The organism is Micromonospora sp. NPDC049102, assembly GCF_043197485.1.
GTDB lineage: Bacteria > Actinomycetota > Actinomycetes > Mycobacteriales > Micromonosporaceae > Micromonospora.
In genome coordinates this window covers 1-55,565 of sequence record NZ_JBICTE010000034.1, presented here as the reverse complement: position 1 = coordinate 55,565, position 55,565 = coordinate 1, and the positions used below count along the sequence as shown (strand labels likewise).

Genomic DNA, 55,565 nt, shown 5'->3' with positions numbered 1-55,565 from the left:
GGGGTCGAAGTCGGCCCGCCCGGCTCGGCGGACGAGCAGCAGGGCGCCGGCCGGCCCGCCGGGGCCGCGCATCGGGCTGACCAGCACCGCGCTCGGCCGGCCGAAGCCGGGCGGGAGCAGGACGGCCAGGTCGGTGACGTCGTCGGCGTCCAGCCCGGGTGTCGGCTCGGTGGGTTCGCCGTCGAGCGCCGCGCCCAGGCCGGGGACGAGGTCGGTCAGCTCCGGTCCGGCCACCCCGGTCACCGGGCCCGGCTCGTCGTCGGCGTACCGCGTGAAGCGAGGGCGCGGCTCGGCCGGCGCGGCGGAACGGAGCAGCGCCACGGCGGCATCGGCCAGGTACGGCACGGCGAGGGTCACGGTGGTACGGAGTGTCTGGTCCCGGTGCAGTGAGAGCCCGAGCCGGCTGCCGGCCTGGGCGAGGAAGGCCGTACGGGAGCGCTCGGCCAGCAGGGCGTCGGTGCGGGCGTGCTCCTCGGTGACGTCGCGGACGTACCAGGCGTACCGGTTGCCCGCGAGCTGCCGCCGGGCACCGTGCAGGTGGCGGCCGTGGTGCTCGGCCTCGAAGGCGCCGGTGCCGTCGTGTACGGCCCGGGCCAGCGCCACCACCGGGCACCGGGACAGCTCGACGCCCGTGACGATCTCCGGGAGCAGGGCTGCCGCCCGGGCGTTGACCAGGGTCACCCGGCCGGTCTCGTCGGTCGTCAGCACCGCCTCGGCGAGCCCGTCGAGCAGCTCGCGGGCCAATGGCGAGTCGGCCGACAGTGGGCTGCCGGCGTGGCAGGTCGGACGGCGCGACGCCGGCTCGTCACCGCCGACCGGCTCGGCGGTGCCGCCCCGTCGGGTCGTGGTCACCGCCCGACGCCGGCCCGCGTCCGACGACCTGTGCGCATGCTGCTCCTCGGCTCCTCACCTGCCGGTCGTTGCTCGATGGCAAGCGTACCGAGGCGCACCGACACGACCGGAGGCCGTCGCCCCCGGTCAGCCGGCGCGACCCAGCCAACCGGCGGGGCGGGCGACGATCCGCCGTACCACCGAGCCGGCCGCGCCCACGGCGGCGGCCTCCGGCCCGAGGGTCGAGGGGCGGACCGAGACCGGCGACCAGGCGGCGGTGAGTACCCGGGCCCCGATCTCGGCGAGCACCGGCGGGCAGAGCCAGGGGGCCAGCGGGGCGTACCCGCCGCCGAGGACCACGGTGTCCAGGTCCAGCAGGTTCACCACACTGGCGACCGCCACCCCGAGGGCCGTGCCGGCGTCGTGCAGCGCGCGCAGCGCGTCCGGGTCACCGGCCTCGGCCAGCTCGGCCAGCCGGGCGGTGGCGGTGTCGGCGGGAAGCTCGGCCCGCACCAGCCCGGCGGCGGTGACGATCGCCTCCTGGCCGGCGTACTGCTCCAGGCAGCCGCGCCCTCCGCAGCGGCAGGGCCGCCCCTGCGGATGCACGGGGAAGTGCCCGATCTCGCCACTCCAGCCGCGTACGCCGCGGAACAGCGCGCCGTCCAGGACGATCCCCGCGCCGATGCCGACCTCGCCGGAGATGTGCAGGAAGCTGGCCGGGCCGGGTGGCCGGGAGTGCAGCTCGCCGAGCGCCGCGAGGTTTGCCTCGTTGTCCACCACCAGCGCCGGTACGCCCGGCACCTGGTCGGTCAGGGCCGGGTGCGCGCTGAGCAGCTGGGGCACCGGCACGTCCCGCCAGCCGAGGTTCGGCGCGAGCCGGACCTGCCCGGAGTCGTCGATCAGGCCGGGTACGGCGAGCGCGGCCCCGGCGAGGGTGAGGCCCTGTCGGGCCGCGTCGGCGCGGGCGTGCCCGGCGAGGTCGACGAGTCGGGCCAGGGCGTCCTCGGGCGCGACGGGGCGCAGGTCGGCCCGGTGCACGGTGCGGTGGCGGACCTGACCGGCGAGGTCGACGACGCACACCGTCAGATAGTCGACGTTGACCTCGAGACCGAGCCCGGCCGGACCCGTGTCGGCGAGGACGAGTCCACGCGCCGGACGGCCGGCCCCGGCCCGGGGCGCCGGATCGGCCTCGCTGACCAGTTGGCCCGCGAGCAGGTCCTCGACGACCGCGGAGACGGTGGCCCGGGTGAGGCCGGTGGCCGTGGCCAGGTCGGCCCGGGACGGGGGACGGTCGGCGGCGGCGATCCGGCCGAGGACCAGGGCGAGGTTGAGCTCGCGCAGGCTTCCCTGACGGGCCGCGCCGGCCGGGGCGTGGGTGGGGCTCACCCCTTGACACTGCCATAGGGCGGGCAAATAATTCAATCGCTGAACAAATACCTGACACCACCATCCCGGAGGTCACCCATGGCACCTCGTCCCACCCCCGCCGACAAGTTCTCCTTCGGGCTCTGGACCGTGGGCTGGCAGGCCCGCGACCCGTTCGGCGACGCGACCCGTCCCGAGCTGGACGCCGTCGAGGCCGTGCACCGCCTCGCCGAGCTGGGCGCGTACGGCATCACCTTCCACGACGACGACCTGATCCCGTTCGGCGCGGACGCCGCGACCCGCGACCAGCACATCGCGCGGTTCCGCAAGGCCCTCGACGAGACCGGCCTGGTGGTGCCCATGGTCACCACCAACCTCTTCACCCACCCGATCTTCAAGGACGGCGGCTTCACCAGCAACGACCGCGAGGTCCGCCGCTTCGCCCTGCGCAAGGTGCTGCGCCAGGTCGACCTGGCCGCCGAGCTGGGCGCGAGCACCTTCGTCATGTGGGGTGGCCGCGAGGGTTCCGAGTACGACCTCGCCAAGGACGTCCACGCCGCCCTGGACCGGTACCGCGAGGCCGTCAACCTGCTCACCCAGTACTCCATCGACAAGGGCTACAACCTGCGCTTCGCGTTGGAGCCCAAGCCCAACGAGCCGCGCGGCGACATCCTGCTGCCCACCATCGGGCACGCGCTCGGCTTCATCTCCCAGTTGGAGCACCCGGAGTTGGTCGGCCTCAACCCGGAGGTCGGGCACGAGCAGATGGCCGGGCTCAACTACGCCCACGGCATCGCCCAGGCGCTCTGGCAGGGCAAGCTCTTCCACCTGGACCTCAACGGCCAGCGTGGCATCAAGTACGACCAGGACCTGGTCTTCGGTCACGGTGACCTGATGAACGCGTTCGCCCTGGTGGACCTCCTGGAGAACGGCGGCCCGAACGGCGGGCCGACCTACGACGGTCCCCGGCACTTCGACTACAAGCCCTCGCGTACCGAGGACATGGACGGTGTCTGGGCGTCGGCCGCGGCCAACATGAGCACCTACCTGCTGCTCAAGGAGCGCGCGGCGGCGTTCCGCGCCGACCCGGAGGTCGTCGAGGCGCTGGCCGCCAGCAAGGTCGGCGAGCTGAGCACGCCGACGCTCGGCGACGGCGAGGGCTACGAGGAGTTCCTCGCCGACCGGTCCGCGTTCGAGGACGTCGACGTCGACGCGGTGGCCGCCCGGGGCTTCGGCTTCGTCCGGCTCAACCAGCTCGCCGTCGAGCACCTGCTCGGCGCCCGCTGAGGCCCCGCCATGCCGCTGGTCGCGGGCGTTGACTCGTCCACACAGTCCTGCAAGGTGGTCATCCGGGACGCGGAGACCGGCGCCCTGCTCCGGCAGGGCCGGGCGCCGCACCCGGACGGCACCGAGGTCGACCCGGAAGCCTGGTGGAAGGCGCTGCGCAGCGCCGTCGACGAGGCCGGTGGGTTGGCCGACGTCGCCGCGGTATCGGTCGCCGGCCAGCAGCACGGCATGGTCTGCCTCGACGAGGCGGGCCGGGTGGTCCGTCCGGCCCTGCTGTGGAACGACACCCGCTCCGCCGACGCCGCCGCCGACCTCGTCGAGGAGGCCGGCGGCGGCGAGGCCGGGCGTCGCTTCTGGGCCGACGCCACCGGCAGTGTGCCGGTGGCGAGCTTCACCATCACCAAGCTGCGCTGGCTGGCCCGTCACGAGCCGGAGCAGGCCGCCCGGGTGGCCGCCGTGTGCCTGCCGCACGACTGGCTGACCTGGCGGCTGGCCGGCGCGCCCGGTCTGTCGGCGCTGCGGACCGACCGGGGTGACGCCAGCGGCACCGGCTACTGGTCCCCGGCCACCGGCTCCTACCGCCCGGACCTGCTGGAACGGGCTTTCGGTCGGCAGCTCGTGGTGCCCGAGGTGCTGGGCCCGGCCGAGTCGGCCGGCCGGCTGAGCGACGACCTGGGCAGCGCGGTGCTGGGCGCGGGCACGGGCGACAACGCCGCCGCCGCGTTCGGCGTCGGCGCCGGGCCCGGCGACGTGGTCGTCTCGATCGGCACGTCCGGCACGGTGTTCAGCGTGGCCGACGTGCCGGCGGCCGACGACAGCGGTGCGGTGGCCGGCTTCGCCGACGCGTCCGGCCGCTTCCTGCCGCTGGTCTGCACGCTCAACGCCGCGCGCGTGCTGGACGCCGCCGCCACGATGCTCGGCGTCGACCTGGACGCGCTCGCCGAGCTGGCCCTCTCCGCACCCGCCGGAGCGGACGGGCTGGTCATGGTGCCCTACCTGGAGGGTGAGCGCACGCCCAACCGTCCGCTGGCCACCGGCGCGGTGCACGGCCTGACCCTGCGCACCTCGACCCCCGCGCACCTGGCCCGGGCCGCTGTGGAGGGCATGCTCTGCGCCCTCGCCGACGGTCTGGACGCGCTGACCGCGCAGGGTGCCACCGTCCGCCGGGTCATCCTGGTCGGCGGTGGGGCACGGTCGGCAGCGGTCCGCCGCATCGCACCGCAGGTCTTCGGCTGCCCGGTCGTCGTCCCACCCGCCGGGGAGTACGTCGCCGACGGGGCCGCCCGCCAGGCCGCCTGGGTCGCCCTGGTCGGTGCGACGGCACCGCAGTGGGAGGTCAAGGGCACCGAGGAGTACGCGGCGGAGCCCGTCCCCGCCGTCCGTGAGCAGTACGCCGCAGCCAGCGGACTGGTGCTCGACCGGCGCTGAGCGTCGGATCGACCGGGTGGGCGTCGGTCAACGGTGATCGACGTCCACCCGCGTGCCAACCGGCTCGGCCGAGTCTGATTGGCTGCTGGTCATGACGGTGACCAGTGGCGGGCGGGAGCAACGCTCGCACGGCCGGGGCGGCGGCCCGGTGCACCGGCTGTACAGCGTCGTGGTGTTCGTGGTGCTCGCCTCACTGGACAACGTGGCGATCGGGCTCGTCCCCCCGCTGTACGGGCCGATCGCCCGGACGTTCGACGTCTCGGCCGGGCTGCTGGGCCTGGTCACCGCCGTCAGTTTCCTGGTCAGCGCGGTCGCGGCGGTCGGCTGGGCGTACGTCGGCGACCGCAGCGACCGCAAGCCCCTGCTCATGGTGGGCACGCTGCTCTGGGCGGCGGGCACCGGCGGCAGCGCGCTCGCCGGCGGGTACCTCACGTTCCTGGCCACCCAACTCGTCGCGGCGATCGGCCTCGGCGCGGTGGGCTCGGTCGGCTTTTCGGTGGTCACCGACCTGATCTCACCGGCCCGGCGCGGGCTGGTGATGAGTTTCTGGGGGCTCTCCCAGGGTGTCGGTACGCTCGCCGGCACGCTTGTCGGCGGGCTGCTCGGGGCGACCGACTGGCGGCGGCCGTTCCTGCTGCTGACCGGGGTGGGCGTCGCCGCGACCCTGGCGTACCTGTTCACCTACGACGTCCGACGCGGTCAGAGCCAGCCGGAGCTGGCTGGCGCGCTGGACGCCGGGGCCGAGTACGACTACCGCATCAGCCGGGCCGATCTGCCACGCATCCTGGACCGGCGGACCAACCGGTGGCTGATCCTGCAGGGTCTGACCGCGCAGGCCGCCTTCGGCTCGCTGGTGTGGCTGCCGAGGCTCTTCGCCGAGCGGGCCGAGGCCCAGGGCTACTCCGAGTCCACGGCGGTGGTGGTCGGCAGCGTGTTCGCCACCCTGTTCCAGTTCGGCGGTGTGCTGTCCATCGTGGGTGGCCTGACCGGCGACGCGGTGCAGCGGCGTACCCCTCGGGGTCGGGCCCTGGTCGCGGCGGTCGGCATCCTCGCCGCGCTGCCGTTCTACCTGGTGTTGTTCTTCGTGCCGGTGACCATCGACGTGCCGGACGGCGCGGGCGGCGGCGCGGTCGTCGGCGCGGTGCTGGCCAGCGTGATCACCGAGCCGTCGGTCGGGCTGAGCCTGCTCACCGCCGTGGTGGCGCTCGCGTTGACCTCGGCCAACTCGCCGAACTGGTTCGCGCTGATCGCCGACGTGAACCCGCCGGAGCACAGGGGGAGCGTCTACAGCCTCGGCAACCTGGTCAACGGGGTCGGTCGCGCGGCCGGCAACGGGCTGGTCGGGGTGGCCTTCCAAGCGCTGCGAACGGCATTCCCTCCACCACTGAACTTCGCCGTCGGGCTGGCCGCGTTCCAACTCTTCTTCATCCCGACGGGCGTCATGTACTGGCTCGCGTCCCGCAGCTCACCAACGGACATCAAGAACGTGCACGGCCTCCTGGAAACCCGCGCCAAGCATCTCTGACCCAAACCCCCTTCCCACCCCCACCCCCACCCCGCGATCTTGCACTTTCTGTCGCGACAAAGCGCCCATACCGGTTCATCTCGGCGACAGAAAGTGCAAGATCGGCGCTGTTGCGGTGGGTGTGGGTCAGCTGCGCAGCCAGACTGTCACGTCGGTGGGGATCGCAATCCCGGTCAGGGGTGCGCTGGTGGCTAGTACCTCGGCGTTGGGCGGGAGCGGCACGGGGGCGTCGCCGAAGTTGGTCAGCACGGTCAGCTCGCCGTTGCGGAACACCAACGTCTCGTCATCGGAGGACAGCCACTCGAGCGTGCCCCGGCCCAGACCGTGGGCACGGCGCAGCCGCAGCGCCTCGCGGTACAGCTCGTACGTCGAGCCGGGCACGTCGCGCTGCCGGTCCAGCGCGTACTCCGCCCAGGACGGCGGCTGCGGCAGCCAGCTCGCGTCGGTGGGCCCGAAGCCGTACGACGGGGCGTCGGCCTCCCACGGGATCGGCACCCGGCAGCCGTCGCGGCCCCGCTGGGTGTGCCCGCTGCGTGCCCAGGTCGGGTCCTGTCGGGCCTCGTCCGGCATCGTGGTGTGCTCGGGCAGGCCCAGCTCCTCGCCCTGGTAGAGGTACGCGGAGCCGGGCAGGGCGAGCATCAGCAGGGTGGCCGCCCGGGCCCGGCGCAGACCGAGCGCGGCGTCCGGCTGCGGGTCACCGATGCCGATGCCGTTGGGCCGGCCGCCACCGATCGCCAGACCGAGCCGGGAGGCGTGCCGCACCACGTCGTGGTTCGACAGCACCCAGGTCGTCGGCGCGCCGACCGAGTCGGTCGCCTCCAGGGACCGGGTGATCACCGCGTACTGGGCCGGAGCGGTCCACGCGGCGAGCAGGTACTCGAAGTTGAACGCCTGGTGCATCTCGTCCGGGCGGACGTAGCGGGCCAGCCGCTCGGCCGGCTCCACCCACGCCTCGGCGACCAGTACCCGTTCGCCCGGGTAGCTGTCCAGGACCTGCCGCCACTGCCGGTAGATCTCGTGCACGCCCTCCTGGTCCCACATCGGCGGCCGTGGCTTGTCGATCTCGTTGCCGGAGAGGATCTCCTGGGGCTCCTGCCAGTCGGGCAGGTTGGCCTGCTTGATGAGGCCGTGCGCGACGTCGACCCGGAACCCGTCCACCCCGCGGTCCAGCCAGAACCGCAGGACGTCCAGGAACTCCTCGTGTACCTCCGGGTTGTCCCAGTTGAGGTCCGGCTGGCCGGTGTCGAACAGGTGCAGGTACCACTGGCCGGGCTGCCCGTCCGGATCGACCGTCCGGGTCCAGGCCGGGCCCCCGAAGACGCTCTGCCAGTCGTTCGGCGGCTGGTCCCCGGCCGGGCCGAGGCCGTCCCGGAAGATGTACCGGGACCGCGGGAGGCTGCCCGGGCTGGCGGCCAGCGCCTCCTGGAACCAGCGGTGCGCCGACGAGGTGTGGTTGGGCACCAGGTCGACGATCACCCGCAGGCCGCGGGAGCGGGCCTCGGTGAGGAGCTTGTCCGCGTCGGCGAGGGTGCCGAACAGTGGGTCGACGTTCCGGTAGTCGGCCACGTCGTACCCCGCGTCGGCCTGCGGGGACGGATAGAAGGGGGACAGCCACACCGCGTCCACCCCCAGCTCGACCAGGTGGTCGAGACGGGCGGTGATGCCCGGCAGGTCGCCGACCCCGTCGCCGTCGGAGTCGGCGAACGAGCGTGGGTAGATCTGGTAGATGGCGGCCTCGGTCCACCAGCCGGTGGGGGTCTGCTGAGTCGGGTCGGTGTTCAGGGTCGTCTCCCGTGTCGTGCCGTGGTTGATGTGTCAGTGTGCCCGGGGCGGTGCGGTGGACTCCCGGACGACCAGCCGAGTGGGCAGGATCACTGGCGAGTCGCCGTCGGCGGTGCGTTGACCGACGACCGGACCCAGGTTGCGGTCCGCGAGCGGATCGAGCAGCATCCGGGCGGCCAGGCGCCCCTGCTCCGCGGCGGGCTGCGCGATGGTGCTCAGCCCCAGCACGCCGGCGAGGTCGTGGTCGTCGATGCCGACCACGCTGACGTCCTGCGGTACGCGCAGCCCGGCATCGCGCAGGGCCGTCATCGCGCCCATCGCCATCTCGTCGCACGCGGCGACGATCGCCGTCGGCGGCTCACCGCGCGCCAGTAGCTCGGCGGCGGCCCGGTTGCCGCCGTCGATCGTGAACGACGACTCGACGTCCAGGCCCGGGTCGGGTCGCAGGCCGGCGGCCCGCAGCTCGGCCTGGTAGCCCCTGCGTCGGTCGAGGTGGGTGGTGTACGCCAGCTCGTCGTCGGGGTCCCCGGAGATGTGCGCGATCCGGTGGTGGCCGAGGTCGATCAGGTGACGGGTGGCCATCCGCGCGGCGGCCACGTCGTCGATCCGTACGCAGGGCCAGTTGGGCACCCTGCTTCCGGAGCTGATGGTCACCCCGGGCAGGTCCAGGGCGGCCAGCGCGGTCCGGTCGGACGGGCGCAGCGGCGTGGCGACCAGCATGATGGCGTCGACCCGCTTGTGCAGGTTGGCGGTGCGCAGCACCCGCTGGCGGATCTGCTCCCGACCGCCGAGGTTGTAGAGCAGGAGGTCGTAGCCGGAGTGGTGGAGGTACTCCTCGACGGCCTCGACGACGGTGCTGAAGAACCAGCGGGTGATCCGGGGTACCACCACCGCGACCGTGCCGGTGCGACCACCGGCCAGTCGGGACGCGCTCGGCGAGACGGCGTAGTCCAACTGCTCGGCGGCAGCGAGTACGCGGCGTCGGGTGGCGGCCGAGACCGTCGGCAGCCCGCGCAGCGCCCGCGAGACGGTGGCCGTCGAGACCCCGGCCAGCCGGGCGACATCATCTATCCTCGTCATGGTTCCCCCGCTCGGTACCCATTGCCCGCCGCCGCCCTCAGGGGCCGGGCGGCGGCGGGCAGGCGGGTCAGCCCTTGACGCTGCCGGCGAGCAGACCTCGCACGAAGAAGCGTTGCAGGGACAGGAATACGACGAGCGGTACAACGATCGAGACGAACGCGCCAGCGGTGAGCCGTTGCCACTCGTTGCCCCGCGTGCCGGCCATCTCGGCGAGCCGGACCGTGAGCGGGGCGGTTTCGTTGCCGCCACCGGCGAAGATCAGCGCGACCAGCAGGTCGTTCCAGACCCAGAGGAACTGGAAGATGCCGAACGCGGCCAGCGCCGGGGTGATCAGCGGCAACACGATGGTGCGGAAGATCTTCGGGTGGGTGGCCCCGTCGACCCGGGCCGCCTCCATCAGGTCTCCGGGGAGCTGCGAGATGAAGTTGTGCAGCAGGAAGACCGCGAACGGAAGCGCGAAACAGGTGTGCGCGAACCACACCTGGGCGAACTTCTGTTCGTCGACCAGGCCCCAGGCCGGCATCAGGGTGACGCCGCCGAGGGTGACGCCGGTGGAGAAGAACTTCAGTAGCGGCACCAGGGCCATCTGCAGGGGAACGATCTGCAACGCGAAGATCGCGATGTAGAGCCAGTCCCGCCCGCGGAAGTTGATCCACGCCAGCGCGTACGCGGCGAGGGACGCAAAGGCCAGCGGGAAGAGCACCGACGGGATGGTGATCGCCAGCGAGTTGATGAAGTAGCTGGCGAGCTGCCCCGACGACGCCGACCGCCCGAAGAGGACCTGCTGGTAGTTCTCGAGGGTGAACTGCGGGTTGGTGAACGCCGTCCACCAGCCGGTCGTCTTGATCTCGTCTTCCGGCCGGAGGGAGGAGATCAGCAGGCCGAAGGTCGGAATCGTCCAGACGACCGCGATGACGATCGAGACGAGCGTCGCCGTACGGCTGTTCAACCGCTTGCGAACCCGCCTGGCGGTGGACGTGGCGTCGGCGGTCTTCTGGGTGCCGGCGGCGACGGTGGGCGTTGCGGTCGTCATCTCAGCCCTCCCGCTGCTGACGGAGGTTGCGGATCTGGTAGATCACGACCGGGATGACCAGGATGAAGAGGAACACCGCGAGCGCGGAACCCTGCCCGTTCTGGCCGTACCGGAAGGCCTGGTTGTACATCTCGCTGGCGATCACGCTCGTGTCGTAGTTGCCGTTGGTCGAGGTCCGGACGATGTCGAAGACCTTGAGCGTGGCGATCGTGAGCGTCACCACCACGACGATCAGTGCCGGCCGGATGCTCGGCATGGTGATCTGCCAGAACATCTGCCATGGGCTGACACCGTCGAGCCGGGCGGCTTCGACGATGTCACCGGGGATGGCCTTGATAGCGGCGGAGAGCACCACCATGGCGAAGCCGGCCTGGATCCAGACCATGATGACGATCAGCAGCAGCGTGTTCAGGGGTGATTCGAGCAGCCACTGCTTCGGCTCACCGCCCAGGCTGACGACGATCTGGTTGAGCAGACCGATCTGGTCGCCCTCGCCGCGGTACGCGTAGACGAACTTCCAGATGATGCTGGCGCCGACGAACGAGATGGCCATCGGTAGGAAGATCAGTGACTTGGCGACCGCCTCGAAGCGGGCCTTGTCCACCAGCACGGCGTAGATGAGGCCGAAGGCGGTTGCCACCAGCGGGACCAGGAGCACCCAGACCAGGGTGTTGATCAGGACCCGGAGCATCGAGCTGTCGGAGAACATCCAGCCGTAGTTGCGCAGCCCGACCCATTCGGTGCTGCCCCCGTTCATCAGGGAGAGCAGCATGGTGCGGATGGCCGGCACGACAAGACCGATGGCGAGCAGCAGCAGCGTCGGCAGCAGGAAGAACAGCGCGAAGAGCCCTTCTCGCTGCTTGGGGCGCCGGGTCAGTGGCGTGCCACTGACCGAGGCGGCGACGAGCTGAGCTTCCCGCCGTCGGGCGAACCAGGCCGGTACGACATCGAGCAGCAGGAGCAGACCGCCCACCACCAGCACGAAAGCGACCAGCCCGTACATCAGCATGAGGAGCTTCGGCTGCTCATCGGTGAAGTCGAACTCCATCAACCCTCCTTCTTGGGTCCAGATCGGCCGGTGGCCCGGCTCGCGGACGCGAACCGGGCCACCGTGATCACTTCGGCCAGCTGCTCTCGATGCCCTGGAGCACCGGGGCGGTCTGCTTGCCGTTCAGCCAGTCGACCATGCCCTTCCAGAACGTCCCCGCGCCGACGGCGGCCGGCATCAGGTCGGATCCGTCGAAGCGGAAGGTGCCCGTCTTGTCCTGGAGGATCTCGACGGAGAGCTTGTCGATCGGGCTGGCCACGTTGGCGATGTCCAGCTTGTTGTTCGCCGTGACCCAGTTACCGAGCTTCGCGCGGCTGTTCACGTACTCGGCGGAGGCGAGGTAGGTCTGCACCGCCTGCACCTCGGGACGGTCGGCGTACGCGACGACGAACTCGCCAGCGCCGAGGACCGGCTTGCCCTTGGCGGGGTCGATGGCCGGGAAGTAGAACGCGAACGCGTCACCGTCCGGGGCCACCTTGGTGCCCTCGGGGAACTGGTTGGCGTAGAACGACGCCTGCCGGTGCATGGCGCACTTGCCGGTGGTCACCGGCAGACCGGCCTCACCGAAGGCGGTGGTGGTGATGCTCTTGACCCCGCCGAAGCCGCCGTTGACGTACTTCTCGTTCTTGAGGATGCTGCCGGCGCGGTCGACCGCGTCGACGATCCTCGGGTCGTTGAAGGGGATGGCGTGGGTGGTCCACTGGTCGTAGACCTCGGGGCCCTGCGTCCGCAGGATCACGTCCTCGATCCAGTCGGTGGCCGGCCAGCCGGTGGCGTCACCGGACTCGACGCCCACGCACCACGGCTTCATGCCGCTGGCGGCGATCTTGTCGCTCAGCGCGATGAGCTGGTCCCAGGTGGTCGGAACCTCCCAGCCCTTCTCCTTGAAGGTCTTGGGCGAGTACCAGACGAAGGACTTCACGTTCGCGCCGAGCGGCACGCCGTAGAGCGTCCCGTTGACGGTGCCGTACTTCAGCCAGTCGGCCGGCATGTTCTGCTCGGCCAGGGCCTTGGTGTCGGCGCTGAGGGACTTCAGCTTGCCGGCGTCCGCGAACCGCTTCACGAGGCCCGGCTGGGGCACGAAGGCGATGTCGGGGGCGTTGCCGCCGTCGACCCGGACGGGGAGCTGCGCCTCGAACTCGGCGCTGCCCTCGTAGGCGATCTCGATGCCGGTGCAGTCGGTGAACTGCGACCAGGACCGCTCCAGCAGGTCGGCCTCGGCGTCACGGATCGACGCGTAGATGGAGACCTTCTTGCCGTCGTGGCCCTGGTACTTCTCGTACGGGGCGCACTCCGCGGAGCCCGCCTTGTCGCTCTTCTTGTCATTGCCGGTACCGCAAGCGGTGGCGCTGAGCGCCAGCCCGAGTACACCGGCGATCACGAAGGCCTGGCGTGGTCTGGTAAAGACCGCCATGCCGTCCTCCTTCCTAGCCGGCGTGGTCTCGCTGACGACCCGCGCCGGTCCGATTGGGCGTGCACACATGTAAGCGCTTGCATCGGGTCTGGTCCACCCCCTGCCAGACACGAGCGAGTAACAATCCGGAAACCTTCGAGTTGCCTGGTGGGCGCGCTACAGGGACAGGCTGGGGACTCTTTCGAAGATTGACGATATCTGTCAGGCTAGGGCCACCTCATCGAAGGTTTTCGACATAGGAGGAGCTGTATGCGCAAGCGGTGGATGAGCCTGCTGGTGACGGGTCTGCTGGTCGGTGCAGCGCTGGTGCCGGCGACCCCGGCGCTGGCCGCGCCGACCTTCAAGGTGCCGTTCCCGTGCGGCCAGTCCTGGTCCGGGCAGACGCGGTCGGACCACAGTCCGGCGTACGCCGTCGACTTCAACCGCACCGACGACCTCGGCGACCCCGTGGTGGCCAGCGCCCCCGGCACTGTCGACCGGGTCACCGACCTCGGCGGCACCAGCTACGGCAAGTACGTCCGGATCGACCACGGTGGCGGCTACACGACCTACTACGCCCACCTCAACGGCTTCAACGTCTCGGTCGGGCAGACTGTCGGCTACGGCAAGGTGCTCGGCTGGGTGGGCAGCACCGGCGGATCCACCGGACCCCACCTGCATTACGAGCAGCGCCTCAACGGCAGTGACATCCAGGTCAGGTTCAACGGCACCCTCGCGCTGTACTGGGGCAGCAAGAGTTACACCAGCAACAACGCCTGCTCCTCGGGCACCGGCAACGCCACTGTCGACACCAGTGGCACGCCGCTGACCGTCCGCTCCGGCCCCGGCACGGGATACGCCTCGGTGGGCACCGTCGCCGACGGCACCCGGGTGACCATCGCCTGCCAGACCAGCGGCACCACGGTCACCGGCACCTACGGCACCAGCTCGATCTGGGACCGTGTCGGCAGCGGCCGCTACATCGCGGACGCGTACGTCTACACCGGCTACGACGGCTACATCCCGGGCATCCCCCGCTGCTGACCTCCTGTGGTCTCCGGCGGGGTGACCCGCCGGAGACCCGCCGGTCAGTCAGACGTTGAGCCTCCAGATCGACAGGTTCAGCGCGGCGGCGAAGGTGACCCACGCCCAGTACGGCAGCAGCAGCGCCGCCGCGACCCGGGACACCCGGGCGAAGAGCACCACGGTGAGGCCGATCGCCAGCCACATCACGACGATCTCGGCGAACGCCAGTCCGTACCGCCCCGCGCCGAAGAACAGTGGCGTCCAGATGGCGTTGAGCACGAGTTGGGCGGTCCACGCCCACAGGGCGGGGGAGAAGCCGACCCTGCGCCAGGCCAGCCAGCCGGCGACGGCGATCAGCGCGTAGAGAACCGTCCAGACCGGGCCGAAGAGCCACGACGGCGGTGCCCAGTCCGGCTGGCGCAGGCTCGCGTACTCGTCGGTGGTGCCCCGCACTCCGAGCCCGCCGATCGCGGCCGCGACGAAGACCGCCGCCGCGAAGCCGGCGAGCGCCCAGCGCGACCGCCGGCCGGAGGCGGGCCGTGCCTCGCGAGATATCTCCATGGTCGAGATATTTCCACCGAGCGTCAGGTCAAACACAAAAAAGGCGCCGGGGTCGCTGCGGCCGGTGCTTCTGTCGGGAGGACGAAGCTCCGGTCGCGGCGACCCCGACGGGTTCCGGTTTTCGTGAAGAGTGTGGTTGGAAGGACGAGCGTCAATTGAAGATGCTGACACCACCCGGGCCGACCAACAGCCCGACAACGATGAGGACGATGCCCCACAGGATCTGCCGGCGGAACAGCGCGAGGATGCCGAAGACCACGAGTACGACTGCGAGAATCCAGAGAATCAGCTCCATGACCTCTGAATACCCGACCCTCCGATAGGGGAAACCTGGTCCGTGTCGAGTTGGTCCCCGACATGAAAGACGCTGTACGCCTGCTTGATCACCGGGTGCGCCACGTTGCGGACGCGTACCCCTCCCGGGGTCGTGCCGCGCTCGGTGCCGGCGTGCGCGTGCCCGTGCAGGGCGAGGGCGGTGGGGGCCGAGTCGATCGCCTGTCCCAACTGGTACGAGCCCAGGAACGGGTAGATCTCCAACGGCTCACCGAGCAACGTGTCCGGGACCGGGGCGTAGTGCGTGAGCGCGACCAGCATGTCGCAGTCCAGCGAGCGCAGGGCCGTGCCGAGGCGGTCCGCGCTCTCGTTGGTGGTCCGGACGAACGCCTTCATCTCCGGCTCGCCGAAGTCGCTCGCGCATCGGCCGGCGAACCCCCCGCCGAAGCCCTTGACCCCGGCGATGCCGAGCCGCCCGCCCGCGCAGTCCAGGACGACGCCGTTGCCCTCCAACACGGTGATGCCCGCGTCTTCGAGCACCTTCACCACCTGTGGCACCTGGTCACACTGGTGGTCGTGGTTGCCCAGCACGGTGACCACCGGTACGGCCAACCCACCGAACTCCTGTGCCACGCAGCGCGCCTCGGCCTCGGTGCCGTGCCGGGTCAGGTCGCCGGCCAGCAGCAGCACGTCGGCGCACTCCGGCAGCTCCTCCAGGGCCGGGCGGAACCGGCCGACCACGTCCTCGTCCAGATGCACGTCGCCCACTGCGGCGATCCGGATCACCATGAAACCTCCCTCAGGGCAGTTGCTCGATCTCCGTGGGCGCCTGGACGCGGATCACCCCGATGTCGCTGGTGATCGGCACGTCCGGGAAACGCTCGGACACGAGACGCAGGATCTCCTCCCGCCGGTGCGGGCTCTCCACCTCGCCGTAGAGCACGAGGGCGTCCTCCCGCCGGATCACTGTGATCCCCTGCTCGGCGACGGCCGGATCCTCGGTGAGCAGCCGTTGGATCTCCGCTTCGACGTACTCGTCGGGTGGCGCCGCGCCACCGGCCTGATCGTTCGTCACGGTGTCTCCTCTCCTGCCGGGGTGCCGGGCTCCGGCACCACCTCCAGCCGGTCCAGCAGCACCAGGAACGCCTCGGCGTACGGCGAGTGCTGCGTCTCCTTGCGTACCCGTTCCCAGTCGATCTGCTCCCGCAGCGACCGGGCCAGCGGGAGACCGCGGGCGAAGTCGCAGTAGTGCTGGGAGAAGCTGAGCAGTTTGTGCACCATGAGCTGGGTGGCGGACAGGACCGGCATGCGGATGGCGTCCACCGGCCGTACGACGGTGTCGGCGAACGTCTCCTCGGTCACCGGCGTCTCGATCGGCCGGTGGATCAGGTCCACCATCCGATCTTCGTCGAAGACCTTGACCAGCCAGTCCTCCGGCGGCCGTTCGGCGCGGAAGCCGGCGGCCACCAGCGCCTCCAGTGACCGTTCGACGTCGGCCTCGCGAATCAGGAAGTCGACGTCGTGGTCGCTGGAGTGGCCGCCGTGCGCGTAGACGGCGAAGCTGCCGCCGAGGGCGAACGGGATCTCGGACTGCTTGAGCACGGCGGCGACCTTCTTCAGGGTGTGCACCAGACTCTCGTCTCCGCGCTCAGCCATCTGGATCTCCCGTCGGTCGTGTGGGCGGACAGGCGGTTGGATTCGAACCCCCGTACCCGGCATTCCGGTCGCCCACACCTGCTCTGGTCGCGGTCGGGTGCCAACCGGAACAAACGGTATTAACCACGCAGGCCGCAAGCGTGGGTCGGATATCCTGTCGAGGGTGGCCAGACCATCGGGGATGCGACGCGGCAAGACCCGGTTGCGCACCGTCGCACTGATCGGCATCGACGGCTCGGGTAAGACCACCCAGGCACACCGACTGGCCGACGCGCTGACCGCCGCCGGCCGTCCCGCCACGTACCGCCGCAACGCCAGTGGGCGTCGCTGGCTCGGCCGGCTCGCCCACCGTCTCGGCCTCCCGGACGCGCAGCGACTCGTCGGGCGTGACGGTGTCCTGGCGGTGGAGTCCGTGCTGCGCTGGCTGGCCATCGCCGTGGCCCTGCTGAGCTGCCTGCTCACCGGTCGGACGGCCGTCATGGACCGCTATTCGGCCTGCCAGTACGCCAGCATCCGCGCTCACGGCGGGCACCGCTGGGAGCGCCTGGCTCGGGCCGGCTACCGACTGTTCCCGACGCCGCAGGTCACCTTCCTGCTCGCCGTCGACCCGGCTGAGGCGTACCGGCGCATCGAGGAGCGCGGCACCGACCACGAGTCGATGGGCTGGCTGACCGCTGCGGACACCGCCTACCGGACCCTGCCCGAGTACCCGAGCTTCGTCCTGGTCGACGCGGGTCGTTCGGCCGAGGAGGTGACCGAGCAGATCCAGGCGCACCTGTCCTCCTGGTTGCCGTCGGACGCTGGACCCGACCGGGCGCGGCCCTCGACCGTGGCACCGTCGGCGCACCCGCCGCCGGCCAGTGCGGCCCGGGACAGGGATGGGCGTGGCGGCGGACCGTTGCTGGTTCAGGCGCGTCCGTAGACCGGGACGGTGGCCCCGGTGGTCGGCGCGGAGTCGGTGGAGGCGAGAAAGCGGATCACCGGCGCGATCTCGGCTGGGGTGACCCAGCGGGAGTGGTCGGCGTCGGGTTGCGCGGCCCGGTTCGCCGGCGTGTCGATGACGCTGGGCAGCACCGAGTTGCAGCGGACGTTGCGGGAGCGGTATTCGACCGCGACGGCGTTGGCGAAGGCCAGCACCGCCGCCTTGGCCGTGACGTAGCCGGCCGCTCCGGGGAACGGGGTCACCGCCGCGCGGGCGGAGACGCAGACCACCGCGTCGCCCCCGGCCGCGACCAGGTGCGGCAGGGCGGCCTGCGTGACCAGGTACGTCGGGCGTAGGTTGACGGCGAGTATCCGCTCGAACTCCTCGACCGGCGTCTCGTGCACGAGGCCGCCGCTCGCGTACCCCCCGACCAGGTTGACCACCGCCCGTAGCGGCGCGGCCGGGTCGGCCACGGCAGCCTCGACGACACGGGCCACGTCGGCCGGGTCGGTCAGGTCCGCGGCGAGCCGGACCAAGCCGTCCGCCGCCGGCTCCGACGCGGCAGAACCACCCCGCAGCGGTACGACCACCCGCCACCGCCACCCTCCACCTCGTCGATCATGAAGTTGTTGCCTGTCAGGCCGGCGTGTCGTGGCAACAACTTCATGATCGACCGGTCGTCGGGCGGGGGCGGTTTCTGCCGAGAGCAGAGGGGTTCGTCTTTTTGGATGGCTTTGGCGCAGGATCTGGGGATGGCGCGAATCTTGGTTCTTGGAGGCACTCGTTTTCTCGGTCGGGCTGTCGCTCGGCTCGCCGTCGCGCGGGGGCATGACGTGACCTGCGCGGCCCGGGGCGTGTCCGGCGCGGTGCCGGAGGGGGTGCGGTTCGTGCCGGTCGACCGCGACGACCCTGGGGCGCTGACGCCGCTCGCCGGCCAGGGTTTCGACGCGGTGGTGGACGTGACCCGCGTGATCGGCCACGCCCGGCACGCGCTCGCCGCGCTGGCCGATCACGTCGGTCACTGGTCGTTCGTGTCGACGATGTCGGTGTACGCGGACAACACGACCCCGGGTCTCTCCGCGGCGAACGCGCCGGTGTTGCCGCCTCCGCCGTCGGACGTGGACGGACCGGGCCCGGATTTCCGCTGGTACGGCGAGTGCAAGGTCGTCATCGAGCGGCTGGTACGCGAGCGGGTGGGTGAGGACAGGTCGTTCATCTGCCGGGCCGGGCTGATCGTCGGCGCGGAGGATTCGAGCAACCGCTTCCCGTACTGGGTGCGACGGCTGGCTCGTGGGGGCGAGGTCCTCGCGCCGGGGCGGCCGACCGACCGGGTGCAGTTCGTGGACGTCGAGGATCTGGCCGGCTGGCTGCTGCACGCCGCAGGCACCCGGCTCGGCGGCACGTACGACGGCATCGGGCCGACGATGTCCCGGGCGGAGATGCTGGCCGGGGTGGCCGCCGGTCTGGGTGTCGCCGATCCCCGTCTCACCTGGATCGACCAGGACTTCCTGCGTGCACACGACGTACGCGAGTGGTGGGGGGAGCGGGCGCTGCCGCTCTGGGTGCGGCTGCCGGAGTTCGCCGGCCTGATGGACCGGGACGTCACCGCGTCCCTGGCCGCCGGGTTGGTCGTCCGTCCGCTTGCCGACACCGTTCGGGCGACGGCCTCGTGGATGAGCGCTCACCCGGGCGACGTACCGCAGGGTGGACTCGACCCGGCGGATGAGGCGGCGATCCTGGGTACGTGGGAGGCTGAGCGGAACGCGTGAGCCGGACGGTCGACACGCGTCCCACCACAGACGGTGATGGTTGACGGTCACGCTTGGTGAAAGTAAGTTTCACCCGTGGCGAAGAGTCCGAAGATTTCTGCGAGTCACGAGCCTGGTGGGCTGATCGTCCACATCAGCGGGCTTCTGCCGTCGCTGTCGCCCGCCGAGCAGCGGGTCGCCCGGCTGGTCGTGTCCGACCCGGCCGCCGCCTCCCGCAGGACCATCACAGACCTCGCCACCGCAGCGGAGACATCCGAGGCGACGGTCATCCGGTTCTGCCGGTCGGTCGGGATGGACGGCTACCCGCAGCTGCGCATCCGGCTCGCCGCCGAGGCTGCCCGCCGCATCGAGCCCCCGGACGCCCGGGTCGTCGGCGGTGACATCCCGCCCGGCGCCGACCTCGCCCAGATCATCGCCACCATCGCGTTCAACGACGCGCGGGCCGTCGAGGAGACCGCCGAACAGCTCGACCCGGCCGTCTGCGAGCAGGTCGTCGAGGCGATCGCCGGTGCCGGCCGGATCGACATCTACGGTGCCGGGGCCAGTGGTTTCGTCGCCTCCGACTTCCAGCAGAAGCTGCACCGCATCGGCCGGATCGCCTTCTACTTCCCGGACGTGCACACCGCGCTGACCTCGGCGGCCCTGCTCGGTCGCGGCGACGTCGCGATCGGCATCTCACACACCGGCACCACCTCCGACGTGATCGAGGTCCTGGAGCAGGCTCGGACGCGCGGTGCGTCCACCGTGGCGTTGACCAACTTCCCACGCTCGCCGATCACCGAGGTCGCCGACTTCGTGCTGACGACCGCGGCCCGCGAGACGACCTACCGTTCGGGTGCCACGGCCAGCCGGCTGGCGCAGCTGACCGTCGTCGACTGCCTGTTCGTCGGGGTGGCCGCCCGTAACCGGTCCCGCGCCCGCAAGGCCCTCGAGGCGACCGCCGAGGCGGTCCAGTCGCACCGGGTGGGCGCGAGCCGGAGGCGGGCATGACGCCCGGTTCGGTGGAGCCGGACAAGGACATGTCAGCACCGCCCGCCCGGCCGGCGGTCCGGGTGGGCGCGCCGACCGAACGGCGCAACCCGCTCAGCGTCGACCTCGACCTGATGTCGACCCGGGACGTCCTCACCGTGATCAACGAGGCCGACCGACGGGTGCCGGCGGCGGTCGCCACGGTGCTCGACGAGATCGCCGCCACGGTCGACCTGGCCGTCGCGGCCCTGCGTGGCGGCAACCGGGTGCACTACTTCGGTGCCGGCACCTCCGGCCGGCTGGGCGTGCTCGACGCGGCCGAACTGGCCCCCACGTTCAACTCGCCCCGGGACTGGTTCTGCGCCCACCTCGCTGGCGGCCCGGACGCCATGGTGCGCGCCCTGGAGGACGCCGAGGACGACGACCAGGGCGGCGCCCTCGAAGCGGCCGGATGTGTGCGCGCCGGTGATCTCGTGGTCGGTCTGGCAGCCAGCGGGCGCACCCCGTACGTCCTCGGGGCGCTCGCCGCGTCCCGCGCCACGGGTGCCTCGACCGTGCTGCTCTGCGCCAATCCGGAGGCGGAGGCTGCCCGGTCGGTCGATGTGTTCATCGGGGTGGACACCGGACCCGAGGTGGTCACCGGGTCGACCCGGATGAAGGCGGGCACAGCGCAGAAGTTGGTGCTGAACGCGTTCTCGACCGCCGTCATGGTGCGCCTGGGTCGGGTCTACTCGAACCTCATGATCGATATGGTTGCCACCAACGCCAAGCTTCGGGGCCGAATGATCTCGATCCTGGTCGAGGCCACAGGCTGCTCCGAGGAAATCTCCCGGCAGGCCCTCGGCGAGGCCGGGGGTGACCTGAAGACGGCACTCGTCACCCTGGTGTCCGGTGCCGAGGTGCCCGCCGCACGAGCCGCCCTCGCCCGCTCCGCGGACCAGGTACGCGGAGCCCTCGCGCTGCTCGCCTCCTGAGCCCGCCCACCCAGGAAGCGAATGAGGCTCCGGATTGTTCATCGGGGCGGAGGGTAATAACACCCCGTGGATGAACCGACCGGTCCGCCGCTGCGTATCTGGCAGTGACCAGGATCGCAGCAGGGTGGTGACCCGGGTCGCTGTGTCAGCACGGCGGGCGGTGTTGCCTATGGTGCGGGCGATGGTGATCCGTCGATCCACCAGCCCGTTCGAGGTGCCCAGCGACGTGCCACCTGACGGGTGCTGACAGCAAACATGGACCGTGCTCTCAGCAATTACTCAGGCATTCGTGACACTTTCGACTCACGGCATGGAATCCCTGACACGTCTCATCTGTTGTGTAGGTGTCAGCACCGGTGGGCACAGCAGAAGTTACCAGGGGCTGACCGGACGTGGGGAATGGCAAGGAACCGGGCAACCGGCGCGAGCGAGGGGACCGTGGGCAACGTGGACAAGAACATCGGCATGCGGACCGACGAGGTTGCCGAGGAGCGCGACCTGGTCGGCGTCTACCTGCACGAGATCTCCCGGACGCCACTGCTGGACGCCGCCAAGGAAGTCGATCTCTCCAAGGCGATCGAGGCCGGCCTCTACGCCGAGCACCTGCTCGGTGAGGATGCCGTTCCCGACGGTGTCGACCGGGATGACCTGGATCGGTTGGTCGTCGAGGGTGAGCGCGCGAAGGACCTCTTCATCCGCGCCAACCTGCGACTGGTCGTGTCGATCGCGCGCCGATACGTGCGCTCGGGGATGCCCATGCTGGACCTGATCCAGGAGGGCAACACCGGCCTCGTCCGGGCGGTCGAGAAGTTCGACTACGAGCGTGGTTACAAGTTCTCCACCTACGCCACCTGGTGGATCCGCCAGGCCATCAGCCGGGCGATCGCCCAGCAGGAGCGCACCGTGCGTCTGCCGGTGCACCTGGTGGAGGACGTCAACCGGATGCGCAACGTGATCCGGCAGCTCACCCGTGAGCTGGGCAGCGACCCGGAGCCGGAGCAGATCGCGGCGTCGCTCGGCGTTACCGTCGAGCGGGTCAACGAGCTGCGTCGCTGGTCGCAGGACACCGTGTCGCTGGACACCCCGGTCGGCGACGACGGCGACACCAACCTCGGTGACCTGGTCGCCGACAGCGACGCGCCGTCGCCGGAGGACATCGTCCTCAGCGGCCTGGAGCGGCAGCGCATCGAGGGACTGCTCAACCACCTCGACGACCGTTCGGCGGGCATCATGCGGGCCCGCTACGGGCTGGAGGACGGCCGCGAGCACTCGCTGACCGAGGTCGCGTCGCGCTTCTCGCTGTCCCGCGAGCGGATCCGGCAGTTGGAGATCCAGGCCCTCGGCCGTCTCCGCGAGCTGGCTCGCGCGGAGGGGCTGCAGGCAGCCTGACCTGGTAGTAATGACGGCGAACGGCCGGCGTCCGATAGGGGGACGCCGGCCGTTCGCCGTCTCCGGGTCCGCTAGCGGACCCGGCCGTAACCGTGGATCGACATCAGGTTCATGCCACGCTTGAGCACGTTGCGACCCGCGCTCGGCGCGTCGATGACCTGCCCGTCGCCCACGTACAGGGCGACGTGCCCGAGACCGCTGTAGAAGATGAGGTCTCCGGACCGCAGGTCGCCTCGGCCGATGTGCGCGACCGCGCCCCACTGCATCCGTGCGCTGTGCGGCAGCGACCTTCCGGCCGCACGCCAGGCCGCGAGGGTGAGGCCGGAGCAGTCGTAGCCGTTGGGCCCTTCACCCGCCCAGACGTACGGCTTGCCGATCGCCCCGAAGGCGTAGCGCACGGCCGCGCCGGCATCACCGGCGACGGCCGGTACGTTTCGGGCCTCGGACTTCGCCGTCGTGGGCGCCGGACGCTCGGTGGCCGCCCCGTACGCCTGCCGGCGCAGCTCGTACAGCTCGGCCAGGTCCTTCTCGATGCGCTTCTTGCCGGCTGCCAGCTCGCGGGCCTGTGCGGCCTGCCGGGCGAGCGTGGCGTCCAGCCGCGTCTTCTCGTCGAGGAGTCGCCGCTGGTTGTCGGTGAAGCCGGAGATGCGCTCCTGGCGCTGTCGGGTCAGCTGGTCGAGGGTGCCGAGCCGATCCAGCAGGGCCGCGGCGCCGCCGGGCCGTAGCAACGCGTCGGCGGTACGCAGACCCCCGCTCTTGTACGCGCTGTTGGCGAGTGCGGTGACGTCCGCCCGGCTCTGCTCGGCCTGCTCTTCGAGGGGGCCGATGCGGGCCTGTAATCGGGCCACCGCGGTTTTGTTGACCTTGATGTCCTCCGTGAGCTTGTTGTACGACTCCACGACCCGCTCCAGCTCGGCCGAGGACGTCTCGATCCGGCGGGTCAGGTCGGCGGGGGACGGCTCGGCGTGCGCCGCCGCCGTCGGGGCGATCAGGGCGGCCGACAGGCCGACCAGCGCCACGGTACGCAGCAGGGTTCTCAGGGATGACAAGAGCGAGAGGCTCCTCTCCCACGGCCGCCGACGGGGCTGCTGACGCCCTCGGCGACACCGGCCGGGGTCGTCCGGGTGGACGGCACTGGACCGGACCGGCCTGCTCAACCTAACCCGGGACGGTTGTGCTGCGCAGTTGAAGTAGGGGCGAATGTTGACCAAGTGGCAGGTAGGGCCGCTGCGGGAGGACAGCGTCAACGGGGCTGCCGACACGGGAGCGAAGGGCAAAGCGGTCCGTTTTGCAGCTACTGACTGATATACGACTTTCGTCGTTCCCGGCGTATGCCGCCGGTTAACCGTCCGCCATAACCGATAAAACCTGAAATGGATCCTGTTTCCGAGCGATGTCGCCCGGACGGGTGGGTTTACCGCTCACGTAAATCCCCAGGTGGAGTGGCGGTGCCCCAACACAATGGAGCCCGGAGCCGGGAATCCCGTCGTCGGACAGTCACACCCGTAGCCACGGACCCGGCCCGGCAGACCGCCCAGCGGGAGGAACCGTGAATCGTGAAGGCGCAACGACGCGACCGCAGCGAACGGTGCCCGGCGCCAGGTCCACGCTGCTCTACGCGCGACCCGGCATCATCGTCACCGTCGACAGGTTCACCGTCGGCCGCACCAGCTACCGCATCCTCGACCTGACCCACCTGCGTACCACCCGGGGCCCGCACGACCGGATCGCCGTCCGGGCCGTCGTGACCACCGGCTCCATGATCGGCATGGTCGGCCTGCTCCTCGGGTTCAGCGGTGGCCTGCAACGGCTGACCGCCGAGGCGTACCTCATCCTCGGAGCGGTCCTCCTGCTGCCGGCCGCGCTCGCCCTGGTCGGAGACCGCTGGCGGCCCCCCCCGTACGAGCTGTGGGGTTGGCACCGCGGCGCGGAGGCGCTGCTGTTCAGCGCCGACGACGAGCAGCAGTTCGGCCAGGTCACCCGGGCGCTGCTGCGCGCCCGGGAGGTCAACCGGTACGGCGACTGGGTCGACCCGATCGCGTCGGCCGACCCGTGGCGGCCCGACCGCTGACCGCCCGCCCCGGGCGTCGCCGTTCAGCCGGCGACCGGCTCCGGGGTACGGGCGGTGGGACGGTCGAGCCAGGCGGTGACCCAGCGCTCGACGTAGAACGAGACGAACGGCACGGTGCCGGCGAGCATCACCAGGAGCATCCGCTTCAGCGGCCAGTCGGCCCGGCGGCTCAGGTCGAACGCGGCGACCAGGTAGATCATGTAGAGGAAGCCGTGCGCCGGGCCGACCGTCTCCACGACGACCGGGTTGTCGAACGCGTACTTCAGCGGCATGCCGATCACGACCAGCACGATCAGCACCACGCCCACGATCCAGGCGATCACGCGGTACCGGGTAAGGGCTGCGCCCACCTTCGTCCGTCCTTCCGAAGCCCGGCTCAGCCGGGGTAGTCACCGGGCCGGGCGCCCGGATTGGCGTTCAACCATGACAGGTAGTCGTTGTACGCGGCCAGGGTCGCGTCATCACCGGGCGACGCGTCGACCGGCACCCTCGTCACCCGCACCGGTCGGCGTACCGCCGGTCGGGAACCGGCGGTCGCGGCCGGCGGCGGCTCGACGGCCTGCTCCGCAGGTGGCTCGGTGCCTCCCTGCGCGGCCCGGCGGGCCAGGCGCACCTCGCGCCACCAGACGTAGACCACGAAGCCGGCGAAGATCGGCCACTCGACGGCGTACCCCCAGCTGAGGTTGTTGCCGGCCGTGGCCCGGCTGATCTGCCACCAGCCCAGCCCGAGGAAGCTCCCGACCAGCACGACCATGGCCACGTGACGTGCGATCCACGCCGGGGTCCAGAGCCACCTCATGGCGTCGAGGGTACCGGGAACGGCGGCGCTCTCCGACGCGGCGTCGTAGCTGCCGCGGGTGGGATGGTTTGGCGTCACCCGGTGTGGGCATCCGTCTAGACGCCAGCCCAAACGAGACCAGGGGGGGCGATGATGACCGGATCGGTACGCGAGGACGGCTTTGCGTCCAGCGGCGGCACGGAGATGAGCCCGGAGCAGCGGGTGCCCGAGTGGGGCGGCGACCACCTCGCCGACCCCGGCGGCGTCGACCTCGACGGCGACACGGTCGGCGTGGACCCGACGGAACTGACCGACGACGACCTGATCCGCGAGATGCACAGCCTGCACCGGACCCGGCTGGACACCCTCAGGCACGCGGCGGACTCCGCGCTCGCCAACCACCTGCGGCGCACCGCGGAACTGGAGACCGAGTACCTGGCCCGCAATCCCGGCCGGGAGGTCGACCCGAGCCGCCTGCGGGACGCCTGATGGCGGCGCGAGCCGTACGCGGCATGTCCGCGCCGCCCGAGGTGGTCTTCAACACGGCCACCGACCCGGCCCGCGCCTCGGCCTGGTTGCCGGCGCCGCTGCGGAGCGACGGGAGCCCTCCCGCCGAGGTCAGCGGCGAGGAGTTGCGGGCCCGGTGGGGCGAGGCCGGCTGGGCCGCCGAGATCCGGGTGGATCCGGCCGACTCCGGCGGCGCGCGGATCCAGCTCGACCTGACCGACGGCTCGGGCGCCGACCCGGACCAGTTGGCCGACGAGGCGCTGACCAACCTCGCCCGTGAGGTCGCCGACAACCTCCAGGCCGGCTGAGACACGGCCACTCGGAACGTTCACACCACGACGGCATGGAAGGAGACCGGTGACCGAGACTGGCCTGCGACAGAAGGTGGCGCGGCTACGCCGGGCGTACGCGCCGCACGAGCACCGACCGCTCGGTGGCTACCTGGCGGCGATGGGCACCTACGCGGGCGTGACCGCTGCGCTCGCCGGTCTGGTCAAGGTGACCGGCCGACCGGTGCCCGAGCGTCCCGCCACGGCCGACGTGGTGCTGCTGTCCATCGCCACCCACAAGCTCAGTCGGCTCCTGACCAAGGATGCCGTGACCAGCCCGCTGCGAGCCCCGTTCACCCGCTACGACCGGCCGATCGGCAGCGGCGAGGTGATGGAGCAGGTCCGCGACTCGGGCAGCTCCACGCGGCACGCCATCGGCGAGCTGCTGAGCTGCCCGTTCTGCCTGGCGGTCTGGGTGGCCACGGGGCTCACCGGAGGTCTGGTGCTCGCCCCCCGGCTCACGCGCCTGGTGGCCACGGCGCTCACCGCCGTGGCCGCGTCCGACTTCCTCCAGATGGCGTACGCCTCGGCGCAGCAGGCCGCCGAGGGCGGGCACGACGACTGAGCCGACGACGAGGACGGACAGCGGGGGCCGACGAACCGCCGGCCCCCGCTGTCGTGCACGTGTCAACGCTGCATACCGGACCAGCCGTGCGGCGACTCCGGCTCGCGTTCGTCCTCGTCCGCGCCGGTGATGATGTCGCGGTCAACCGCCGTGCGGTCGTGCTCGTTGGCGAAGTCCGGCTCGGGCGTGGTGTCCCTGCCCTCCGGCGGCTGGCCCAGCGCCGAGACCTTCTCGTCGTGGTCCTCGTGGTGCGTCATGGTGTGTCGTCCCTTCGGGTCGCCGGGCTCGATGACTGCGCTCGTACCGCTCAGCCGACGTTGCCGCCCAGCAGGTCGCTGGCCTCGTCGACCGCGTACTCGCCCTCGGGCAGCGCGTCGATGCGCGCGAGCAGGTCCGGCGGGAGTTCGGCGGCGACGGCACGGCGATAGATCTCGCCCTGGGTGATGCGCTCCTGGCCCCGGTAGAGGTCGTCGAGCAGGTCGTCGAGGTCGCGGGTGTCCGGCTCGTCGGCCACGGATGCGTCGTCGGTCACGCTGATCAGCTACCCGGGCCGGAATCGGTCAAACGTCACGCCCGTCGCCCGGCAGGCACGCCGGCCGCAAGCCGATGACCTGGGGGAGTACAGACAGCGCCGCCCCCGGCCTCGTGAGCCGGGGGCGGCGCTGGTGTCGGTGTGTAGGTCGCCTCTCGGCGAGTGGCGCGACGCGGCTCCAGCCGAACGGTATTCCGCGAGGGCTATTTAGGTGAGGCCCGGGGACACTGAGCACACCGACACCTCAGTAAACCAGGCCCCACCCGTTCGTGTTCCGTGCACCGCAGTGCCGACCGTCACATTCCCGCGGCGGGGGCGGGCAGGGCGGCCCGGCGGGCGCGGACGGCGGCGGCCAGCCCGTCGAGCACCTCGGCGGTGTCGTCCCAGCCGAGGCAGGCGTCCGTCACCGAACGGCCGTACACCAGCTCGCGGGTGGGATCGAGGTCCTGCCGGCCGGGCAGGAGGAACGACTCCAGCATCACACCGGTGATCCCGCGCTGGCCGGCGGCCAGTTGGGCGGCCACGTCGGCGGCGACCAGTGGCTGGTTGCGGTGGTCCTTGCCGCTGTTGGCGTGGCTGGCGTCGATCACCAGACGCTCGGGCAGCCCGGCAGCCCGGAGCAGGTCGAGCGCACCGGCCACCGACTCGGCGTCGTAGTTGGGCCGACCGCCACCGCCCCGCAGCACCAGGTGACCGTCGGTGTTGCCCCGCGTGTGCATGATCGCCGGGGTACCCGAGAAGTCGATGCCCGGGAAGACGTGCGGCACTCCGGCGGCCCGGATCGCGTCCACGGCCGTGCCGATGCTGCCGTCGGGGCGGTTCTTCATGCCGATCGGCATGGACAGGCCGGAGGCGAGCTGCCGGTGCACCTGGCTCTCCACGGTGCGGGCGCCGATCGCGCCCCAGCCGACCGTGTCGGCGATGTACTGCGGGGTGATCGGGTCGAGGAACTCGCAGCCCACCGGCAGGCCGAGGCGCAGGACGTCGAGCAGCAGCGCCCGGGCCCGGCGCAGACCGGTGTTGACGTCGCCGCTGCCGTCCAGCCCGGGGTCGTTGATCAGGCCCTTCCAGCCGACCGTCGAACGGGGCTTCTCGAAGTAGACCCGCATGACGATGAGCAGGTCGTCGGCGAGCCGGTCGGCGGCGGCGCGCAGGCGCTCGGCGTACTCCAGCGCGGCGGCCGGGTCGTGCACCGAGCACGGGCCGACCACCACCAGCAGGCGGTCGTCCTCGCGGTCGAGAACACGGCTCACCGCACGGCGGTGCTCTAGCACGGCCGCGGCGAGCGGAGCTTGAAGGGGCAACTCGTGGTGCAGCAGGGCGGGTGTGGTCAGCGGCACGACACGGTCGATCCGCTGGTCGCTGACCCGATCGGTCTCCGGGGTCGTCACGGTGGGCATCCTTTCGCCGACCGTGCCCGGGGCCGGTGCCCGGGACGAGCCGGCTGCTCGTACGCAGAGGGGCGGGAACGACAGCTCCTGCCCGGCCGGCTCGGTCCTTGGTGACGTCAGATCATGGTGAAGTCACCGGCGTGCGAGCCGGCTGCCTAAACCATCGATACGTCCTCATCACCGGGCCAGCGTACCCGACCGGGCGGACGTCGCCGGCCCCTCGTCCCAAGATGCGGGGGAAACGTCGCGTGCCGAGTGCGGGCCCGGGGTAACAGGGGTGCCATGACTGACGAGCAGAGCGATCAGGAGCGGGCGGAGTCCCGCGCGCACCACCTCCTCCCCGAAGAGGTGGCGGCAGGCAGCGACGATCCGCAGGCGCAGGCGGAGGCCATCCTCGCCGAGTCGGACCTCCGCCAGGCGGACCAGAACGCGGCCCCGGACACGGTGCTGGAACGGCGGACCTCCGATCAGACCGTGGTCGCGGTCGAACCGCCGGACTGAACCGTCGCACCACGGGCCCGGCGTGATCCCCGGTAGGTCTGCTCACGCAGCCAGGTGAGAGGGCCTGCCGCCCGCAGCCCGGCCGGCAGGTTGCGCACGGGGTCGAACGCGAGCGCGGCGTCCTGACGGGCGTCGAGCGGGACGCCGATGCCGACCTGGCCGACCGGCCGCCACAGCCCGACGGCGGACGCGACCGCGAGCACCAGGCGCGGCGCGTCCGTCCGGGCCGCGGCCGTGACGGCGGCCAGGGTGCGGCCGAGGTCGACCGACTCCGGGTCGGCCAACGCGGCCAACCAGAGTCGGCGTCGGTCCGTGCGATAACCCATGATCGTGCTGTACGTCCCGGAGAAGCCGCGGCGGGGCAGGGGCAGATTCCGCAGCACCGGAGGCGCCCCGCTGGAGCTGACCAGCAGGTCGAACGGATGCCCCGCCTCAGAGTGCACGCGCAGCGCCAGGCCCAGCACGTCCGGCCACCCGCCCGGTGTGGGCGTCCCACGGGACAGGCGGACCGTGCCCGCGTACACACCGGGGTTGTCCAGGAGGTCGACCCCGACGGGCGGTCCGGGCGTACCCCAGATCGTCACGTGCGCGGCGAACGACGCGCCCGCCGGATGCAGCAACCGGCCGCGGCGCAGGCGGCCGAGGGCGGCGCTCGCGCGTTCGACGGCGCGGGCCGCCGGTCCGGCGGCGTGACGGGCGGACTCCTCGCGGGTCGGTCGGGTCATACCCCCTGCGGTACCCCGAGCGGCCGACTCGATGCCGCCGCGCGGGTCGGCTCGCCGACCTACCGCACGTCACCTTTCCGCCCCCGAGATCGGATAGCGTCGTGCCATGCCCGACAGTGGTTACCCCTGGCCCATCGAGACGTCCCGACTGGACAACGGCCTGCGTGTGGTGGTGAGCGAGGATCGCACCGCGCCCGCGGTGGCCGTCAACCTTTGGTACGACGTCGGATCCCGGCACGAGCCGGCCGGGCAGACCGGCTTCGCCCACCTCTTCGAGCACCTCATGTTCGAGGGCTCGGTGAACGTGGCGAAGACCGAGCACATCAAGCTCATCCAGGGCTCCGGCGGATCGCTCAACGCCACCACCAACCCGGACCGGACGAACTACTTCGAGACGGTCCCGGCCGAGCACCTGGAGATGGCGCTCTGGCTGGAGGCCGACCGGATGGGTGGGCTGGTCCCGGCGCTCACCCAGGAGACGCTGGACAACCAGCGCGAGGTGGTCAAGAACGAGCGCCGGCAGCGCTACGAGAACGTCCCGTACGGGGACGCGTGGCTGCGGTTGCTGCCGCTGCTCTACCCGCCCGGCCACCCGTACCACCACTCGACGATCGGCTCGATGGCCGACCTGAACGCCGCCGATCTCGCCACCTTCCAGGCGTTCCACGAGATGTACTACGCGCCGAACAACGCGGTGCTCACCGTCGTCGGCGACGCCCCGGCCGCCGAGGTGTTCGCGCTGGCCGAGAAGTACTTCGGGGCGCTGCCCGCCCGCGACGACATCCCGGCCGCGCCGGACGGTCGCAGCGTCCCGGCGACCGGGCAGCCCGCCGTGGAGACGGTGACCGCCGACGTGCCGGCGCCGCGCGTCTACATCGCCCATCGGGGTCACCCGTTCGGCAGCCCCGGCCACGACGTGCTCACCGTGCTGGCGACCGTGCTCGGCAGCGGCCGTGGCAGTCGGCTCTACCAGCGGCTCGCCGACGGCGAGCGGATCGCCCAACCCGACCTGGTCGGCGCGTACGGGGTGGACCTCGCGCACGCCCCGGCGCCACTGATCGCCACCGCCACCGCCCGCCCCGGCGTGAGCGCCGAGCGACTGGTCGACGGGCTCGCCGAGGTCGTCGACGAACTGGCCACCGTGCCGGTCACCGCCGCCGAACTGGACCGGGCCAAGGCGCTGCTCAGCACCGCCTGGTGGCGGCAGATGTCGACGGTGGACGGCCGCGCGGACACGCTCGGGCGGTACGCCACCCAGTTCGGTGACCCGGCCCGGGCCGCCGACCGGCTGCCCGCCTGGCTCGCGGTGACCGCCGAGCAGATCGCCGAGACGGCCGCCGAGGTGCTCGGTGCCGCAGACCGGGTGACCCTGACCTACCTGCCCGAGGAGACCGCATGACGCTGATCACCGACCGTCCCGGCCCGGGTGCCGCTCGCCCGTACCGGTTCCCACCGGTGGTCCGCCGCGCGGTAGCCGGTGGCCAGGTGGTCGCGGCACACCTGCCCGGGCAGAACCTCGCCGTCGCGCTGCTGCTCCTCGACGCCGGCGCCGGCCGCGAGCTGACCGGCAAGGAGGGGTTGGGTGGCGTCCTCGCCAAGGCCCTCGAGGAGGGCACCGCCCAGCGGGACGGCACGGCGTACGCGCTGGCCATCGAGGCGCTGGGCACCGAGCTGGTGACCGGGCTGGACTGGGACTCGTTCCAGGTCAGCGTCCAGGTTCCGGTCGACCGGCTGACCGCTGCCGTGGAACTGCTCGCCGAGGCCGTCCGGACGCCCCGCCTCGACCCTGCCGACGTGCGGCGGGTCCGCGACGACGAGGCGAACGCGCTGCGCATGGACTGGGCCAATCCCGGTCCGCGCGCCGACGCCGCGCTGCGCGCCGACCTGTTCGGCGCCGACACCCGCTGGGGACGACCGATGTACGGCGACCCGGACTCGGTAGCCGCCCTGGACACCGAGGACATCACGGTCTTCCACTCCGAGTGGTTCCTGCGGCCGGGCACCCTCGTCGTCGCCGGTGACCTCGACCGGATCGACCTGGACGCGCTGGCCCGAGCGGCGTTCGCCGGCACCGGAGGCGGCCCGGCCGAGCAGAGCGGCCCGATCGAGGTGCCGCTGCACGCCGGCAGGCGGATCATCCTGGTGGACCGGCCGGGCTCGGTGCAGTCCACGCTGCGGCTGGGTCACCCGTCGCCGCACCGGGCGCATCCCGACCACGTACCGATGAGCCTCGCCGGCACGGTCCTCGGCGGGGCGTTCACGTCCCGGCTCAACCACCTGATCCGCGAGGTGCGCGGCTACACGTACGGCATCCGGGGCGAGTTCGCCTCGTCCCGCCGGTTCGGCCGGTTCGCGGTCAGCTCCGGCGTGCAGACAGCGGTCACCACGCCGGCCCTGGTCGAGGCGGTGGGCGAGATCGCCCGTACGCAGGCCGAGGGCGTGACCGAGGACGAGCTGGCCGTGGCCCGTTCCTGGCGGGCCGGGCAGCTCTCGGTCGAGTTGCAGAGCCCCCGGGCGATCGCGTCCGCCCTGACCACGCTCGTGGTGCACGACCTGCCGGACGACTACCACGCCCGGCTGCGTGAGGAACTGCTCAACGCCGACGTGGACCAGGTCTCCGCCGCGGCGGCCGCGCACCTGCACGCGGACGCGCTGACCCTGGTCATCGAAGGCGACGCAGCGGTCATCCGCGAAGACCTGGAGTCCGCAACCCTAGGAAACATGCTCCCCTAACCCCCCCCGCCCCCCTCCCCCCGCCCCCGCCCCCCTCCCCCCTGCCCCCCTGCCCCCGTTGATCATGAAGTTGTTGCCACGACACGCCGTACCAGGTGACAACAACTTCATGATCAACGCGGGAGGGGCGCGGGAGGGGCGCGGGAGGGGGGCCGGGAGGGGGAGGGGGTGGGGTGGGGTGTGAGGTGGGACCCGGGGGGTGGGAAAGGGTTCCCGGTTGTGGGGGTGGGGTGGGTAGCCTCCGGGCATGAGGATCGGCATTGTGGGAGCCACCGGCCAGGTCGGTGGCGTGATGCGGCAGGTGCTGGCGGAGCGGGAGTTCCCGGCGGAGCAGGTGCGGTTGTTCGCCTCGGCGCGGTCCGCCGGGCGTACGCTGCCGTGGCGCGACGAGGAGGTCACCGTCGAGGACGCCGCGACGGCGGACTACTCCGGGTTGGACATCGTGCTCTTCTCGGCCGGTAAGGGCACCGCCAAGGAGTTGGCTCCCCAGGTCGCCGAGGCCGGCGCCGTGGTGATCGACAACTCGTCGGCGTTCCGGATGGACCCGCTGGTGCCGCTGGTAGTGGCCGAGGTCAACCCGCACGCCGCCGCCGACCGCCCGAAGGGCATCATCGCCAACCCCAACTGCACCACGATGGCCGCGATGCCGGTGCTGCGCCCACTGCACGCCGAGGCGGGTCTGATCGGGCTGGTCGTCTCGACGTACCAGGCCGTATCCGGCGCCGGGCTGGCCGGCGTCGCCGAGCTGGACGAGCAGGTCCGCAAGGTCGCCGAGCATGCCGCCGGGCTCGCCTTCGACGGGTCGGCCGTGGAGTTCCCCGCGCCGCGCTCGTTCGCCGAGCCGATCGCCTTCAACGTGCTGCCGCTGGCCGGCTCGATCGTCGACGACGGTTCGTTCGAGACCGACGAGGAGCAGAAGCTCCGCAACGAGAGCCGCAAGATCCTGGAAATTCCCGACCTGAAGGTCTCCGGCACCTGCGTCCGCGTACCGGTCTTCACCGGCCACTCGCTGCAGATCAACGCCCGGTTCGCGCGCCCGCTCACCCCGCAGCGGGCCCACGAACTGCTCGCCGACGCACCCGGGGTCGCGCTGACCCCCGTGCCGACGCCGTTGCAGGCCGCCGGGCAGGACCCGACCTACGTGGGTCGCATCCGCGCCGACGAGACCGTCGAGTACGGCCTGGCCCTGTTCTGCTCCAACGACAACCTCCGCAAGGGCGCGGCGCTCAACGCCGTACAGCTCGCCGAGTTGGTCGCCGCCGAGCGACGCTGACCGTCACCGTCGAACTGCGGGCCCCGACCGTTCACGGTGGGGGCCCGCAGCCCATGACGGGACCGACAGGTCGGAAGCAGGAGCGCTCGGCTCGTGTTTGGATGGACGGAGCCGTCCCCGCCACCTGGAGGAAGCCGTGCCGGAAGACACCAACCAGCAGGCGTTGACCGACCTGATCGGCGGTCGTTCGATGGGTGTGCTGGCCACCATCAAGCGGGACGGACGACCGCAGATGTCCACTGTGGTCTATTCGTTCGACAGTGCCGCCGGCCTGATCCGGGTGTCCGTCACCGACGGCCGGGCCAAGACCGCCAACCTGCGACGGGACCCGCGGGCCAGCTTCCACGTCGCCAGCGAGGACGGTTGGGCGTACGCGGTGGTGGAGGGGCGTGCCGAGCTGACCCCTCCGGCGGCCGACGTGGACGACGCCACGGTCGAGGAGTTGGTGGGGCTCTACCGGTCGTTGCGCGGCGAGCACCCGGACTGGGCCGAATACCGCAGTGCCATGGTCGCCGAGCGGCGGCTGGTGCTGCGCCTGCGCGTGGAGCGGATCTACGGGATACCGCCCCGCGGCTGACGGCCCGGTGGAACATCGAGCGCCCCCGGGCATGGCGGCCGCCGGGTCAGCCCGGCTCGATCACCGTCACCCGAGGCCAACGCTGCGCGGGCCGGTGGCGGGCCAGCCGCTGTCGGGACAGCGCGACGTCCACCCGGGCCGGGTTGTGCCGCCACACCCCGCCCAGCAGGTCCGAGAGGCCGTGCGGGGCGCAGATTTCCAGCTCACCGGTGGCCGGTAGGCGTACGGCCACCGCAGTGGCGTACTCCGGCCAGGTGGCCACCGCCTCGGCGACGCTGCGGTACGGGGCGATCGGCTCTCCGCCGAACTTCGAGGCGTACCAGGTGTGTACCGCCGCCTGGTTGCGCGCCTGCCAGGGCGCTTCCGGCCAGGCGGCGGCCAGTCGGGCGGTGGCCCGCTGGTCGTCGTCGCGGGACAGCCTCGCCGGGTCGAAGAAGACCACGTCGACGTCGTGGACGGTCGTCGGGTCGAATCCGTCGCCGTAACGCTCGCCCCAGACCAGGTCGCGCAGGGCGCCCGCGCCGATCCAGGCGTCCGGCAGACCGGAGTCCCGGGCCACGGTCAACGCCCGCGTCAACCAGGCGTTGCCGCCGATCAGGTCCCGCAGCTCACGCTCGCCAGTCAGCACTCGTCGACGCTAGCGGGTGTGATCCAGGTGTGTCCGGTCACCCGTCGCTCGCGTTCGGCAGCGACCGCAGCCATCCCGACCGATGGCGTTACCCCCTGCGGGGCGGCGGGTAGACGAGCCGTGCCGACACCGAGAGGGGAGCACCATGACAACGGTCGGAGAGTTCATGACGACCCGGTTGGTGACGATGGACGGCAACGACACGCTGATCGCCGCCGCGCAGGAGATGCGCGACAGCGCCATTGGCGACGTGGTGGTGACCGATGGCGACAGTGTCGTCGGTATCGTCACGGACCGGGACATCACGGTCCGGGGTGTCGCGGAGAACATGGACCCGGGCTCGACCCGGCTGAGCGAGATCACCAGCCGCGATGTGATCACCGTGAGCCAGTACGACGACGCGGTGTCCGCCGCGGACCTGATGCGTACCTACGCCGTACGCCGACTGCCGGTGGTCGACGAGGGCCGCCTGATCGGCCTGGTGTCGATGGGTGATCTCGCGGTCGAGCGGGAGCCGCAGTCGGTGCTGGCCGACATCAGCGCCGACGACCCGAACAACTGACCGAAGAGCGCCGGAGCGCCGGTCCTCCCATCCCGGGAGGACCGGCGCTCCCACACCCACCCCACCCTCTTGATCACCGGGGCGGAGCGGGGGCGGAGCGGGGTGGGTCACCCTTTTTGGGCGAGGTTGGGTTTGTGGGGTGCGGGGACCCGTGCGGGGACGTGCGGGGCTGGCCGCGAGGGCGGCGGGTGGGATTCCGGGACCTGGCCGACTGGGAGGAGTGGACCCGATGGTGGACGCGACCACGAGGTTCTTCGAGGACCTGGACCGGCGGGGGTACGAACCTCTGCTGGCGAAGACCGCCGGGACACTGCGGATCGACCTGCACGAGGGGGCGCAGACCCGGCACTGGCTGCTGAAGATCGACCACGGGCGGCTCGACGTGAGTCAGGAGGACCGGGAGGCCGACACGGTGATCGGCGCCAGCCCGGTGCTGTTCGACGAGATCGCGTCCGGTCGTGAGCACGGCCTGGCCGCCCTGCTGCGCGGGGACATGACGGTGTCGGGGGACGCCCGGTTGGTCGTACAGGTGGAGCGGATCTTTCCCGGGTCGCCGGACGCCCGTGGGCCGCGTCGCCGCTTCGCGGGGGAGATGCGCTGATGGGCCAGAGCAACACGATCCGGATCCTGGACGGCAACACGTTCGTCGTCTGCCAGGACACCGGCGACATCGAGGCGACGCCGAGCGAGCCGACCGGGCTCTTCTCCATCGACACCCGGTTCCTGTCCACATGGGTGCTGAGCGTGAACGGAGAACGCCTCAACTCGCTCTCGTACGACGACCTGCAGTACTTCGAGTCACGGTTTTTCCTGGTGCCGGGGATGGCCACGCACTACGTGGACGCGAAGTTGTCGATCATCCGTGAGCGTGCGGTCGGCGGCAGCTTCCGGGAGGAACTCACCATCCTCAACCACGACGAGAATGCGGTCGACCTGGAAGTACGGATGGACGCGGCGTCCGACTTCGCCGATCTGTTCCAGGTCAAGGACGAGATCCTGAACAAGAAGGGCGAGATCTACACCGAGGTCGAGGCCGACAAGCTGCGCCTGGGCTATCGCCGGGGCAACTTCCGGCGCGAGACGGAGATCTCCTCGTCGGTGTCGGCCCGCTACGACAACCGGGGTTTCGCGTACACCGTGCACCTGGAGCCGAACGAGCAGTGGCAGGCGACGATCCACGTGGAGACGCGCGCGGTCGGGCCCGGGGACCGGGACCTGCGGATGGGGCTGCGGGTGCACGGCGTCGAGCGGCTGGCCCTGCAACACGACCTGGAACGGTGGATCGCCGACGCCCCGAAGGTCAACAGTGAGCACGGTCGGGTCGCCAGCACGTACCGGCGCAGTCTGATCGACCTGGCGGCGCTGCGTTTCTCGCCGCTGTCGCTCGGTGGCGCGACGCTGCCCGCCGCCGGCCTGCCCTGGTTCATGACCATGTTCGGCCGGGACAGCATCCTCACCTGCCTACAGACGCTGCCGTTCACGCCGCAGCTGTCGAAGACGACGCTGCGCATCCTCGCGTCCCTACAGGGCAGTCGGTTCGACGACTTCCGGGACGAGGACCCGGGGCGGATCCTGCACGAGATGCGCTACGGCGAGACCGCCGCCTTCGAGGAACAACCGCACTCGCCGTACTACGGATCGGTGGACGCCACCCCACTGTTCGTGGTGCTGCTCGACGAGTACGAGCGGTGGAGCGGGGACGTCGCGCTGGTCAAGGAGCTGGAACAGGAGTGCCGGGCCGCGCTCAAGTGGATCGACAGCTACGCCGACCTGGTCGGCACCGGCTACATCTGGTACGAGCGCCGCAACACCGAGACCGGCCTGGAGAACCAGTGCTGGAAGGACTCCTGGGACTCGATCTCGTACTCCGACGGGACCCTGCCGCCGTTCCCGCGCGCGACCTGCGAGGTGCAGGGGTACGCGTACGACGCGAAGGTCCGCGCGGCGCGGATGGCCCGCAGGTTCTGGAACGACCCGGAGCTCGCCGACCAGTTGGAGCGGGAGGCGGCGGAACTGAAGGAGCGGTTCAACCGGGACTGGTGGGTGGACGACGGCGAGTACTACGCGCTGGCCCTGGATCCGGACGGCCGCCAGTGCGACATCCTCAGCTCGAACATCGGCCACCTGTTGTGGAGCGGCATCGTCGATCCCGAGCGGGCCGAGAAGCTGGCGGCGCACCTGGTCGGGCCGCGCCTGTTCTCCGGTTGGGGGGTGCGGACCCTCGCCGAGGGGGAGACACGCTACAACCCGATCGGCTACCACAACGGCACGATCTGGCCGTTCGACAACTCCTTCATCGCGTGGGGGCTGCGTCGCTACGGCTTCGCCGAGGAGGCCGCCACCATCGCCAACGGCATCCTGGACGCGGCCACCTACTTCGACGGGCGGCTGCCGGAGGCGTTCGGCGGCTACCCCCGGGAGCTGACGAAGTTCCCGGTGGAGTACCCGACGGCGTGCAGCCCGCAGGCCTGGTCGACAGGTACGCCGCTGCTGTTGTTGCGCACGATGCTCGGCCTCGAACCGCACGACGGGCACCTGGCGGTCGAGCCGCGTCTGCCGGTCGGGATGGGCCGCATCGAGGTCCTGGACATCCCGGGCCGGTGGGGGCGGGTGGACGCGTTCGCCCGCGGCCGGCTCGATCTGCACAGCCTCGCCGACTGAGCTTGGAACGACACCCGGCGGCACCGCACACGCCGCGTCGCCGCCGGGTCGGCACCCAGGCGATCTCCAGCCGGGCAGGGTAGATTCTGCGGATGCCGGAGCTCGTGTACCCGCCCGTTATCGCCGCTGCCAAGACGCTGTTCCGGGTCCTCGACCTGAAGATCACCATCGAGGGCGCCCACCACGTACCCCGCACCGGCGGCGCGGTGTTGGCCAGTAACCACGTCAGTTACCTCGACTTCGTCTTCGCGGGGTTGGGTGCGAACGCCTCGGGCCGACTGGTGCGGTTCATGGCCAAGCAGTCGGTCTTCGCGCACCGGGTCTCCGGCCCGCTGATGCGCGGCATGCGCCACATCCCGGTGGACCGGCAGGCCGGCGCGGCGTCGTTCCGGTCGGCCGTCGACGCGCTCAAGCGCGGCGAGGTGGTGGGCGTCTTCCCGGAGGCCACGATCAGCCGGTCGTTCACGGTCAAGGAGCTCAAGAGCGGCACCGTGCGGATGGCGCGTTCGGCGAAGGTGCCGGTGCTGCCGGTCGCGCTGTGGGGCACCCAGCGACTCTGGACGAAGGGCCGTCCCCGTACCCTCACCCGGCGTCACACGCCGATCACGATCCTCATCGGCGAGCCGATCCTGCCGGCTGACTTCCCGGACCCGAACGTGCTGGCCGCCGAGTTGACCACCCGGCTGAGCGCGCTCGTCGAGCGGGTCCAGCGCGAGTATCCGGACGCGCCGACCGGCCCGGAGGACACCTGGTGGCTGCCGGCCCACCTCGGCGGGAGCGCACCGACACCGGAGGAGGCCGCCGTGTTGGACGCCGCCGGTGAGGAACGCGCGCCCAGCGTCTGAGGCACCCGGCGCGAGCCGGGCACCCGCGCAAGCTGTCAGCGAAGCCCGGATGTGCCGTCGGCGAAGCCGTCCCAGGAGCTGGGCGCCGGCCCGGAGCGGTAGTAGTCGTCGCGGGAGCGGAACTCGACCGGCAGCGAGCCGGGCAGCGTGATCCGGGTTTCCCCGGCGAGCAGCGCAGGGCCGGCCCGCAGCAGCAGCACGTCGCGCTCCTGCGCGGAGAGGTCCACGAGTTCCGGACGGGTGAGCCGGAACGTGGCCACCGCCCGGCGTACCTGCCGGGCCAGGGCCACGACCTCGCCCGGTGAGCCGCCCAGTGCCAGCGCCGGCTGCTGGATGGTACGCAACGCGTCGCAGACGATCATCAGTCGTGCCGGGTCGGTGGGCGGCAGCTCCAGCCGGGACGGCCACTGCCAGCGGATCTGGCCGGTCATCAGGCCGGTCAGTCGCCCGGAGCGCCGGGAGCGGGGTGTGTCGTCGGCGACCAGGGAGAGCTGCGAGCCGGTGCCCACCCAGCAGATCCGCTGGTCGGTGACGGTCACCGAGACGGGACCGGGGAGCTGCCAGGCGCGCCGTGTCTCCGTCGGCCCGAGCAGATAGCCGGCGACGAGCAGCCGGTGTCGACCGAGCACCTTCTCGCCGGGCAGCGGACGCATGTCGTACCGCCGGTCGAGGGTGGGGCCGGCGTCGTCGTCCGGCGCATCGAATCGGTGTGGGCCTATGAAGAAGGGGGACGCGTCGCCATGCATCGTCACGACCTCCCGGTGAGTGGCTATGCGTCGAGCTTCGCCGATTCGCCGGCTACTGTCATGACGCCCGTTAGGGGGTCGGCCGGTCGTGTGTCGCCTGTGACCGGTAGATGCCGATCTCCTCCGGGCGGACGAGGCCGTCCTCGATCGCACGGGCCAACAGTGCCGCCTTTGTGGCTGCCGGGCGGCCCGCCCGGGTGTACTTGATCCGCGCCCGGTCGACGTACTGTTTCACGGTGTGCTCGCTGATCCGCATGCGACGGGCGACTGACGCCTTGGACATCGACTGGAACCAGAGCAGCAGCGCCTCGCGCTCCTTGTCGGAGAGCATGGGCCGGTCCGGTCTCGGATCGCCGACCATCGCGCCGGCCAGCGCCGGCGGCACGTACGGGCGGTCGCTCGCCGCGGCCAGCACGGTCGCCACGCAGTGCTCGCGGCCCTCGTGCTTGGCCAGGAACGCCACCGCTCCGGCGTCCAGCGCGGCGAGCATCGTCTCCGGGTCGGTGTGCTCCGAGTAGACCACCACCCGCCGTCCGGTGGCGCTCAGCTCGGCCAGCTTGTCCAGGGCCATCCGGCCGTGCAGGCGCAGGTCGAGCAGGACGACGTCGGCGTCCGGCGCCGCGCGCAGCACCTCGTCCGGGTCGTCCCCGGTGGCCAGCACGGCCAGTCGCGGTTCGCTGGCGAGCCAGGCGCGTACCCCTTCGACGACCACCGGATGGTCGTCGACGATCGCCACCCCGACCGGCCGGTCACCGGTCACCCCGACCACCGGGTCTGCGCCCATCTGATGTCCCCGTCCCGTTCGTATAGCTGTTGCACCGGCCCGTCCTCGTGTTCGGTCGGAGGGCCGGTCGCGTCCGGCCCCTCCCGGTCCGGCGTGACGAGGCTGACCACCACCTCGTCGGGGCCGGCCACCACGGTCAGGCGGGCCCAACCCCGGGCGTCGGCCAGCAGGCTGGTGAGTGGGTCGGCCAGCCGGCGACGGATCTCCACCGGCAGCGGGGGCGGGTTGCCGATGGCGACCAGGTCGATCGGCAGCCCGTTGCGTTCGGCCAGGTCGGCGGCGGCCCGCAACTCGTGCAGCAGCGGGTCGGGCACGTCGTCGGATTCGGCGATCAGGCGGCGCAGCCGGGCCGCGGCCAGCACGCAGCGGCGCTGTACCTCCGGGTCGTCCGGGTCCGCCTCCCCGGCAGCCAACTCGCCGAGCACCCGCCCGGACGCCGTGCCCACCAGGGCGAGCCGGTCACGGCGTTCCTGCCGGCCCCGCTCGGCGGCGGCCCGTTCGGCGGCGAGCGTGTGCATCGCCGTGGCTGCCGCGGCCCGGTCCCGGGCCAGGCCGACGATCACCGCGCTGCCGGCGAAGACCGCCACCGGCAGGGAGAAGGTGCCGTACACGTACATGGTGTAGCGGGCCAGGTCGGCCGTGCTCGGCGCGTACGCGAGGACGGCGGCGAGTGCGATCAACGCGTGGGTGGTCAGCAGGGCGACGAGGCCGCTGACCCGTCGTCCCCACCGGGCCAGCACGAAGAACCAGCCGAGGGTGCCCCACACCCAGTTGGCGGCGGTGAACAGCTGCCGTTCGCCGACGGTGGCGAAGACCGCCGCGTCGACGGCGAGCAGCACCCCGGCCAGCGGCCACGGCGGCAACGGCGCGCCGCGCAGCAACCGGACGCCGGCCACCGCCCCGGTCACGGCGACCAGGACCCAGCCGCCCAGCACCACAGTGGGCGCGGTGAACTGCGTGCGGGTCGCCAGCACCGCCGGCAGTCCGATCGCGACATGCCAGGCAAGCGCGATGGCAACGGCGACGATCCGGGCCCCCCGGTCGGAGGCCTGGGCGACGGCGGCCGGCGCGGCGAGAGCGGTCGGCTCGGGTGTGGACCCGTCGGCCGGGCGGGGCCGCGGCACCGGCGCCACGCGGAGGTCGGCGCGGTCCGCCGACGCGCCGAGGTCAGCCGACACCGGGCCACTCCAGCCGGATCCGGGTGCCCGCACCCGGCGCGGACCGCACCTCGGCCCGCCCGCCGACAGCGGCCATCCGCCCGCGGATCGACTCGCGCAACCCGTACCGGTGGGCGGGGACCGTCTCCGGGTCGAAGCCGGGACCGTCGTCGACCACCTCGACCACGACGGCGACCGCGTCGCGGTTCAGCCGCAGCGTGGTCCGCGCGCCCGGGGCGTGCCGGACCACGTTGGACAGCGCCGCGTAGGCGCTCTCGGTGATCGCGTCGGCCACCCCGGCGGGCACCGCGCAGGCGGTCAGCTCCAGGTGGACCGGCAGCTCGGGCAGCCGGTCGGGCACCGAGCGTAACCGCTCGTCGAGCAGCACCGGGCCGTCACCGGGCGCCGGGCCGAGGTCGGCGACCGCGACGAGGGTACGGAGGTCGGTGGCGCACCGCTCACGGAACGAGGCCGACGGGCCGGACACCGCGCCCAGCCCCACCATGGTCAGGGTGCCGAGCACGGTGTCGTGCAGGTCCCGATTCTGCTGACGCTCCGCCTCCCGGGCGGCCCGGGCGACCAGCGCCTCCCGGGTGACCCGCTGGTGCTCGGCGAAGGCGTGGTCGGCCCGCCCGATCCGGCGGCGCATCACCCCCGTCATCATCGCGGTACACCCGGTCTGCACGAGCAGGGTGGCGGCGTGTGCCTGGGCCTCGGTGGCGTTGCCGGCCGCCTGCGCGCCCGCGGCGTACGCGGCGGTGACCAGCAGCCCGACGGGGACCGACCAGCGGGCCTTGGCGGTGGCCTGGGCGTTGATCACCGTGGTGCTGGCGAGCACCGCGATCCAGCTGCCCTCGCCGGGCAGCACCTCGGGCGCCACCAGGCGGGGGATGAGCAGGCAGGCCACCACTGTCACCGCGACGTCACCGGCGACCAGCGCGGGCCCGATCCCGTGGCGCAGCGCGCGGACGGCGTACCAGACCGACCACCCGGTCAGCGCGGCCACGCCAGGTAGCAGCAAGGCCTCGTCGACCGGCGGGGTACGCACCGACAGCGCCACGGCAGCACCGACCAGTCCGCACGTCAGCCGCAGCAGGGCCGGCAGCGTGGTGAAGATGAAGCTGAACGCGCCGCCGGCCGGACTGTCCAGGGCGGGCGGTGGCATGGTCGGGGCGGCAGTCGCCGGCATCGGGAGGTGTCCTTCCGACAACGACCCGGTCCGGGTCCGCACGGCGGAGATCGACATCGGAGAATAGCATGGCGTACGGTGAGCGTTCACCCACTGTACGCGCTGTGTCGTCTTGTCATCACTCTGCGCTGCGGGGCTGGATCAGGTCCCACCGGTTGCCGTACAGGTCGGCGAAGACCGCCACCGAGCCGTACGACTCGTGTCGTGGCGCCTCCAGGAACCGCACGCCGGCCGCGACCATGCGGGCGTGAGCTGCGGCGAAGTCCTCGCTGTACAGGAACAGGCCGACGCGTCCGCCGGTCTGGTCGCCCACCCGCGCCTGCTGCTCGGCGGTGTTCGCGCGGGCCAGCAGCAGCGCCGTCTCGCGGGCACCGGGAGGGCGCACCACCACCCAGCGTGAGCCGTCCGGGCGGGGAGTGTCCTCCACTAACTCGAAGCCGAGCCCGCCGACGTAGAAGTCGATCGCCTCGTCGTACTCGTCAACCAGCAGGGCGACCAGTCCCAGATGTGCCATCCGGCCATTCTGCCGACGGACGCTCCCGCCCCGGCGGGCGGCGTCACCCATGGTCGGCGACATCACGCGGGAACCCCGTCGGGCCCGCACCCGTCTGATCCCACGGCAGAGAGGTGGTGAGCGGGATGCGCTCAGGCGGGACGACTCTGGTGGCGGCGCTTCTCGGCGTAGGGCTGTGCGGCCTGGCACTGGCCGGCTGCGCGGGCCCGGCCAGCACGCCGAAGGGCCCCGGCCCGGCCGAGATCGTCGAGAAGTGGACCTCGTGCGCCGAGATCGCCCCGCAGGCGGGCGCCATGCTGCCCGTACCCCCGGGGGCGGGTGGGTCGGCCACGCCAGCCGGGATCGAGCCGCGGGTCGGGCGGATGGATCCGGATTTCGTCCCGCTCGCCGCCGTGCTGTGCGGCCGTAACGTCGTGCCGGGAGCCGGTGGCGGCCGGGAGCAGGTGGCCACCGAGCGCCGCGCCGACGACATCGGGCCGCTGGTGGCCGCGCTGGGCCTGGCCGACCAGGAGAGGGGCCCAGGGGAGATCGCCTGCACCGCCGACCTGCTCGTCCCACCCTGGCTGGCGCTGCTCGACGACAAGGGTCGGTGGCTGCGGCCGTACCTGCCGATGGATGCCTGCGGCAAGCCGCGCCCGGAGGTACGCGCGGCGGTGGACGGGCTGCGGTTGACCACCGTCGACAGTCGTACCGTCGGGGTTGTCGAATCCTCGGAGGCCGAGGCCGCCGGGTGCGCGCAGCGCTGGTCGGACATGGTGTGGGTCGAGGGCACCGTCGGACGTCCCGGTCGCGTCGCGCCGGCCGCCGTATCGAAGGCCGGGCCGCTGCGCCTCTGCGTCTACCAGGTGCCGCCGTCCGAGCGAGGCGGCGGCAAACCCGCCGGTGACTTCGTGTACGGCCGGCCGCTGCCACCCGAGCGGCAGGCGGACGTGCTCCGGGGGCTGGCCGGCACCCGACCGGCGGCCGACTGCGCCACCCCGGCGTCCCGCTTCGCGGTGCTCCGGGCCGCCGACGGAAGCGGACCCGAGTGGTACGTCGAACTCGACGCCTGCCGGCGCTTCCTGGTGGTGGCACCGCCCGGCGGGTCGCAGCTCGGGCAGGGCGACGCCGCGCTGGCGGCGCTGCTGGGGCCGAGCTGACCAGCCCTTACTGGATCGGCAGGGCCTTCGTGCCGCCGCCGGCGATCGAGCGCTTCACGGTGGTGCCACCGGACCAGTAGTAGCAGCGCACGCCGCGATCACCGCGCTCCCACAGCAGGCGGTTCGGGAAACGGTACGAGGTGCCGGTGCGGTAGACCAGATTGGCGTCCACCGGCACCTTTGCGTACCGCGCGATGACCTTCCGGCAGGCCGCGTGGACGGGGTCCTCGTCCCGGGTCGCATCCGCCCAGGAGCGATCCGGGGCCGTCCAGGTGCCGGCGTACTCGAACTGATGTCCGGTGGTGCAGGCGACCGGCCGTAGCAACTTCCACTTGTCTTCGGTCATGCACCCGTAGTGCAGCGGGGAGCGGCTGGCCAGGGCGTTCCGCAGCGAGCCGGCCCGTTCGATCGCCGCGTCACTGTCGCCGTTCGGGCCGCTGACCTCGTTCAACTCATAGATGTCGCACCGGTACCAGCGCGCCCCACCCGACCAGGCGGCCGGCGACGCCGGCACGACCTGTAGCGACAGTCGGGCATCACGCCACTCGCCGCCCACGAACTTCTTGGCGCGGCTGTCACAGTCGGCGAAGGTCGACCGTAGCGTCGCCGACTCCGTCTTGGGCGGCGCGGTGCGGTCGGCCAGCGCGCCGGTGAAGGTGCCCACGTAGAAGGTCTCGACCTTGTGGGTCTTGACGCAGTCGACGGGGGAGTAGCTGACCAGGTACGACGTGGCCGCGTCGATGAGGTGGCACTCGTCGGCCTTCGGGACGAACTGCTGCGCCGCCGCCATCGGCCGCCAGTCGTCGGACAGGTCACCGTCCGTGCCGGCCGGCGTGCCGCAGCCCGCCATCGCCACCGTGATCAACGCGGCCGTGAGCGCCGCCCAGCCGTACCGTCGCATGTGTTTCTCCCCGTGCCCCCGTGTGGAACGCGCGCATCATATGGCACCGACGCGACGGGTCGGCACCGGCTTCCGGTGCCTTTTGGTTGGCCTTACCGCCAGGTGTCGTCACCCTGCCGGCGCGCCCCGTCCATCGTCGTGTCCCTGGTGGTGCCCGGCCATCGCTATGGCGAGCAGGTGGGAGAGGCGGTACCGCAGTACCCGTGTCTGCCGGATCGAGAGAAGCAGGCGGGTTGCGGCGTCGTCTTCGATGCGCACCATTGGCTGGGCGGACGGGTGCAGGGCCTGGATCAAGACCGCGTGCACGCTCGGTGCTTCCGCCCGGTCAGTGTCCACGCCCCGTACACGAGAGTGGTGCTGACCTCGACGCGCGCAGTCGTCCCGGTCGCACCAGCGCGGATGCGTCACAGCGGTCAGGGCGTCGGCAAGATTGCCGGTCGGGAAGACGAACAAGTGCCCGCAGGACCGCACGACGTCTGGTGCCATGCCGATCAGGTGGGCTTCCAAGCCGGCGCGTGCAATTGCTGCTGTCGCACGGATGGTGTGGTCGACGCAGGTATACGCGCAGGCGTCGAGGGACTCCGCGTTGTACAGCTCGATCCGGATGGTCGCGGGTTCTGGGCAGGCTGGCAGGGTCGGTAGGGTGCTCACGGGTCGCCTCCTCAGCAGGCGATCAAGGCCGAGATGCTTTCCCCGTTCGTGCGCGCTCGGCGGGCCAGTCCAACGAACGCTCGCAAGCGAGACAGCATGACCTCTGGCCGCACGTCGCTGTAGCGGGACAACTCCTCGATGCGTGACCACTGCTCGGCCAGGCCCGGCAGGCGGCCGTCGGGGATTTCCGCAAGCACGTCACGGGTTCGATCGCCCAGCACGAGAACCCACGGCCCCTCGTACTCACGGTCCTCACCAGCACCCTCCGGCCAGACAAGTCGTTCCTCGACAAGGTCGGCCTTCCAGGGCACGTCGAGGGCGAACGAGACGACCTGGCCGAGGACGACGGCCGGATCGATCCCCTTGCCGTCCACGGCATCCTCGACGGAAGAATCTCCATCGCACACCACCGGGCCGCCGCCGGTGCAGACCATCAGCTTCGCGACGGCCCCGGCTGTCGTGTCACCACCGCTGGGCGACCGGGAGAACGTGTACGCGGCTTGCGTCACTTTTCTGACCGGTCGGGTCCGTGCGTCAGCAATCGCGCAGGTCCATCCCCGGCGGCCGGGTCGCTCGCATGGTCGGCGGAAGTGGCCGCGCGACTATCCTGATCGCCCCGACCGTGCGCCGAACACATCGCTGCGGGGCCGGTGTGATCAGCGCTGGGTCTCGTAACTGGTCAGGAGCACGCCGTTGGGGAACGTCCGGGTCTCCACCAGGGTCAGGTTCACCCAGTTGTCGATGGCTGCGAAGAACGGCCTGCCGCCGCCGATCAGGACCGGGTGGGTGACGAGCGTGTACTCGTCGATCAGCCCTTCCCGCATGGCCGCAGCGGCGAGGGTGGCGCCGGCGAGGTCCATGGGGCCGCCGTCCTCGCCCTTGAGTCGGCAGATCTCGGTGATCGCGTCGCCGGTGACCAGCCGGGAGTTCCAGTCGACAGCGTCGATCGTCGAGGAGAACACCACCTTCGGCATGTCCCGCCAGCGGCCGGCGAACTCGACCGTCGGCGGTGTGGCACCGGGCTGCTGGTCGGCCGTCGGCCAGTGGGAACTCATCGCCTCCCACAGTCTGCGCCCGTACAGGGCCGTGCCCGTCGCCGCCACCCGATCGGACCACCACTGGAACAGTTCGTCGCTCGGCACACCCCATCCGAGATCGTCACCGGGCGCGGCGACGTAACCGTCCAGGCTCACGTTCATACCGAAGGTCAGTTTCCGCATCGTGCCAGCCTGTCGTGAATCGGCGGCCCGCGTACAGACCAACACGGCGCATCGACGCGAATGGCTGATCAGGTGGCGGTATCGTCGCCGCGTGGAGCGCGATGAGACGTCGACGGGCTGACTTGCTCACCAAGCAGATCAAGGAGGCCAAGCTCCGACCTGGACGGCACTGCACGAGCCACAGACAAGCGGTGTGGCGCCCGGAGGTGTCCGGATGGCGTCGGCGCGACGGCGGCAGTAATTTGACAGCGGGACCATGCTCGTCCGTCCCGGGGCCGGTTCTCCGCGCTGGTTCGACGTTCATCCGGAGGTTTCTCCTGTGCTGGCAGACAAGAACGACACGGGGGGTTGACGCCATGCATACGTACATCGCGGCGCCACCGGAGGCGATGCTCCACCGACTGCTACTACGGGCGGCGACGCACATGCCCGACGAGGCGCTGGTGAAAGCCCGCCTCGCCCTGGCCGAGGGCGACGTAGCAACAGCGGCGGAAGTAGTCGCTGACGCCAACCCCGAGTTGCATCAGAATGATCGCCAGCTACTCGGCCTGTACCTTCCCGAGGGTGTGGAGCCACCCGTGCCGGTGTCGGCCGCGGTGACCGGGATCGCGTTCACGCCCGTTGAACCGGGTTCCGTACCAGCCGAACAGATGCCGCCCGTACTGGACCTCACCAGCGGGCCTGAGCCGGCCAGCGACGCGGCTATGGACGCGGCCGACCGCGCCGCAGTAGCTGAGGCAGCTCGACTCGCGGGCGCGGTCGCGCTCTGGCGTTCCTGGCGTGGGCCCGGCGAACGGGTGTATGTGCTCGAGCTCGATGCCCCGGTGACCGAGCTGGCCGAGGCGACCGGTGCGGTGATGCAGGCGTTGATCGCTACCGGTGTGGAACTGCCGCTGGTGGAGTCCTATGCGACGGGTACGGAACAACCCGCACATCTGCAGCGTGCCCGAGCGTCATCGGCGTTGCTGTGGGCCGCCGAGGTGGTCGCGCCGATCGAGTTGGCCCGTGTCTTCGACTCCGTGGACGCCGTCGGGGGACCACGTTTCGCCGATGACCATGGGCGGATGTCCGATCCGGAGCGGCGACAGCTGCTGCGCTACCTCGACCAGGGTGTCGGTGTGCTCGAAACCACCGACCTCATGGCGGACGTCGTCGATCCGTATCGGGGTGACGTGGTGCCGATGTCGTACCGAACCGACGGGACGTTCGTGTGGACCGACACTGTGACGTACTACCTGCGCGAGTACGGGCTCGCTCCGGATCCCAGCCTGGTTCAGCAGGCACAGCGCAACACCTACCGAGTGCCGCAGGTCGGGGACGTGGCGCTGCACCGTGCGCTCGCCGAGCTGTTCCGTCCGGTTGACGACGATCCCGTGTGGACTGCGTGATCACCGACGGGCGATACCGCCTCCGCTGACCGCGTGCCCAGGCCCCGCCCGAGGTCAGGGGTACGTCAGCAGTTGAGGATGCCGTTAGCCAGGATGTGGAGTTGGGCGTCGTTGTCCCGCATGATCTGGCGCAGGTCGGCGATGGCGTCCACCCATTGTTGTTTCTGGGCGACGGTGAGTTTGCCGCGGTTGGCTTCGATGAAGGCATTGGCGTTCTCGAAGTTGCCGGCCTTGACCTCGCCGATGACGGTGAGTACCGAGGCGGAGATGTCGGTGACACCGACCTTGGTGACCATGTCCGCCAGTTGGCCGGTGGTGAGGCCGCCGTCGACGTCGACTGGCGTGTTGAGCTGTCCGGCGGTGTCCAGTCGGCCCACCGAGTCGAGGAGGACCTTGGGTCGTTGGGTCTCGTCGGCGGTCGCGTAGTCGAAGACGACATCTTCGTGGCCGACCGCGCCCAACTCCAGGACCGGCGCGAAGACACTCAACTCCGGCTGGTTGGGTACCCGGTCGATCATCTGCTCGACCTCGGTCAGGTTCGCCTTCATCTGCTCGGCCGACCAGCGCGCCCGTAGCCGTTGGAAGACGGCCTTGCTCGTCTTGAGGTCCACCGCCCAGATCAACTCGCCGAGCGCGTCGTCGACACGCGCCACGGGATTGCTCGCTTGGGCCTTCTTCGCCGCCGTGCGCACCACGTCGGGCGTGATCACATCCAGAATTTCGGCGGGGGTGTGGGGCTGCCCGTGCTGGCGAGGAGAGGCGACGGTCCATCGGTAGGTGGTATCAAGACCCATTCTGGAACTGTCGGACTTCTGCGTGGTCGTGTGCAGGATCGTCACACCGTACCTGTCTGTCACGGCAAGGAGATCCAGAGTGACCGGCCCGCGGGTGATCACGACGGGGGGATTGCCGCGTTGGGCGAGCTGTTCGAGCAGATAGTTCACCGTGGCGATGTCGGCGGGCAGCAGGTCGTGGCCGACGCGCGGAGTGTCCAGAAGGATCACCGGGTGTTCGGCGTCAGCCATCGCGGCCAACTCACCGATCATGCGGTCCGGCACTCTCGCAGTGTTCGAGGAAACGACGTACACGTCGCCGTGTGCCGTGACGTGCCAGCGGCTGGATGACGATCCCGTCGCCAGCGGACCACCGGTCAGTCGCAGCGGCCAACTCGGCTGCGCGATCGCCTCCACCGGTTCGACCGCCTCCACCGGAGAGCTCGGCTCTTCGGCGGCGATCGCGGCCGGTGCGGCGCCCGGATCGCCGAATTGGTGGTACACGTCGTTGGGGGCGTCCAGAGCGCTGTCATGGATATCCAGCCCGAGGGCCTCCGCGCCGTGCCACGCCGGTGATTGATGGAGGCGCGGGTACGGCGTGCCGGGTAGTAGCGGCGTGTCGAGATCCTCGATCTCGGTGAGGTGCGGTCCATCCTGTGCTGTCGGCGTCGTGCGGATGCGGTGGAACGTCCCGTTGCCAGGCGTACCGGGTCGCATTCGGCCGTCTCTGCCAACAGCGACCTTGGGCGCGACGAAGGCGTGGCCGATGGCGGAGGTCCAAACCGTTCCGTTGGCGGCGACGACATCGATGCCATGCATCAGGGGGTGCTTGGACAACTCGGCAGCCGGTGATTGCGCCTCGGGCGCGGTCACGAAGTCGCAGGAAATGACGTCGACCGGTTTGCCAAAATCCGGATGCAGGCGGATGGACGAGGCGATGTCCGGCACCGAGAAGGCCCTCGACGCGTTGTCGACGAAGACACGCAGCCGTGACGGGTCTGGCGGGAAGGCTTGGGCGAACCGCAGCTTCTCGGCGTAATCCCTGTCGGCTGGGTCGGCCAGCACGAGCCCTGCGGGAACCCGTCGTAGCGCCGGCCGACGCTCGTGGCCGAAGCGCAACAGAGCCTCATCTGGCACACCGAGACGACCGAGGATCGCGTACACGTCGGTCTCGTTCTTGGCCTGCGACACAGGCAGATCCATACCGACCGACTCGGCGCCCCGTAGCACCTCGTACAGCGAGTGTTCGTCGGTGACCAGCATCCAGGCCGTGATCCCGAGGAGAAACTCGTTGCGTGACTGCGCGGGCAGGCCAAGCATGTCGTACGCCCACAGCAGCCGCACAGTGGTGCCCGAAATCGCGCTGACGGCCGGGATGCCGGCCTGACGCATGGAATTCGTCCATGGCGCGGCCGACGAGGATTTCATCATGTACTTCGCACTGCCGGTCAACCAGGGCAACGGGAACTCTGGTCCTGACTCACCCTCACCCAGGCGAGACTCGAGCGCGTCAATCGCCTCGTCGTCAGGGGCGTCCAGAGTCGGCTTGAACGGAAGGTTGCCGGCTTCCCGCTGGTATTGTTCCTCCAACGGGTGCAGGCCCACGTTGAGGTCGTCGAGTTCTCGCCTGGTGGTCTGACCATAGAGGCCGAGATTGAACTTGTACGTCGCATGCGGGACGCGCGGAATTTTTCCGAGTTGGCTCAGCCCGATGGATAGTGTCTCATATTTGGGGTACGTGCTCATGATGTCGTAGATGTTGCCGAACGCGAACGGGTCTTTGGCGTAGGGTTGCGCATTGGCTATTGGCGCGGTAATGACGTTCATGGCGGCGCGCTGCCAACCCTTGTGCTGTGCGCTATACCGCTGCAACAGTTCGACATTTAGCTTGAGCCGGTGAGCCTCGTCCCAGGCGCCGTCCTCGACGATGTCTAGGATGACGGTCTTGAGGGTGGCTGTCTCCTCGTTCTGCTTGTAATATGCGGCGTTGTAAAAAGCCGTCATCATCATCCGTAGGTTTCCCCGGTTCAGTACTTGAACAATCTCCTCCTCGCTTAGTGTGTCGCCGACCTGTCCGGCGCTGGTGGGATCGTCTTGGACGAACGCCCGCAGCGGCTGTGCGTCGCGACGGTTGTTGAGCCGCGACCCCGACAGCACCGCGCGCAGACGCCGTACGGCCATCCGAACGACGGCGCGTACGCGTGGAATCTGGTAGAGGTGCGCCCCGACGTACCGCTCGAAATTGCGATCGGCGATCTCCTCGCCGCCCCACTCGGTCAACACTGGCAATTCCAGCTGGTCGGCCAGATTGCCTATCACCTCACGTTGACTCGCCGCCGCCTCGCTCAGTCGTTGCAATTCTGGTCCCAGCGTCACCGCCCGCTCCAACTCGGTGAGCGCTTCCCGCAACGCCCGTTGAGCGACGTCGAACGATTCTGTTGCCTCTTGGGCTTTCCTTGCTGCGTCCCTCGATCTAGCTGAAAGGCGTTCTTGAATCTTGGTGACGGATTCGATGAGACGGACCCATCTGGCCTCCGCGCTCCTGACAGCAGAAGCAGCCATAGCATCTTTTGCGGAACTATTGCTCGCTCTGGCGAAGGCACTCGCCAGATCTTCGTCGGCCTTGTTCCCCTTCAGTTGGCTATCTCCGAGAGCCTCCAGCGCCTGGTTTCCTACGAGGGAAGCCGCCGCCGCCGCCCTCTCGGCGACGCTAACCTGCGTCCGAACGTCCGCGATGCGGGACGCCGCTCTACTTACCCGATCGGCGGCCTGCTTGACAGACTCCCTGTGCCGTTTGACAGCGGACTTGACCTCCGCCGTTTCGGTGACCAGTTGTCTGAGCCGAGCTACCACGGGGGCAGACTCTTCCGCATCGATCTCTGACGCCTGCTCGAGTGCTATTCGGGCGGCCTCGGCGGCGGCAGCAACCGACGCCTCGGCTCTGTTCGCGGCGGCCGTTACAAGAATGGACCTGCTGTTGGCCGACACATGTTCTATCCTCAGTTCGTTGGCCTTTATGCCAAGGGCCTTCACCGTCTTGCTGTTGCTCTTTGTCTCGCGCTGAACATTGGTGACCACCGCCTGTGCGTCGCGGAGTTCGACGCGCAGTGCGTATATCTCCCGCAACACCCTTCCGCGGACGAAGGAGAAAATTTCTCGGGCGATACCGCTCGGAGCAATCTCGTGAGCAGTGATCTCCTCGATGCCGTTGACCACTTTTCGCGAGCTGACCTCGAAGGCGGAGGTGGGAAGGAGTAGCCGCTCCTCTTCGTTGCTATGCACAGAGAACGGCGTGATGTCGCGGCCGCTGAACTCCGCCAGGTGCAGGGTGAGTTTCACTGTCCTGGTGAGGAGCGTTTTTCGATATAATTTAGAGAAATGTCCGTCAAAAACTCCTTCGCTAGCCGACGTGCTTCGCAAGCTAGGCAATCTTAGGGTTGCGCCATTGTACTCGGAGAATCCGGCTTTGAGCTTGCGGTCGATCCGGAATGCCTTACCATGAGCTGCCGGCAGAATCGTCAGTGCGTCAACCACCATATCGAAGTGTGCACGCGCCTCGGCTTCGAATTGTGCGGCAATCTGCTTCCCCCGGGCATACATCAGCTTCTCGATCGCACCTCTGTTGCCCTGCTCGGTTTCCAGGTGCCACCTTGAGTCAATTAGCTCCGCATCCCGCCAGATGAGTCTAGGCGGCGTGTCGCTGAAGTTGACTCCATATGCCGACTTGATCATTTCGGTGACGCGCCTCTCTATGGCTACGTCGAGTTCTGACCTGACCGTCCGGGCGGCTCGGTGGAACAGGCCACCCGGCGGGGCGACCGCGTTGATCAGCGCGTGGTTCGTTCCCGTGTAGGCCGCGAGCGCCAACAGGTGCGCGATGGTGAGCTTGGTCTTGATCAGTAGAGGGTCGGCGCCTGATTCATCGAACCATTTAGTCAGCCACATTGCGTTCTCTGGCTTGGGCCCTATACTATTATTCTCATAATCTTCGAGTAGTGCTTTGATGGCTTGCGCGTGTTGGAACTCCTCGGGGCTAATGCCCTTGAATACATTAGCTTTGATCAGCTCGTAATACGCTGCCTCGTGGGGCAGCATCTCCATGCCCGCCAGTGTGAGAGAGAGCCGTGACACGCCGAGCCGTCCGAGTTCTTCGTACACCAGTTCAGGGGAGGGGGCGGCGGATACGGCCACCGGCGTCCGGCTCTCCTCGGCGACCCGAAGGACTTCATAGAGGCGGTCCGGGCCAGCCGGGGCGGTGGCGACGAGTGCGAGGACGAAGTCATTGCGAAGGGCCGGGTCGAGGTTCAGCCAGTCGAAGGTGCGCAGAAGTCGGTCGGCGTAGTCGAGCGCGTCGCCCCCGCCCCCATCCCCGGTGTACCAATCGGCGTGGTCCAGGTCGCGAGCTGTTCTTGCGAAAGGATCGCGAGTAAGGTCGGCCGCATTCTTCAACGGACCGCGCAGGGGCAGCCACGAATCTGCTAACTGTCGCATCGCCTCGTGGTCGACGCCGATCCGTTCGGCGTACTCGGGTTCGGCGAACAGTCCGGCCGCCAGCCGGGTGAACGTGGGCGCCTCTCCGACCACCCCGTCGCCGACCGCCAGTGCGAGCGCCGCCATCAGCGCCTCGGCATCGTCCAGCTCGCGGGCCGTCGCCAGATCGCGGGCCGTGGCGCCATACCCGGCATCTGTTGCCGCTGCCTGGCCCATGACCGTTCCCAGCCGTTCGACCGCCTGCCGGGCGGCGTTGATCACCCGAGGCAACCGGGCCAGATGGCCGGCTAGGGCGGCATCGAATTTCTCGGCCTCGACCCGGTACTGCGGCCACTCTGTGACGGGCCGGACCTGGTACGGGCGCGCTCCATGCCAGGAACTCCAATCGTTCCGCTGCAGGTGCCCCGGGGACGGCTCCATCGTGCCCGGCAGAACCGCTACCCGGAGATCGATCACCTCGGTATCGGTGGGCCCCACCTGCTCTTCGCTGACCGGTGGGGGAGTGCGGAACGCGTAGAACGATTCGCCGGCCGCGCCAGGGGATTGTGGGCGCATCTTGCCGTCATCGTGGACGCGGGAACCGGATGCGATGACGTGGCCCTGGGGCGAGGTCCACACGATCCCGCTGGCAGCACGCACCTCGATACCCAGCATCTGGTCCTGCCGGGAAAGTGTCGCCGCGAGCGAGCGTAGGCGGTCCACGGCGGCGCCGACCACCCCGGCGGCATTGCAGACGACGACGTCCACCGGCGCGCTGTACCGGGGGTCAAGCGCGATCATGGGGGCGATGTCCTCGGCCGCGAATCCGGCATCCTCGTGCATGAATACCCGCAGGTGAGTCTGGCTCACGGGCATTCGCGCCGCCGCCTCCATCACCGCGGCGTAACGAGGCGCCGACGGGTCGGCGAACACCAGGCCGGCCGGCACACGACGCACGGCAACCGCGCCACCGTTCGCAGACGCGGTGTACCCGACGTGTTCGGCGGGCCACGCGAGCACCGCACCGGTTTCAGGGTAGGCCTCGAACGGCACGACCTGCGGACCACTGAGGTCGAGTGCTCGAGCAGCGCGGAGGAGGACCGGCAGGCCGAGTTGCTCGGCGCGGACGGCCGCCGCCTCCAGGCCGGGCTCCAGTCCCAACGGCACATGCACCATCTGCGCGGCCACGGCCTGCGGCTGGCGGCGGAGGGTGTTGTTGACGCGCACGTCGCCTATCGCGGCAGGCTCGACGTACACCTGGTGGAAGTTGGCAAGGGGCACCGCGTCCCACACCTCGGCCGGAACGGGACCGCCACTGATGCTGAGCGATTGGCCGGCGGGCACCCAGGTGCTGACGGCTTCGATGCAGTCGGTGCCGACAGCACCTGTCATCTCGCTGCTCCTCCACAGAGTCGCGCTGCGGTGCCGGCAGCCAGTCGAGGGAGGTCGGTCTCAGGGGTCGTAGCGGCGAGCCGGGCGTGGGTCTCAACGGCCGGGCGAGGTACTGGGTTCAATATCTGAGCGTCCACTGGGGTCTCTCAGCAAGTCACGCGTGATCCCTACGCCTGGGCGGTGACAGCGCCGGGTTCCTCGATCAGCTTGTCCGCGAGCGCGAGGAGCCCGGCGCTGTTCGACGCCTTCACC

At 70.6% G+C, this 55,565-nt stretch carries 54 protein-coding genes and 1 pseudogene (1 of these 55 running past the window's edge); 24 read left to right on the top strand and 31 right to left on the bottom strand.

Annotated features, from left to right (window positions below; all coding sequences use genetic code 11):
* Positions 1-852, bottom strand: the 5' portion of a protein-coding gene (locus tag ACGFH9_RS25965) for a SpoIIE family protein phosphatase (RefSeq protein ID WP_393224043.1). The gene continues 822 nt to the left of window position 1, outside the view; 852 of the gene's 1,674 nt are visible here — the first part of the coding sequence; the start codon lies at positions 850-852; the stop codon falls past the left edge of the window.
* 126 nt (positions 853-978) lie between these two features.
* A complete protein-coding gene (locus ACGFH9_RS25960; RefSeq protein ID WP_393224040.1) occupies positions 979-2,217 on the bottom strand; it encodes an ROK family protein in 1,239 nt (412 codons plus the stop codon).
* Positions 2,218-2,295: 78 nt separating this feature from the next.
* Between ACGFH9_RS25960 and xylA the strand changes: the two genes are divergently transcribed.
* The 3 genes from xylA to ACGFH9_RS25945 all read left to right on the top strand — a co-directional run bounded on the left by xylA (position 2,296) and on the right by ACGFH9_RS25945 (position 6,436).
* Complete coding sequence (xylA, locus tag ACGFH9_RS25955; RefSeq protein WP_393224037.1) at positions 2,296-3,483, top strand: xylose isomerase; 1,188 nt, start codon at positions 2,296-2,298, stop codon at positions 3,481-3,483.
* Between the two features lie 9 nt (positions 3,484-3,492).
* Positions 3,493-4,911: a xylulokinase gene (gene xylB / locus ACGFH9_RS25950; protein WP_393224034.1), complete on the top strand. Its 1,419-nt coding sequence runs from the start codon at positions 3,493-3,495 to the stop codon at positions 4,909-4,911.
* 91 nt (positions 4,912-5,002) lie between these two features.
* Positions 5,003-6,436: an MFS transporter gene (locus ACGFH9_RS25945; RefSeq protein WP_393224031.1), complete on the top strand. Its 1,434-nt coding sequence runs from the start codon at positions 5,003-5,005 to the stop codon at positions 6,434-6,436.
* 126 nt (positions 6,437-6,562) lie between these two features.
* On the opposite strand, the gene ACGFH9_RS25940 is transcribed toward ACGFH9_RS25945, so the two are convergent.
* From ACGFH9_RS25940 to ACGFH9_RS25920, 5 genes are all read right to left on the bottom strand, one after another.
* Complete coding sequence (locus ACGFH9_RS25940) at positions 6,563-8,218, bottom strand: glycoside hydrolase family 13 protein (protein ID WP_393224104.1); 1,656 nt, start codon at positions 8,216-8,218, stop codon at positions 6,563-6,565.
* A 33-nt stretch (positions 8,219-8,251) separates the two neighbouring features.
* Positions 8,252-9,298 carry a LacI family DNA-binding transcriptional regulator gene (locus ACGFH9_RS25935; RefSeq protein ID WP_393224028.1) on the bottom strand — a complete coding sequence of 349 codons (1,047 nt, stop codon included), beginning with the start codon at positions 9,296-9,298 and terminating at the stop codon, positions 8,252-8,254.
* Between the two features lie 67 nt (positions 9,299-9,365).
* Complete coding sequence (locus ACGFH9_RS25930) at positions 9,366-10,331, bottom strand: carbohydrate ABC transporter permease (protein WP_355241854.1); 966 nt, start codon at positions 10,329-10,331, stop codon at positions 9,366-9,368.
* 1 nt (position 10,332) lies between these two features.
* Positions 10,333-11,379 (bottom strand): carbohydrate ABC transporter permease, encoded by a 1,047-nt coding sequence (locus ACGFH9_RS25925; protein WP_393224024.1) that lies wholly within the window; start codon positions 11,377-11,379, stop codon positions 10,333-10,335.
* Positions 11,380-11,446: 67 nt separating this feature from the next.
* The gene (locus ACGFH9_RS25920) at positions 11,447-12,793 is read right to left on the bottom strand and encodes an ABC transporter substrate-binding protein (protein ID WP_393224021.1); all 1,347 of its coding nucleotides are present in this window, start codon (positions 12,791-12,793) and stop codon (positions 11,447-11,449) included.
* A gap of 249 nt (positions 12,794-13,042) precedes the next feature.
* Between ACGFH9_RS25920 and ACGFH9_RS25915 the strand changes: the two genes are divergently transcribed.
* On the top strand, positions 13,043-13,816 hold the full coding sequence (locus tag ACGFH9_RS25915; protein ID WP_393224018.1) for a peptidoglycan DD-metalloendopeptidase family protein: 774 nt from the start codon (positions 13,043-13,045) through the stop codon (positions 13,814-13,816).
* Between the two features lie 48 nt (positions 13,817-13,864).
* Here ACGFH9_RS25915 and ACGFH9_RS25910 read toward each other — a convergent pair whose 3' ends face one another.
* From ACGFH9_RS25910 to ACGFH9_RS25890, 5 genes are all read right to left on the bottom strand, one after another.
* Positions 13,865-14,359: a TspO/MBR family protein gene (locus ACGFH9_RS25910; RefSeq protein ID WP_393224015.1), complete on the bottom strand. Its 495-nt coding sequence runs from the start codon at positions 14,357-14,359 to the stop codon at positions 13,865-13,867.
* A 151-nt stretch (positions 14,360-14,510) separates the two neighbouring features.
* The gene (locus ACGFH9_RS25905; RefSeq protein WP_393224012.1) at positions 14,511-14,654 is read right to left on the bottom strand and encodes a GPGG-motif small membrane protein; all 144 of its coding nucleotides are present in this window, start codon (positions 14,652-14,654) and stop codon (positions 14,511-14,513) included.
* Entirely contained in the window at positions 14,645-15,421 is a 777-nt protein-coding gene (locus tag ACGFH9_RS25900) for a metallophosphoesterase (RefSeq protein ID WP_393224009.1), read from the bottom strand. Before ACGFH9_RS25900 ends, ACGFH9_RS25905 begins: the two co-directional genes overlap by 10 nt.
* 10 nt (positions 15,422-15,431) lie before the next feature.
* Positions 15,432-15,707, bottom strand: coding sequence for a hypothetical protein (locus tag ACGFH9_RS25895; RefSeq protein WP_355241837.1), 276 nt, complete (start codon positions 15,705-15,707; stop codon positions 15,432-15,434).
* A complete protein-coding gene (locus ACGFH9_RS25890; protein ID WP_393224101.1) occupies positions 15,704-16,351 on the bottom strand; it encodes a nucleotidyltransferase in 648 nt (215 codons plus the stop codon). The genes ACGFH9_RS25895 and ACGFH9_RS25890 overlap by 4 nt, the downstream gene beginning before the upstream one ends.
* Before the next feature lie 118 nt (positions 16,352-16,469).
* Here ACGFH9_RS25890 and ACGFH9_RS25885 point away from each other — a divergent pair, with 118 nt between their 5' ends.
* Positions 16,470-17,210 carry a dTMP kinase gene (locus ACGFH9_RS25885; protein WP_393224098.1) on the top strand — a complete coding sequence of 247 codons (741 nt, stop codon included), beginning with the start codon at positions 16,470-16,472 and terminating at the stop codon, positions 17,208-17,210.
* On the opposite strand, the pseudogene ACGFH9_RS25880 reads toward ACGFH9_RS25885, so the two are convergent.
* A pseudogene (locus tag ACGFH9_RS25880) lies at positions 17,195-17,806 on the bottom strand (SDR family oxidoreductase); the annotation flags it as partial. The gene ACGFH9_RS25885 and the pseudogene ACGFH9_RS25880 sit on opposite strands and share 16 nt — an antisense overlap.
* Before the next feature lie 156 nt (positions 17,807-17,962).
* On the opposite strand from ACGFH9_RS25880, the gene ACGFH9_RS25875 reads away from it, so the two are divergent.
* From ACGFH9_RS25875 to ACGFH9_RS25860, 4 genes are all read left to right on the top strand, one after another.
* Positions 17,963-18,979 carry an NAD-dependent epimerase/dehydratase family protein gene (locus tag ACGFH9_RS25875; protein ID WP_393224006.1) on the top strand — a complete coding sequence of 339 codons (1,017 nt, stop codon included), beginning with the start codon at positions 17,963-17,965 and terminating at the stop codon, positions 18,977-18,979.
* 75 nt (positions 18,980-19,054) lie between these two features.
* Complete coding sequence (locus ACGFH9_RS25870) at positions 19,055-19,969, top strand: MurR/RpiR family transcriptional regulator (protein WP_355241831.1); 915 nt, start codon at positions 19,055-19,057, stop codon at positions 19,967-19,969.
* Positions 19,966-20,922: an N-acetylmuramic acid 6-phosphate etherase gene (locus tag ACGFH9_RS25865; protein WP_393224002.1), complete on the top strand. Its 957-nt coding sequence runs from the start codon at positions 19,966-19,968 to the stop codon at positions 20,920-20,922. Before ACGFH9_RS25870 ends, ACGFH9_RS25865 begins: the two co-directional genes overlap by 4 nt.
* A 399-nt stretch (positions 20,923-21,321) precedes the next feature.
* Positions 21,322-22,311 carry a sigma-70 family RNA polymerase sigma factor gene (locus ACGFH9_RS25860; protein WP_355619885.1) on the top strand — a complete coding sequence of 330 codons (990 nt, stop codon included), beginning with the start codon at positions 21,322-21,324 and terminating at the stop codon, positions 22,309-22,311.
* Between the two features lie 71 nt (positions 22,312-22,382).
* Here the strand turns inward: ACGFH9_RS25860 and ACGFH9_RS25855 are convergent, their stop codons facing one another.
* A complete protein-coding gene (locus ACGFH9_RS25855) occupies positions 22,383-23,360 on the bottom strand; it encodes an NlpC/P60 family protein (RefSeq protein WP_393223998.1) in 978 nt (325 codons plus the stop codon).
* Positions 23,361-23,860: 500 nt separating this feature from the next.
* Here ACGFH9_RS25855 and ACGFH9_RS25850 point away from each other — a divergent pair, with 500 nt between their 5' ends.
* Positions 23,861-24,382 carry a DUF6232 family protein gene (locus tag ACGFH9_RS25850; RefSeq protein WP_393223994.1) on the top strand — a complete coding sequence of 174 codons (522 nt, stop codon included), beginning with the start codon at positions 23,861-23,863 and terminating at the stop codon, positions 24,380-24,382.
* Positions 24,383-24,405: 23 nt separating this feature from the next.
* Here ACGFH9_RS25850 and ACGFH9_RS25845 read toward each other — a convergent pair whose 3' ends face one another.
* Entirely contained in the window at positions 24,406-24,732 is a 327-nt protein-coding gene (locus ACGFH9_RS25845; RefSeq protein WP_393223991.1) for a DUF3817 domain-containing protein, read from the bottom strand.
* Between the two features lie 26 nt (positions 24,733-24,758).
* On the bottom strand, positions 24,759-25,181 hold the full coding sequence (locus tag ACGFH9_RS25840; RefSeq protein WP_393223988.1) for a hypothetical protein: 423 nt from the start codon (positions 25,179-25,181) through the stop codon (positions 24,759-24,761).
* A gap of 129 nt (positions 25,182-25,310) precedes the next feature.
* Here ACGFH9_RS25840 and ACGFH9_RS25835 point away from each other — a divergent pair, with 129 nt between their 5' ends.
* The 3 genes from ACGFH9_RS25835 to ACGFH9_RS25825 are packed head-to-tail and all read left to right on the top strand — an operon-like array spanning position 25,311 to position 26,561.
* Positions 25,311-25,649: a DUF6158 family protein gene (locus tag ACGFH9_RS25835; protein ID WP_393223985.1), complete on the top strand. Its 339-nt coding sequence runs from the start codon at positions 25,311-25,313 to the stop codon at positions 25,647-25,649.
* A complete protein-coding gene (locus tag ACGFH9_RS25830) occupies positions 25,649-25,975 on the top strand; it encodes a hypothetical protein (protein ID WP_355241808.1) in 327 nt (108 codons plus the stop codon). Before ACGFH9_RS25835 ends, ACGFH9_RS25830 begins: the two co-directional genes overlap by 1 nt.
* Before the next feature lie 49 nt (positions 25,976-26,024).
* Entirely contained in the window at positions 26,025-26,561 is a 537-nt protein-coding gene (locus ACGFH9_RS25825; protein WP_355241805.1) for a DUF1360 domain-containing protein, read from the top strand.
* Between the two features lie 62 nt (positions 26,562-26,623).
* On the opposite strand, the gene ACGFH9_RS25820 is transcribed toward ACGFH9_RS25825, so the two are convergent.
* The 3 genes from ACGFH9_RS25820 to ACGFH9_RS25810 form a co-directional block, all read right to left on the bottom strand.
* Positions 26,624-26,818: a hypothetical protein gene (locus ACGFH9_RS25820; RefSeq protein ID WP_393223980.1), complete on the bottom strand. Its 195-nt coding sequence runs from the start codon at positions 26,816-26,818 to the stop codon at positions 26,624-26,626.
* Between the two features lie 50 nt (positions 26,819-26,868).
* Complete coding sequence (locus ACGFH9_RS25815; protein WP_393224095.1) at positions 26,869-27,102, bottom strand: hypothetical protein; 234 nt, start codon at positions 27,100-27,102, stop codon at positions 26,869-26,871.
* Positions 27,103-27,389: 287 nt separating this feature from the next.
* The gene (locus tag ACGFH9_RS25810) at positions 27,390-28,493 is read right to left on the bottom strand and encodes a 3-deoxy-7-phosphoheptulonate synthase (RefSeq protein ID WP_393223977.1); all 1,104 of its coding nucleotides are present in this window, start codon (positions 28,491-28,493) and stop codon (positions 27,390-27,392) included.
* A gap of 273 nt (positions 28,494-28,766) precedes the next feature.
* On the opposite strand from ACGFH9_RS25810, the gene ACGFH9_RS25805 reads away from it, so the two are divergent.
* The gene (locus ACGFH9_RS25805) at positions 28,767-28,985 is read left to right on the top strand and encodes a hypothetical protein (RefSeq protein ID WP_393223974.1); all 219 of its coding nucleotides are present in this window, start codon (positions 28,767-28,769) and stop codon (positions 28,983-28,985) included.
* Here ACGFH9_RS25805 and ACGFH9_RS25800 read toward each other — a convergent pair.
* Positions 28,952-29,710 carry a phosphodiesterase gene (locus ACGFH9_RS25800; RefSeq protein ID WP_393223971.1) on the bottom strand — a complete coding sequence of 253 codons (759 nt, stop codon included), beginning with the start codon at positions 29,708-29,710 and terminating at the stop codon, positions 28,952-28,954. The two genes, ACGFH9_RS25805 and ACGFH9_RS25800, sit on opposite strands and share 34 nt — an antisense overlap.
* A 106-nt stretch (positions 29,711-29,816) precedes the next feature.
* Between ACGFH9_RS25800 and ACGFH9_RS25795 the strand changes: the two genes are divergently transcribed.
* The 4 genes from ACGFH9_RS25795 (at position 29,817) to ACGFH9_RS25780 (ending at position 34,293) form a co-directional block, all read left to right on the top strand.
* Positions 29,817-31,109 (top strand): M16 family metallopeptidase, encoded by a 1,293-nt coding sequence (locus ACGFH9_RS25795; protein WP_393223968.1) that lies wholly within the window; start codon positions 29,817-29,819, stop codon positions 31,107-31,109.
* Positions 31,106-32,443 carry a M16 family metallopeptidase gene (locus ACGFH9_RS25790; RefSeq protein ID WP_393223965.1) on the top strand — a complete coding sequence of 446 codons (1,338 nt, stop codon included), beginning with the start codon at positions 31,106-31,108 and terminating at the stop codon, positions 32,441-32,443. The genes ACGFH9_RS25795 and ACGFH9_RS25790 overlap by 4 nt, the downstream gene beginning before the upstream one ends.
* A gap of 247 nt (positions 32,444-32,690) precedes the next feature.
* Positions 32,691-33,716 (top strand): aspartate-semialdehyde dehydrogenase, encoded by a 1,026-nt coding sequence (locus ACGFH9_RS25785; protein WP_355241788.1) that lies wholly within the window; start codon positions 32,691-32,693, stop codon positions 33,714-33,716.
* Between the two features lie 136 nt (positions 33,717-33,852).
* Positions 33,853-34,293, top strand: a complete 441-nt coding sequence (locus ACGFH9_RS25780) for a PPOX class F420-dependent oxidoreductase (protein WP_393223961.1) — start codon at positions 33,853-33,855, stop codon at positions 34,291-34,293.
* 46 nt (positions 34,294-34,339) lie between these two features.
* On the opposite strand, the gene ACGFH9_RS25775 is transcribed toward ACGFH9_RS25780, so the two are convergent.
* A complete protein-coding gene (locus tag ACGFH9_RS25775) occupies positions 34,340-34,921 on the bottom strand; it encodes a nucleotidyltransferase family protein (RefSeq protein WP_393223958.1) in 582 nt (193 codons plus the stop codon).
* Positions 34,922-35,066: 145 nt separating this feature from the next.
* On the opposite strand from ACGFH9_RS25775, the gene ACGFH9_RS25770 reads away from it, so the two are divergent.
* The 4 genes from ACGFH9_RS25770 to ACGFH9_RS25755 all read left to right on the top strand — a co-directional run bounded on the left by ACGFH9_RS25770 (position 35,067) and on the right by ACGFH9_RS25755 (position 38,989).
* Complete coding sequence (locus tag ACGFH9_RS25770; RefSeq protein ID WP_355241780.1) at positions 35,067-35,483, top strand: CBS domain-containing protein; 417 nt, start codon at positions 35,067-35,069, stop codon at positions 35,481-35,483.
* Positions 35,484-35,712: 229 nt separating this feature from the next.
* Entirely contained in the window at positions 35,713-36,084 is a 372-nt protein-coding gene (locus ACGFH9_RS25765) for an SCP2 sterol-binding domain-containing protein (RefSeq protein ID WP_393223955.1), read from the top strand.
* The gene (locus ACGFH9_RS25760; protein WP_393223952.1) at positions 36,084-38,144 is read left to right on the top strand and encodes a glycogen debranching N-terminal domain-containing protein; all 2,061 of its coding nucleotides are present in this window, start codon (positions 36,084-36,086) and stop codon (positions 38,142-38,144) included. Before ACGFH9_RS25765 ends, ACGFH9_RS25760 begins: the two co-directional genes overlap by 1 nt.
* A 92-nt stretch (positions 38,145-38,236) precedes the next feature.
* Positions 38,237-38,989 (top strand): lysophospholipid acyltransferase family protein, encoded by a 753-nt coding sequence (locus tag ACGFH9_RS25755; RefSeq protein WP_393223949.1) that lies wholly within the window; start codon positions 38,237-38,239, stop codon positions 38,987-38,989.
* Between the two features lie 35 nt (positions 38,990-39,024).
* On the opposite strand, the gene ACGFH9_RS25750 is transcribed toward ACGFH9_RS25755, so the two are convergent.
* From ACGFH9_RS25750 to ACGFH9_RS25730, 5 genes are all read right to left on the bottom strand, one after another.
* Positions 39,025-39,735: a hypothetical protein gene (locus tag ACGFH9_RS25750; RefSeq protein WP_393223946.1), complete on the bottom strand. Its 711-nt coding sequence runs from the start codon at positions 39,733-39,735 to the stop codon at positions 39,025-39,027.
* Between the two features lie 70 nt (positions 39,736-39,805).
* Positions 39,806-40,519 carry a response regulator transcription factor gene (locus ACGFH9_RS25745; RefSeq protein ID WP_355241765.1) on the bottom strand — a complete coding sequence of 238 codons (714 nt, stop codon included), beginning with the start codon at positions 40,517-40,519 and terminating at the stop codon, positions 39,806-39,808.
* Complete coding sequence (locus ACGFH9_RS25740; protein WP_393223943.1) at positions 40,492-41,697, bottom strand: hypothetical protein; 1,206 nt, start codon at positions 41,695-41,697, stop codon at positions 40,492-40,494. Before ACGFH9_RS25740 ends, ACGFH9_RS25745 begins: the two co-directional genes overlap by 28 nt.
* The gene (locus ACGFH9_RS25735) at positions 41,687-42,865 is read right to left on the bottom strand and encodes a sensor histidine kinase (protein WP_393223940.1); all 1,179 of its coding nucleotides are present in this window, start codon (positions 42,863-42,865) and stop codon (positions 41,687-41,689) included. Before ACGFH9_RS25735 ends, ACGFH9_RS25740 begins: the two co-directional genes overlap by 11 nt.
* Positions 42,866-42,983: 118 nt before the next feature.
* Positions 42,984-43,379, bottom strand: coding sequence for a VOC family protein (locus ACGFH9_RS25730; protein ID WP_393223938.1), 396 nt, complete (start codon positions 43,377-43,379; stop codon positions 42,984-42,986).
* 125 nt (positions 43,380-43,504) lie between these two features.
* Between ACGFH9_RS25730 and ACGFH9_RS25725 the strand changes: the two genes are divergently transcribed.
* Positions 43,505-44,518 (top strand): hypothetical protein, encoded by a 1,014-nt coding sequence (locus ACGFH9_RS25725; protein ID WP_393223934.1) that lies wholly within the window; start codon positions 43,505-43,507, stop codon positions 44,516-44,518.
* 7 nt (positions 44,519-44,525) lie between these two features.
* Here ACGFH9_RS25725 and ACGFH9_RS25720 read toward each other — a convergent pair whose 3' ends face one another.
* The 4 genes from ACGFH9_RS25720 to ACGFH9_RS25705 form a co-directional block, all read right to left on the bottom strand.
* Positions 44,526-45,419 (bottom strand): septum formation family protein, encoded by an 894-nt coding sequence (locus tag ACGFH9_RS25720; protein WP_393223931.1) that lies wholly within the window; start codon positions 45,417-45,419, stop codon positions 44,526-44,528.
* Between the two features lie 108 nt (positions 45,420-45,527).
* Positions 45,528-46,070 (bottom strand): hypothetical protein, encoded by a 543-nt coding sequence (locus ACGFH9_RS25715; protein ID WP_393223928.1) that lies wholly within the window; start codon positions 46,068-46,070, stop codon positions 45,528-45,530.
* Positions 46,071-46,081: 11 nt separating this feature from the next.
* On the bottom strand, positions 46,082-46,579 hold the full coding sequence (locus ACGFH9_RS25710; RefSeq protein WP_393223925.1) for a hypothetical protein: 498 nt from the start codon (positions 46,577-46,579) through the stop codon (positions 46,082-46,084).
* A gap of 147 nt (positions 46,580-46,726) precedes the next feature.
* Positions 46,727-47,290 (bottom strand): dihydrofolate reductase family protein, encoded by a 564-nt coding sequence (locus ACGFH9_RS25705; protein ID WP_393223923.1) that lies wholly within the window; start codon positions 47,288-47,290, stop codon positions 46,727-46,729.
* A 356-nt stretch (positions 47,291-47,646) separates the two neighbouring features.
* Here ACGFH9_RS25705 and ACGFH9_RS25700 point away from each other — a divergent pair, with 356 nt between their 5' ends.
* Positions 47,647-48,678, top strand: a complete 1,032-nt coding sequence (locus ACGFH9_RS25700) for a hypothetical protein (RefSeq protein WP_393223920.1) — start codon at positions 47,647-47,649, stop codon at positions 48,676-48,678.
* A 65-nt stretch (positions 48,679-48,743) separates the two neighbouring features.
* On the opposite strand, the gene ACGFH9_RS25695 is transcribed toward ACGFH9_RS25700, so the two are convergent.
* Positions 48,744-55,313, bottom strand: a complete 6,570-nt coding sequence (locus ACGFH9_RS25695; protein ID WP_393223917.1) for a hypothetical protein — start codon at positions 55,311-55,313, stop codon at positions 48,744-48,746.
* Positions 55,314-55,565 lie beyond the last annotated feature (252 nt).

Coding starts and splice junctions, on each gene's coding strand:
- ACGFH9_RS25935 (WP_393224028.1), bottom strand. CDS start 9,298: ATGACGAGGATAGATGATGTCGCCCGGCTGGCCGGGGTCTCGACGGCC.
- ACGFH9_RS25705 (WP_393223923.1), bottom strand. CDS start 47,290: ATGCGGAAACTGACCTTCGGTATGAACGTGAGCCTGGACGGTTACGTC.
- ACGFH9_RS25750 (WP_393223946.1), bottom strand. CDS start 39,735: ATGCATGGCGACGCGTCCCCCTTCTTCATAGGCCCACACCGATTCGAT.
- ACGFH9_RS25725 (WP_393223934.1), top strand. CDS start 43,505: ATGCGCTCAGGCGGGACGACTCTGGTGGCGGCGCTTCTCGGCGTAGGG.
- ACGFH9_RS25770 (WP_355241780.1), top strand. CDS start 35,067: ATGACAACGGTCGGAGAGTTCATGACGACCCGGTTGGTGACGATGGAC.
- ACGFH9_RS25840 (WP_393223988.1), bottom strand. CDS start 25,181: ATGAGGTGGCTCTGGACCCCGGCGTGGATCGCACGTCACGTGGCCATG.
- ACGFH9_RS25795 (WP_393223968.1), top strand. CDS start 29,817: ATGCCCGACAGTGGTTACCCCTGGCCCATCGAGACGTCCCGACTGGAC.
- ACGFH9_RS25755 (WP_393223949.1), top strand. CDS start 38,237: ATGCCGGAGCTCGTGTACCCGCCCGTTATCGCCGCTGCCAAGACGCTG.
- ACGFH9_RS25930 (WP_355241854.1), bottom strand. CDS start 10,331: ATGACGACCGCAACGCCCACCGTCGCCGCCGGCACCCAGAAGACCGCC.
- ACGFH9_RS25810 (WP_393223977.1), bottom strand. CDS start 28,493: ATGCCCACCGTGACGACCCCGGAGACCGATCGGGTCAGCGACCAGCGG.
- ACGFH9_RS25875 (WP_393224006.1), top strand. CDS start 17,963: ATGGCGCGAATCTTGGTTCTTGGAGGCACTCGTTTTCTCGGTCGGGCT.
- ACGFH9_RS25765 (WP_393223955.1), top strand. CDS start 35,713: ATGGTGGACGCGACCACGAGGTTCTTCGAGGACCTGGACCGGCGGGGG.
- ACGFH9_RS25915 (WP_393224018.1), top strand. CDS start 13,043: ATGCGCAAGCGGTGGATGAGCCTGCTGGTGACGGGTCTGCTGGTCGGT.
- ACGFH9_RS25885 (WP_393224098.1), top strand. CDS start 16,470: ATGCGACGCGGCAAGACCCGGTTGCGCACCGTCGCACTGATCGGCATC.
- ACGFH9_RS25945 (WP_393224031.1), top strand. CDS start 5,003: ATGACGGTGACCAGTGGCGGGCGGGAGCAACGCTCGCACGGCCGGGGC.
- ACGFH9_RS25790 (WP_393223965.1), top strand. CDS start 31,106: ATGACGCTGATCACCGACCGTCCCGGCCCGGGTGCCGCTCGCCCGTAC.
- ACGFH9_RS25890 (WP_393224101.1), bottom strand. CDS start 16,351: ATGCCGGGTACGGGGGTTCGAATCCAACCGCCTGTCCGCCCACACGAC.
- ACGFH9_RS25905 (WP_393224012.1), bottom strand. CDS start 14,654: ATGGAGCTGATTCTCTGGATTCTCGCAGTCGTACTCGTGGTCTTCGGC.
- ACGFH9_RS25860 (WP_355619885.1), top strand. CDS start 21,322: ATGGCAAGGAACCGGGCAACCGGCGCGAGCGAGGGGACCGTGGGCAAC.
- ACGFH9_RS25760 (WP_393223952.1), top strand. CDS start 36,084: ATGGGCCAGAGCAACACGATCCGGATCCTGGACGGCAACACGTTCGTC.
- ACGFH9_RS25820 (WP_393223980.1), bottom strand. CDS start 26,818: ATGACGCACCACGAGGACCACGACGAGAAGGTCTCGGCGCTGGGCCAG.
- xylB (WP_393224034.1), top strand. CDS start 3,493: ATGCCGCTGGTCGCGGGCGTTGACTCGTCCACACAGTCCTGCAAGGTG.
- ACGFH9_RS25720 (WP_393223931.1), bottom strand. CDS start 45,419: ATGCGACGGTACGGCTGGGCGGCGCTCACGGCCGCGTTGATCACGGTG.
- ACGFH9_RS25695 (WP_393223917.1), bottom strand. CDS start 55,313: ATGACAGGTGCTGTCGGCACCGACTGCATCGAAGCCGTCAGCACCTGG.
- ACGFH9_RS25925 (WP_393224024.1), bottom strand. CDS start 11,379: ATGGAGTTCGACTTCACCGATGAGCAGCCGAAGCTCCTCATGCTGATG.
- xylA (WP_393224037.1), top strand. CDS start 2,296: ATGGCACCTCGTCCCACCCCCGCCGACAAGTTCTCCTTCGGGCTCTGG.
- ACGFH9_RS25865 (WP_393224002.1), top strand. CDS start 19,966: ATGACGCCCGGTTCGGTGGAGCCGGACAAGGACATGTCAGCACCGCCC.
- ACGFH9_RS25700 (WP_393223920.1), top strand. CDS start 47,647: ATGCATACGTACATCGCGGCGCCACCGGAGGCGATGCTCCACCGACTG.
- ACGFH9_RS25900 (WP_393224009.1), bottom strand. CDS start 15,421: ATGGTGATCCGGATCGCCGCAGTGGGCGACGTGCATCTGGACGAGGAC.
- ACGFH9_RS25910 (WP_393224015.1), bottom strand. CDS start 14,359: ATGGAGATATCTCGCGAGGCACGGCCCGCCTCCGGCCGGCGGTCGCGC.
- ACGFH9_RS25745 (WP_355241765.1), bottom strand. CDS start 40,519: ATGGGCGCAGACCCGGTGGTCGGGGTGACCGGTGACCGGCCGGTCGGG.
- ACGFH9_RS25805 (WP_393223974.1), top strand. CDS start 28,767: ATGACTGACGAGCAGAGCGATCAGGAGCGGGCGGAGTCCCGCGCGCAC.
- ACGFH9_RS25735 (WP_393223940.1), bottom strand. CDS start 42,865: ATGCCGGCGACTGCCGCCCCGACCATGCCACCGCCCGCCCTGGACAGT.
- ACGFH9_RS25730 (WP_393223938.1), bottom strand. CDS start 43,379: ATGGCACATCTGGGACTGGTCGCCCTGCTGGTTGACGAGTACGACGAG.
- ACGFH9_RS25785 (WP_355241788.1), top strand. CDS start 32,691: ATGAGGATCGGCATTGTGGGAGCCACCGGCCAGGTCGGTGGCGTGATG.
- ACGFH9_RS25835 (WP_393223985.1), top strand. CDS start 25,311: ATGATGACCGGATCGGTACGCGAGGACGGCTTTGCGTCCAGCGGCGGC.
- ACGFH9_RS25800 (WP_393223971.1), bottom strand. CDS start 29,710: ATGACCCGACCGACCCGCGAGGAGTCCGCCCGTCACGCCGCCGGACCG.
- ACGFH9_RS25920 (WP_393224021.1), bottom strand. CDS start 12,793: ATGGCGGTCTTTACCAGACCACGCCAGGCCTTCGTGATCGCCGGTGTA.
- ACGFH9_RS25830 (WP_355241808.1), top strand. CDS start 25,649: ATGGCGGCGCGAGCCGTACGCGGCATGTCCGCGCCGCCCGAGGTGGTC.